50 protein-coding genes and 1 pseudogene (1 of these 51 running past the window's edge) are annotated in these 57,671 nt (G+C 42.3%); 17 read left to right on the forward strand and 34 right to left on the reverse strand.

Annotated elements, in window-relative coordinates; translation table 11 throughout:
* Positions 1 to 157: 157 nt before the first annotated feature.
* The 5 genes and pseudogenes from A6749_RS28895 to A6749_RS28385 all read right to left on the reverse strand — a co-directional run.
* A pseudogene (locus A6749_RS28895) lies at positions 158 to 374 on the reverse strand (DedA family protein); the annotation flags it as partial.
* Between the two features lie 26 nt (positions 375 to 400).
* The gene (locus A6749_RS10760; RefSeq protein WP_066389250.1) at positions 401 to 1,081 is read right to left on the reverse strand and encodes a serine/threonine protein kinase; all 681 of its coding nucleotides are present in this window, start codon (positions 1,079 to 1,081) and stop codon (positions 401 to 403) included.
* Positions 1,082 to 1,247: 166 nt separating this feature from the next.
* Positions 1,248 to 1,379, reverse strand: a complete 132-nt coding sequence (locus A6749_RS27630) for an FbpB family small basic protein (RefSeq protein WP_084797805.1) — start codon at positions 1,377 to 1,379, stop codon at positions 1,248 to 1,250.
* A gap of 326 nt (positions 1,380 to 1,705) precedes the next feature.
* A complete protein-coding gene (locus A6749_RS10765; protein ID WP_066389258.1) occupies positions 1,706 to 2,941 on the reverse strand; it encodes an NAD(P)/FAD-dependent oxidoreductase in 1,236 nt (411 codons plus the stop codon).
* Between the two features lie 334 nt (positions 2,942 to 3,275).
* A complete protein-coding gene (locus A6749_RS28385; protein ID WP_161487138.1) occupies positions 3,276 to 3,446 on the reverse strand; it encodes a hypothetical protein in 171 nt (56 codons plus the stop codon).
* 289 nt (positions 3,447 to 3,735) lie between these two features.
* Between A6749_RS28385 and A6749_RS10770 the strand changes: the two genes are divergently transcribed.
* Positions 3,736 to 4,050 (forward strand): hypothetical protein, encoded by a 315-nt coding sequence (locus A6749_RS10770; RefSeq protein ID WP_066389265.1) that lies wholly within the window; start codon positions 3,736 to 3,738, stop codon positions 4,048 to 4,050.
* Between the two features lie 315 nt (positions 4,051 to 4,365).
* Here A6749_RS10770 and A6749_RS10775 read toward each other — a convergent pair whose 3' ends face one another.
* From A6749_RS10775 to A6749_RS10795, 6 genes are all read right to left on the reverse strand, one after another.
* Entirely contained in the window at positions 4,366 to 6,615 is a 2,250-nt protein-coding gene (locus A6749_RS10775; protein ID WP_066389271.1) for a transglycosylase domain-containing protein, read from the reverse strand.
* Positions 6,616 to 6,988: 373 nt separating this feature from the next.
* Positions 6,989 to 7,510, reverse strand: coding sequence for a hypothetical protein (locus A6749_RS10780; protein ID WP_066389279.1), 522 nt, complete (start codon positions 7,508 to 7,510; stop codon positions 6,989 to 6,991).
* Positions 7,507 to 10,224: a DUF3289 family protein gene (locus tag A6749_RS10785; protein ID WP_066389280.1), complete on the reverse strand. Its 2,718-nt coding sequence runs from the start codon at positions 10,222 to 10,224 to the stop codon at positions 7,507 to 7,509. The genes A6749_RS10780 and A6749_RS10785 overlap by 4 nt, the downstream gene beginning before the upstream one ends.
* 202 nt (positions 10,225 to 10,426) lie before the next feature.
* Positions 10,427 to 10,660 carry a hypothetical protein gene (locus tag A6749_RS28090; RefSeq protein ID WP_153043023.1) on the reverse strand — a complete coding sequence of 78 codons (234 nt, stop codon included), beginning with the start codon at positions 10,658 to 10,660 and terminating at the stop codon, positions 10,427 to 10,429.
* Between the two features lie 328 nt (positions 10,661 to 10,988).
* Positions 10,989 to 11,774 (reverse strand): SDR family oxidoreductase, encoded by a 786-nt coding sequence (locus A6749_RS10790; RefSeq protein WP_066389281.1) that lies wholly within the window; start codon positions 11,772 to 11,774, stop codon positions 10,989 to 10,991.
* Positions 11,775 to 11,985: 211 nt separating this feature from the next.
* On the reverse strand, positions 11,986 to 12,723 hold the full coding sequence (locus tag A6749_RS10795; RefSeq protein ID WP_066389287.1) for an SDR family NAD(P)-dependent oxidoreductase: 738 nt from the start codon (positions 12,721 to 12,723) through the stop codon (positions 11,986 to 11,988).
* 181 nt (positions 12,724 to 12,904) lie between these two features.
* On the opposite strand from A6749_RS10795, the gene A6749_RS10800 reads away from it, so the two are divergent.
* The gene (locus A6749_RS10800; RefSeq protein ID WP_066389290.1) at positions 12,905 to 13,519 is read left to right on the forward strand and encodes a TetR/AcrR family transcriptional regulator; all 615 of its coding nucleotides are present in this window, start codon (positions 12,905 to 12,907) and stop codon (positions 13,517 to 13,519) included.
* A gap of 85 nt (positions 13,520 to 13,604) precedes the next feature.
* Here the strand turns inward: A6749_RS10800 and A6749_RS10805 are convergent, their stop codons facing one another.
* Complete coding sequence (locus A6749_RS10805) at positions 13,605 to 14,033, reverse strand: DUF4395 domain-containing protein (RefSeq protein WP_066389292.1); 429 nt, start codon at positions 14,031 to 14,033, stop codon at positions 13,605 to 13,607.
* Between the two features lie 322 nt (positions 14,034 to 14,355).
* Entirely contained in the window at positions 14,356 to 14,490 is a 135-nt protein-coding gene (locus A6749_RS29140; RefSeq protein ID WP_269085694.1) for a hypothetical protein, read from the reverse strand.
* Between the two features lie 423 nt (positions 14,491 to 14,913).
* On the opposite strand from A6749_RS29140, the gene A6749_RS10810 reads away from it, so the two are divergent.
* Positions 14,914 to 15,084, forward strand: a complete 171-nt coding sequence (locus A6749_RS10810) for an acyltransferase (RefSeq protein WP_066389294.1) — start codon at positions 14,914 to 14,916, stop codon at positions 15,082 to 15,084.
* Positions 15,085 to 15,264: 180 nt separating this feature from the next.
* Here the strand turns inward: A6749_RS10810 and A6749_RS10815 are convergent, their stop codons facing one another.
* The 5 genes from A6749_RS10815 to A6749_RS10835 form a co-directional block, all read right to left on the reverse strand.
* The gene (locus tag A6749_RS10815; protein ID WP_066389295.1) at positions 15,265 to 16,635 is read right to left on the reverse strand and encodes a VWA domain-containing protein; all 1,371 of its coding nucleotides are present in this window, start codon (positions 16,633 to 16,635) and stop codon (positions 15,265 to 15,267) included.
* A 492-nt stretch (positions 16,636 to 17,127) separates the two neighbouring features.
* The gene (locus A6749_RS10820; protein WP_066389296.1) at positions 17,128 to 17,703 is read right to left on the reverse strand and encodes a dihydrofolate reductase family protein; all 576 of its coding nucleotides are present in this window, start codon (positions 17,701 to 17,703) and stop codon (positions 17,128 to 17,130) included.
* 127 nt (positions 17,704 to 17,830) lie between these two features.
* Positions 17,831 to 19,018: an amidohydrolase gene (locus A6749_RS10825; RefSeq protein ID WP_066389297.1), complete on the reverse strand. Its 1,188-nt coding sequence runs from the start codon at positions 19,016 to 19,018 to the stop codon at positions 17,831 to 17,833.
* A 42-nt stretch (positions 19,019 to 19,060) separates the two neighbouring features.
* Positions 19,061 to 20,464, reverse strand: coding sequence for an MFS transporter (locus A6749_RS10830; RefSeq protein ID WP_066389298.1), 1,404 nt, complete (start codon positions 20,462 to 20,464; stop codon positions 19,061 to 19,063).
* A gap of 165 nt (positions 20,465 to 20,629) precedes the next feature.
* A complete protein-coding gene (locus A6749_RS10835) occupies positions 20,630 to 22,954 on the reverse strand; it encodes a helix-turn-helix domain-containing protein (protein ID WP_236719785.1) in 2,325 nt (774 codons plus the stop codon).
* 780 nt (positions 22,955 to 23,734) lie between these two features.
* Here A6749_RS10835 and A6749_RS10840 point away from each other — a divergent pair.
* Positions 23,735 to 24,739 carry a DUF3231 family protein gene (locus tag A6749_RS10840; RefSeq protein ID WP_066389301.1) on the forward strand — a complete coding sequence of 335 codons (1,005 nt, stop codon included), beginning with the start codon at positions 23,735 to 23,737 and terminating at the stop codon, positions 24,737 to 24,739.
* Between the two features lie 172 nt (positions 24,740 to 24,911).
* Here the strand turns inward: A6749_RS10840 and A6749_RS10845 are convergent, their stop codons facing one another.
* Positions 24,912 to 25,988, reverse strand: coding sequence for a nitric oxide synthase oxygenase (locus tag A6749_RS10845; RefSeq protein WP_066389303.1), 1,077 nt, complete (start codon positions 25,986 to 25,988; stop codon positions 24,912 to 24,914).
* A 278-nt stretch (positions 25,989 to 26,266) separates the two neighbouring features.
* Here A6749_RS10845 and A6749_RS10850 point away from each other — a divergent pair, with 278 nt between their 5' ends.
* Positions 26,267 to 26,494 (forward strand): hypothetical protein, encoded by a 228-nt coding sequence (locus tag A6749_RS10850; RefSeq protein WP_066389307.1) that lies wholly within the window; start codon positions 26,267 to 26,269, stop codon positions 26,492 to 26,494.
* Positions 26,495 to 26,824: 330 nt separating this feature from the next.
* Positions 26,825 to 27,397, forward strand: coding sequence for an acetylglutamate kinase (locus A6749_RS10855; RefSeq protein WP_236719652.1), 573 nt, complete (start codon positions 26,825 to 26,827; stop codon positions 27,395 to 27,397).
* A 172-nt stretch (positions 27,398 to 27,569) separates the two neighbouring features.
* Here A6749_RS10855 and A6749_RS28390 read toward each other — a convergent pair whose 3' ends face one another.
* Entirely contained in the window at positions 27,570 to 27,725 is a 156-nt protein-coding gene (locus A6749_RS28390; protein WP_161487139.1) for a hypothetical protein, read from the reverse strand.
* A 615-nt stretch (positions 27,726 to 28,340) separates the two neighbouring features.
* On the opposite strand from A6749_RS28390, the gene A6749_RS10860 reads away from it, so the two are divergent.
* Positions 28,341 to 29,291 carry a C40 family peptidase gene (locus tag A6749_RS10860; RefSeq protein ID WP_236719653.1) on the forward strand — a complete coding sequence of 317 codons (951 nt, stop codon included), beginning with the start codon at positions 28,341 to 28,343 and terminating at the stop codon, positions 29,289 to 29,291.
* Positions 29,292 to 29,381: 90 nt separating this feature from the next.
* Positions 29,382 to 30,272: a carbohydrate kinase family protein gene (locus A6749_RS10865; RefSeq protein WP_066389316.1), complete on the forward strand. Its 891-nt coding sequence runs from the start codon at positions 29,382 to 29,384 to the stop codon at positions 30,270 to 30,272.
* A 471-nt stretch (positions 30,273 to 30,743) separates the two neighbouring features.
* Here A6749_RS10865 and A6749_RS27635 read toward each other — a convergent pair.
* The 4 genes from A6749_RS27635 to A6749_RS10890 all read right to left on the reverse strand — a co-directional run bounded on the left by A6749_RS27635 (position 30,744) and on the right by A6749_RS10890 (position 36,469).
* Positions 30,744 to 32,092, reverse strand: a protein-coding gene (locus A6749_RS27635; RefSeq protein ID WP_153043024.1) for an IS3 family transposase whose coding sequence is annotated in 2 segments (ribosomal slippage) — positions 30,744 to 31,648 and positions 31,648 to 32,092 — 1,350 coding nt in all. Because the reading frame shifts where the segments join, the coding sequence is not laid out codon by codon here.
* A 76-nt stretch (positions 32,093 to 32,168) separates the two neighbouring features.
* Positions 32,169 to 33,284: a M20 metallopeptidase family protein gene (locus A6749_RS10880; protein ID WP_066389327.1), complete on the reverse strand. Its 1,116-nt coding sequence runs from the start codon at positions 33,282 to 33,284 to the stop codon at positions 32,169 to 32,171.
* Between the two features lie 305 nt (positions 33,285 to 33,589).
* Complete coding sequence (locus A6749_RS10885) at positions 33,590 to 34,930, reverse strand: GntP family permease (RefSeq protein ID WP_066389330.1); 1,341 nt, start codon at positions 34,928 to 34,930, stop codon at positions 33,590 to 33,592.
* Positions 34,931 to 35,329: 399 nt separating this feature from the next.
* Positions 35,330 to 36,469 carry a glycerate kinase gene (locus tag A6749_RS10890; RefSeq protein ID WP_066389332.1) on the reverse strand — a complete coding sequence of 380 codons (1,140 nt, stop codon included), beginning with the start codon at positions 36,467 to 36,469 and terminating at the stop codon, positions 35,330 to 35,332.
* 152 nt (positions 36,470 to 36,621) lie between these two features.
* On the opposite strand from A6749_RS10890, the gene A6749_RS10895 reads away from it, so the two are divergent.
* Positions 36,622 to 37,710 (forward strand): CdaR family transcriptional regulator, encoded by a 1,089-nt coding sequence (locus A6749_RS10895; protein ID WP_066389336.1) that lies wholly within the window; start codon positions 36,622 to 36,624, stop codon positions 37,708 to 37,710.
* Positions 37,711 to 38,054: 344 nt separating this feature from the next.
* Here the strand turns inward: A6749_RS10895 and A6749_RS10900 are convergent, their stop codons facing one another.
* A complete protein-coding gene (locus A6749_RS10900) occupies positions 38,055 to 38,249 on the reverse strand; it encodes a cysteine-rich CWC family protein (RefSeq protein WP_066389340.1) in 195 nt (64 codons plus the stop codon).
* Between the two features lie 120 nt (positions 38,250 to 38,369).
* Between A6749_RS10900 and A6749_RS10905 the strand changes: the two genes are divergently transcribed.
* The 3 genes from A6749_RS10905 to A6749_RS10920 all read left to right on the forward strand — a co-directional run bounded on the left by A6749_RS10905 (position 38,370) and on the right by A6749_RS10920 (position 44,640).
* Positions 38,370 to 38,894 carry a Gmad2 immunoglobulin-like domain-containing protein gene (locus A6749_RS10905; RefSeq protein WP_066389345.1) on the forward strand — a complete coding sequence of 175 codons (525 nt, stop codon included), beginning with the start codon at positions 38,370 to 38,372 and terminating at the stop codon, positions 38,892 to 38,894.
* A gap of 567 nt (positions 38,895 to 39,461) precedes the next feature.
* Positions 39,462 to 41,093 (forward strand): SWIM zinc finger family protein, encoded by a 1,632-nt coding sequence (locus tag A6749_RS10915; RefSeq protein WP_066389349.1) that lies wholly within the window; start codon positions 39,462 to 39,464, stop codon positions 41,091 to 41,093.
* Between the two features lie 541 nt (positions 41,094 to 41,634).
* Positions 41,635 to 44,640: a DEAD/DEAH box helicase gene (locus A6749_RS10920; protein WP_066389351.1), complete on the forward strand. Its 3,006-nt coding sequence runs from the start codon at positions 41,635 to 41,637 to the stop codon at positions 44,638 to 44,640.
* 233 nt (positions 44,641 to 44,873) lie between these two features.
* Here the strand turns inward: A6749_RS10920 and A6749_RS10925 are convergent, their stop codons facing one another.
* Together A6749_RS10925 and A6749_RS10930 are read right to left on the reverse strand one after the other, a co-directional pair.
* Entirely contained in the window at positions 44,874 to 46,028 is a 1,155-nt protein-coding gene (locus tag A6749_RS10925) for a 3D domain-containing protein (protein WP_066389354.1), read from the reverse strand.
* 340 nt (positions 46,029 to 46,368) lie between these two features.
* A complete protein-coding gene (locus tag A6749_RS10930) occupies positions 46,369 to 46,782 on the reverse strand; it encodes a hypothetical protein (RefSeq protein WP_066389355.1) in 414 nt (137 codons plus the stop codon).
* A 203-nt stretch (positions 46,783 to 46,985) separates the two neighbouring features.
* Here A6749_RS10930 and A6749_RS10935 point away from each other — a divergent pair, with 203 nt between their 5' ends.
* Positions 46,986 to 47,399 (forward strand): helix-turn-helix domain-containing protein, encoded by a 414-nt coding sequence (locus A6749_RS10935; protein WP_066389356.1) that lies wholly within the window; start codon positions 46,986 to 46,988, stop codon positions 47,397 to 47,399.
* Between the two features lie 289 nt (positions 47,400 to 47,688).
* Here A6749_RS10935 and A6749_RS10940 read toward each other — a convergent pair whose 3' ends face one another.
* Complete coding sequence (locus tag A6749_RS10940) at positions 47,689 to 47,913, reverse strand: hypothetical protein (protein ID WP_066389357.1); 225 nt, start codon at positions 47,911 to 47,913, stop codon at positions 47,689 to 47,691.
* Complete coding sequence (locus tag A6749_RS28900) at positions 47,903 to 48,613, reverse strand: single-stranded DNA-binding protein (RefSeq protein WP_236719787.1); 711 nt, start codon at positions 48,611 to 48,613, stop codon at positions 47,903 to 47,905. The genes A6749_RS10940 and A6749_RS28900 overlap by 11 nt, the downstream gene beginning before the upstream one ends.
* A gap of 246 nt (positions 48,614 to 48,859) precedes the next feature.
* On the opposite strand from A6749_RS28900, the gene A6749_RS10950 reads away from it, so the two are divergent.
* Both A6749_RS10950 and A6749_RS10955 read left to right on the forward strand, forming a co-directional pair.
* Positions 48,860 to 49,288, forward strand: coding sequence for a YwpF family protein (locus A6749_RS10950; RefSeq protein WP_066389361.1), 429 nt, complete (start codon positions 48,860 to 48,862; stop codon positions 49,286 to 49,288).
* A gap of 159 nt (positions 49,289 to 49,447) precedes the next feature.
* Positions 49,448 to 49,702, forward strand: coding sequence for a hypothetical protein (locus tag A6749_RS10955; RefSeq protein WP_127489332.1), 255 nt, complete (start codon positions 49,448 to 49,450; stop codon positions 49,700 to 49,702).
* Positions 49,703 to 49,777: 75 nt separating this feature from the next.
* Here A6749_RS10955 and A6749_RS10960 read toward each other — a convergent pair whose 3' ends face one another.
* Positions 49,778 to 50,128 carry a hypothetical protein gene (locus tag A6749_RS10960; RefSeq protein WP_066389366.1) on the reverse strand — a complete coding sequence of 117 codons (351 nt, stop codon included), beginning with the start codon at positions 50,126 to 50,128 and terminating at the stop codon, positions 49,778 to 49,780.
* Positions 50,129 to 50,361: 233 nt separating this feature from the next.
* Here A6749_RS10960 and A6749_RS10965 point away from each other — a divergent pair, with 233 nt between their 5' ends.
* Complete coding sequence (locus A6749_RS10965) at positions 50,362 to 50,676, forward strand: MGMT family protein (protein ID WP_066389371.1); 315 nt, start codon at positions 50,362 to 50,364, stop codon at positions 50,674 to 50,676.
* Between the two features lie 713 nt (positions 50,677 to 51,389).
* Here the strand turns inward: A6749_RS10965 and A6749_RS10975 are convergent.
* Together A6749_RS10975 and A6749_RS10980 are read right to left on the reverse strand one after the other, a co-directional pair.
* The gene (locus tag A6749_RS10975; RefSeq protein ID WP_066389377.1) at positions 51,390 to 53,381 is read right to left on the reverse strand and encodes a penicillin-binding transpeptidase domain-containing protein; all 1,992 of its coding nucleotides are present in this window, start codon (positions 53,379 to 53,381) and stop codon (positions 51,390 to 51,392) included.
* Positions 53,382 to 53,747: 366 nt separating this feature from the next.
* Entirely contained in the window at positions 53,748 to 54,671 is a 924-nt protein-coding gene (locus tag A6749_RS10980) for a M23 family metallopeptidase (RefSeq protein ID WP_066389378.1), read from the reverse strand.
* A 139-nt stretch (positions 54,672 to 54,810) separates the two neighbouring features.
* On the opposite strand from A6749_RS10980, the gene A6749_RS10985 reads away from it, so the two are divergent.
* Entirely contained in the window at positions 54,811 to 55,245 is a 435-nt protein-coding gene (locus tag A6749_RS10985) for a VanZ family protein (protein WP_066389383.1), read from the forward strand.
* 358 nt (positions 55,246 to 55,603) lie between these two features.
* Here A6749_RS10985 and spoIID read toward each other — a convergent pair whose 3' ends face one another.
* The gene (spoIID, locus tag A6749_RS10990) at positions 55,604 to 56,641 is read right to left on the reverse strand and encodes a stage II sporulation protein D (RefSeq protein ID WP_066389385.1); all 1,038 of its coding nucleotides are present in this window, start codon (positions 56,639 to 56,641) and stop codon (positions 55,604 to 55,606) included.
* Between the two features lie 759 nt (positions 56,642 to 57,400).
* Positions 57,401 to 57,671, reverse strand: partial view of a UDP-N-acetylglucosamine 1-carboxyvinyltransferase gene (gene murA, locus A6749_RS10995; protein WP_066389387.1) — the 3' end only. 1,040 nt of this gene lie beyond the right edge of the window; only the last 271 of its 1,311 coding nucleotides appear in the window; its start codon lies beyond the right edge, outside the window — the gene reads right to left on this strand; its stop codon occupies positions 57,401 to 57,403.

Raw genomic sequence — 57,671 nt, forward strand, 5'->3', positions numbered from 1 at the left:
TCTTGCGTGGGGGTGCTTGTTAATTGCGGATACGCTGCTGTTACTTCCGGATGAACGCTCGTTACTTACGGATACGCTGCTGTTACTTGCACGGTATCCTGGTAAAAGCAGTCGTTCTTGTACAAGCACCTAATCTAGGCCGCTCTAATTACCTGAATCCCAGCGGATATAAACAAATTGCTCCTGTGATCGAACCGATCGTTGATGAGATAATCACACCTGTAACACTAAGATTTTGTTTCGTATGTCATATATCCGCCAAACGTAAGAATCACTTCTGACGGTATCGGGGGGAAAACATTTTCTAATGCAATTAAAAAAAAGATCCCAAAATAACCAGACTGCTCTATTATATCTTTAATCAAGGACCCCATAATTTCCTCCAGTATCTCGATCCGGGCTATTTACGCTGTCTGAAGAAATGCCGGCTTACCCGCCCGGGAAATTCCCCCAACACAAAACTTGCTAAGTTAATTCGGCAGTACCAATGTTTTATTACTTCAAGAAGCCATAAAGGTACTTGTTTGCCCGAAATATAGTGATAAAAGTTTTTATATGCCCACAGAAGGTGTTCCCAACGTTGGTCGTTTCCCTTTTTGATATATTCCGATACGTCTAGAACTTTTCCTCTTCCATTTTGCAAAAGGATGTTTTTTAGATGAATATCTCTAGGATTCAAACCTTGACTACGGACATACTCCCGAGCCTCCTCTACGTCCAGAATCGCTTGTTCAGTGATCGGAATGCCTTGCAATAAACAATCATATAAAGTTACCCCTTGTTCGAAACTTAAAACGATATAGTTCGTTCCGTTCCCATAAAGTTTTGGGAAATAACGGGACCCTTTTAAATGTTCGTAGACATATTCCTCCACTTCTTTTTTCTTTAATGCTTGATCGGAATATACCTTAAATACATAGTTAGGGGTCTTATGATAATGAAAAACAGCAGCATCCGTTCCGATTCCGATGCATTTCAGACCTTTAACAGACCCAATAATATCAACAGGTTGATTATTTTCATTACCTATCACTTTAATGTTCCTGAGTGCTTCATCTGCCAGTTTCCAATCTAGTATCATGAAAATCCCCTTTTTGTATCGCATTTTATTTTGCCAACAAATCCACTTCCCAATTTCAGGCTCAAAACTAGTGTATGTTTTTCTAAAGTTATACGATTAATTAAAAGGCAGGTTTCGGAAATTAGCCTAAATGATTCGAATGGCCCCCTTGTCCTGCCGATTAAATTTATTGGTTTTTTAATTTTGTATGTTTTGCATCAAGCCGCGCCTCAATTTTTTCCAGCTGCTGCTTATCCTTTAACAGCTCTTCTTTATTTTTTTTTACCAATTCTAAAAACGTTACTTTTCTTTTTCTCATTTTCCCTCTCTCCAGTCTTTTAAAAGTTGATATATTAGTCCTTTTCCTAATTAAAAAACAAAAAAACCTTTACCAGATATATGGCAAAGGTTTTTAAAACATAAAAGACCTTTACCAAGTAGGCAAAGGTCTTGCTAACAACGAAGTCGTTGCCAACAAAGCCGGGAGTTCTAAAATCTCCGAAATGACGACTCTGCTGTAAAAGCTACTCCCCTTTAGGAGAACTATTCAAATAATTATATTTAATATAATCGATTAGCTGTAAATTTGTCAAATAATATTGGAGGGTCTACTGTCTCCTCCGACTACACACTCAACTCTAAAACTTATTCCGAAATGGACTGGATAATGTTCGCAACCTCTTTCTCTAACTCTGCGGGTTCGTTTGCATAATTATAAATTCCTAAAAATTTCTCTATTGCTGTCGGATGGGAACTAATCAATTTGTTGATCGTATCTTGTTGCTCAGTGATTGGTTCATTCTTTGAAATTTCATAACCCATATGAAACCTGACCATAAACTCATTTTCTATTGCTGTTTGATATTGTTCACTAAATTGATTCCAGGTCATCATTTGACCCTTATTTTTGGATAACACGCCGGCTAATATACGGGCGCCACATATTGCATCATGGATCCCCTGTGCCATGCTGGGGTCTTTAAAACAAACTGCATCCCCAACCAACGCCCATCCTTTTCCCATACCTTTATACCAGTAGTTATCATATCCGAGTATACCTTTGATTGGTCCTGCTAGTTCTGCTTTTGCCAAACGATCTCCAATGGTTGTATTCGGAAAGTAGTTTGTCAAAAAATGACGCAGGGTTTCTTCCGGCTTTAACTTAAACCTCTCTTTCAATTCTTTATTTTCTAAAGGAAAAATGCCAACGATTACACATAAATCATCATTCGTTGGGAAGAGAATAGCTGTGGCATCTTTTCTCCTATATACTTCAAACTTAGGTCTATGATTGTGAGCGATCCTGCGAAAATAACCGTAATAGATACCGACTTTACTAGAAACACTTATTTTGAGCTCACTCTTTACCAATCTGCGAATGGTGGACGCTCTGCCATCTGCCCCGACTACAATATTAGCATAAAAAATTTTTTCGACCTTGTTGTCATTCAAGCCTTTAATACCTATAACCGCCTCATCATCTTGGATCACATCCGTCACACGAAACCCTTCTAAGACAGATATATTCCCATGAGATTTGGCCTGTTCAAGCATGATATGATCAAGATACGTTCTTTTGATACAATAACAACTGTCTTCTTTATGAACTTCAGGAATGATCCCTTCTATCACAGTATCCTCAAATTGAAATTTAATATCCCGTACAGGGGTGACGTTCAATTCAAGTAACTTTTCCATGACACCAAGTTCTCGCAGCAGAGCAACGGTGTTATTGAAAAAGGTATGAGTAGACAAGGTGTCGCTAGGAAACGTTGAGCGGTCAATTAACAACACATGAAAACCTGCCTTAGCAAGGTAGATTGCAAGAGCAGAGCCGGCACATCTTGCCCCGGTAATGATTACATCATACCTCTTATCCAAATACCATTCACCTCACATATTTTATCAACATTTATTTGTTGCTAAAAGGAACATGTGGCAGTTTCTTTTATTGAAAAAAGTGTACCAAATTAATCATTTAATGCATTTTTCAAGAGAATATCACGATGTCTTGGCAAGGATAATTCCCTTTCTATATATTTACTTACAAATCCCGTACACAATAACCATCCCCTTAACATTCTTGGGGTGAATTTACAAATTATATATTCTATATAAGGAAAAGATATGAAAAAAACGCTTCATACGCTTTTGTTGGTTGCGGTTGTATAAGAAAAAAGCGATCCTCCCGTTATGGAAGCATCGCACTCTGTCATTATTCCTGGGCTGGTTTTTCATTTTTATAGGATTCTTTTGGCTTTGCCAATTGTTCCTGATCGTCATTAATCAAACGGTTTCCAAAACTCGGGAGTGACTTTTCTTCTTTCCGTTCTTTCCTCTTTCTTAGCCAATCTCGAACCCGTCTACACAACCTTCGCTTCTTCATTGTTCTTCACCCCAATCACCTTCATCATTTTCCTTCGGCATACTTTGGGTTTCTATTTTAATACTAACATGATACTTACGGATTAACTGTTTATTCTTCTTATTCTTTTTATATTCTTGAACAAACCTTCCCCTTTAAAGGATATTAATTCTCCTCTTAACCAAATCTGAAGATTAAGTGCAGAAGCTATACCTAGCCTGTAATAAAAATGTTAGCATTCTGTTACCGTCCTACAGTTGATGTTGGGCATCTGAAGGTATAGACTTTACTTACTTGAGGAGTGATTGAGATGGGATCAGTAACAGTGGATCAGCTGAGTTTCAAAAAAAGATTATCGATGATTGAGCAATTTGCAATCAAAGATTTCTTGTTTAAATTGGTCGGTGAACCAACAGAAGGAATAGATGATTTTCTACCGCTTGAGTATACAGAGGATGTCTTTGCGAAGATGGAGGCAAAACTGGTACCAGGTTTAGTTATGAATAATGATGAACATTTCAGATATGCCACAATAACAGAATCTAATCAAATTGTTATAGCCGTTTTAGATTCGAATAAAGAGTTAAAACATAGAATCATTTCTCTGGATAAGCTAAATAACTAAAATATGGGTTAATCCTAAAATCGCTTAATTAAAGTAGATGTCATGAACCATAGATACACATTTCAAGAAATTGTCTCAACTATTAAAGAAAATACAGATAAGCAATAAAGCCATTCCTGCACACTTAAGGAATGGCTTTTTTCTATTATAAAAAAGTTACAGAAAAACCTTCTTTTGTAATCCGATCTTTCTTTACTACCCACCCATTAGCTTAAAGAATCCAGCCGCTAAAAAGGGGGCTGGATTCTTTAACTTTTGTACAACTAGCAAGTTCTCTTCAATGAAAGTGGGACAAGATAAGACAAAATATCTATCTTAACCATGATTATGCTTCTCATCCTTTTTTTTATGTTTCTCTTCTTTTTTTCTACGTTTCTCCTCCTCTTTTCTTCGTTTCTCTTCCTCTTTTTTGAATTCCTTCTCCTCTTTTTTCAGTTCCTTTTCCTTTTTTGGACGTTTCTCTTCTTCTTTTTTATTATTAGGATGTTTTATGACTTTCTCGATTTTTTTCTTTGGTGGTGGAACTTCTGCAGAACCAATACCTTTTATATAAAGTTCATTATTCACTCTGTAAACACTGTCTGGCTGTTTAAAACTGGATGTGTCCGTTCCAATTGTTTGCATCATCGCTTTAAACATTAACTGCGAGATTTTCGTCGTATCTCCGCTCAAATAGTTACCCTGGCCGTTTTGAGCATAACCAGTCCAGACAGCCATGGTGTATTGTGGTGTATACCCTGCGAACCAGCTATCATTTGTCGCGGTGTCTGGGTATCCATATCTAGCACTCGTCTTTGAATCAAAGTTGGTTGTACCTGTTTTCCCAGCAACATCCAAGCCAGGGACATTGGCCGTTTTTCCTGTCCCGACATTGACGACTGTGCGCAGCATATCCGTTACCATATAAGAAGTGTAATCATGCATCACACGTTTTGCTTTCCCCGCAAAATGAACGACTTTGCCATCCGGAAAAACAACCTTTTGGACAAAATGCGGTTTATTGTACATGCCATTATTGGCAAAAGCGCTGTAGGCGCCTGCCATGTCTAAAGGACTGACGGTATTACTGCCAATCGAGTAGGATTCATATACTTGGTCATTTTTAAACGTAATGCCGAGTTGTTCTGCAAATTGCTTTGCCTTATCCATCCCAACTGCACGCATGGTGAGAAGGGCCGGGATGTTATAAGAGTTTTGAAGTGCCGTCCTTATTGTCATCATGCCATGATATAGATGGTCCCAGTTGGAAATCGACTGGCCGGTTGAATAGGTTGTCGCCGTGTCATTAATCAAATGACCTGTGGACCATTTTAAATGTTCAATCGCAGGACCGTAATCAAAAATCGGCTTAAAGGATGATCCTGGTTGTCGTTTGATATCGACGGCAAAATTGTGGCCTAAGAATTGGGTCTTAAATTCATTTCGCCCGCTCCCTATTGCCCTGACTTCACCTGTTTTTGTATCTAAGAAAACGAATGCCCCCTGAAAATCCGCATCTGGATAGGCAATTATTTCATTTGTATGCATCATTTTGTCTGCAAAATTCTGTGCTTTTGGATCAAGGGTCGTATAAATCGATAATCCATCCTCACCGATGTCGACATCCTTCATCTTTCCCTTTACCTCTTTCACAGCGGCATCCAAAAATGCTTCATAAGGCATACTTTGTTGTGTGTTTTTTTTCACAAGTCCCTCTGTTACAGGAACCTTTTCCGCTTCTTTCATTTGCTTTTCCGTGATATAGCCATCTCGAAGCATCGAACGTAAGACAATGTGACGGCGATTCGTCGCTGATTCTACGTTTTCCGGTTTGGTCGGATCGTAATTATTAGGACTTTGCGGCAGTCCGGCTAACATGGCTGCCTGAGCGAGCGTCATTTTTTTCAAATCATTGGCTTCAATCCCATAGTAATTCTTTGCTGCAGCCGCAACCCCATAAGAGCGGTGGCCAAGGTAGATTTTGTTCAAATACATCATTAAAATATCGTGTTTGGAATACTTTTGCTCCAGCTGATACGCTAATTTCCATTCTTGTACTTTTCTCTTTAACGTCTTCTCTCGCGTCAAAAATGAGTTTTTAATGACTTGCTGCGTAATCGTACTTCCACCTTGAGATCCGAAATTTCCGGTTACGTTCACGAAAATGGCCTTGGCCGTCCTTTTCAGGTCAATCCCATGATGATCATAAAAATGGGAATCCTCGGTGGCGATAAACGCTTGTTCCAGCACTTTCGGCACTTGATCATAGGTGATTTTTGTCCGCTTTTCCTTTCCGTATTCATAAAGGAAGTTTCCGTCTTTATCGTAAAATTTTGTGGAAAGTGGATCCACCAGCTTAGAAGGATCCAATGCGGGTGTACCCTTCATCATGGATGCGAACGTAATGGCTCCTGCTCCTGCTGAAACAAGACCAAGCACCAAACAGACGATCAATACCTTTTTTACGATCGATCCTTTTTTCAACAGTGGCCCTTTATTCGATATCCGGTTACTTCTTTCTTTATTTTGTGCTGCCTTTTCCGCCCTTTTTCGTTCCTCACGAGATTGATAGGTTTCTTCTGACATTCTTTTTCACTCCTTATGGCGCCTTTCACCACCCGAATTATGTTAACACAATTCGGACATGTTGAGATCAATTTTCCGTCTATCGTTTTCATGAGCTTGGATATAAATAACTCCCCTATCCAAAACTCATAAACTGGATCTCAACCTTTACAAGAGTAACAGATGGACGTTAATAATGCATGAGCCTAATGTACATATTCGTACGAAATCTTAATTTATAAAATATTATCACTGAATGTAAAAATACCCTATCACATAAAAATAAAAACCATTTCCTATACAAAAAAAAGCGCCTTCTACCGAAGTAGAAAGCACTTGATATCATCGCATATTCTCGTGTTATGATACATCCTGTAAAACGCAAACTAGTGTATCAGTCAACAAGCTGATCCTCAATAAAATGCATCTGCTTGATGATCCTTCCTTCCTTACTTTTATCATAAACAGTGTATTCCTTTTGTGGTTCAGCATCTGACCAAATCATATAGGCAATTAGATCATTCTTATGATGTTCCAGACGATCTGTATTCATGTAACTTTCATCAGGCTGCCAGTCTCTTGGCAAATCCTCACTTTCCCTATAAAAGGACAGATCGAAAATCCGGTTTTTGCCTTCTATCCCTTTCATTTCACCTTCAACAGGATGATTCTTACTGTATGTTTCAACTAATTCCTTCAACTCGGTTAGATCTTTTGGTGGATTCAGAATCATATAATGCTTTCTAAGAGTCACCACAGCTTCATCCTTTTTACCAACAATCTCTTCTGTATTGGCTATTTCGAAAATCTTTGTTTCTCCGTTTGATTCCTTATTTTTTGTACATCCCATTAAGCTTAGTGAAATGAAGAGTATACAAATCATTAAAACGATCATTTTTACGTTAATTTTTATCACAAATCTCCCTCAAATGGTACATCTATTTCCATTACCGTCACAAATGGCTTATATTTCCCATTATATTCATCAAAATGCTGTAAGACAAACCAGGAACGGAAGCCTGCTAAGTTTTTATACACCTTCTCCACATCTGGCTGATCCAGCCCAAAATGATCATATAAACGAACACGCATGACGCCTTTAAAGCGATTATTCTCTACTGAGAAATCTTTTACGGACACCGTATTCCCCCAAGTATCATTTACTGTAATGGTCAGTCCGCCTATACGATCATTCCAAGTGCTAAACGTCGGGTAGCTAGCATTTCTCTGGATATAATTATAAAATTCATTTGTACTCTTTGTACTCTGATCAAACTTAAGTGCTGCCAAATTACCTCCATTTTTCTTTAGCTCATCCACTAAGGCCTTTTTGACAAATTCAACATAGGCTTTCGTTGTTTCATGCTCTTTTGCTTCTTTCGTTAAAGTCTGGTTTCTGTACTCTGTACCAGTTCCATCTCTAAAATGATTGATCATATCTAAAATGACATCTTCCATATCTCCCATGGCAAACAAGCTTGTTGACATATCCTCGAACTCATAAAAGAGAATACTTGGGAAAGAAGATTCAAGTAATTGGAGTCTGAACATCCAGCTAAGATCTTTTATTTCATCTTCTGTATAATCATTTGTTTTCATATCATTCGCGACATTTCCATTTTCATCATAGCCTTCTGGCCGATCTGATTGAAAAATGACGGTATCGGAAAAATTAGCGTCCAACGGTCTTGAATCCACATTATCAAGCTTTCCATCTCCGTCACTATCTTTTTTGTCAGGAAAACTCGTTGGAAAGAAACCTTCAAAATGAATCGTAACGCCAAAAATATTTACCGTAAATGATTGAAGAGGACCCATTTCTTCCCCATCGGTTAATCCATCTCCGTCAGTATCTTTCTTGTTAGGATCTGAGTAGATGATACCGTATGGTGTTTTCATTCCTTTGGTTTCATAGATGTCGTATAAGCCATCTCCATCTGAATCTGTTGTATCGATTGCCACTTGGCTGTTCTCTTCACCTGTTCTCTTTGCCAGCGTTTCATTTTCACCATCCGCCCCAGAGTAGTCCATTTCCCTGCTCCAAAACTCCAGCCATTTTTTCTTATCAACCACCAAAAATTCGCCAAAGTGAGTCGTTTCCACACTTATAGTATTCTTACTTGCATCTAATACAGCATCAAGGCCTTCATACATTTCCTTCTCTTCATTGTACCAAATAACACCTAGATCATTTTCCGCTGTGTCTCCTAGCTTCGCTTCATCATACGTAAACGTAATGCTTGCTTTATCAAATTCTGATTTTGTTGTGATGCTTACAGGAGAACCAATAATACCGTGTAAATTAGTTGTTTTCACGTTGTTTGTGCTGGTAATTCTCGTGGTATTATTAATATTACCCTTTGCACTAAACTCAACTTCCACACTCTTAATTTCTGCTTGATCAGGCTGGGTCAATGATTTACGGATCGATTGTTTACGGAGTTTTTGTGAATCCTCGATTCCGTCACCATCGCTGTCTGCAGCATTCGGATTTGTCTTTAAAGCATATTCATCTCCATCACTTAACCCATCGCCATCTGTATCAGCCTTATTAGGTAATGTTTTAAACTGATGTACTTCAAATCCGTCGGTTAATCCATCTTGGTCTGAATCTTTCTTCATTAAATTTGTTTTATACGTTTGCTCGTCTTTATTACTTAGGCCGTCTTCATCGCTATCTTCATCTGCATCACTTATGCCATTACCATCTGTATCATATTTTGTCGGGGAAATAACCGATTTAACCTCATATTCAATATTGTCCTTTAATCCATCACCATCTGTATCCTTTTTAAAGGGATTCATCCCCTCAAAGAATTCCTTTCCATCCGGTATCGTGTCACCATCCGAGTCAGCGGTAGATTCAAAGAATTCCTTGTTAAATGTGTAGCCTGCTTTTTCAAGTCCGAATGACACTTGTTTATAGGCATTTTGATAGGATTTTGAGGCAGGGATAGCTAGATCCTTTTCTAGGAACTCATTCCCTTTTTCAGTCATTTTCACAGCATTATTCAAATGAGCTTTTATTCTATTTCCTTTGTCATCTGATTGATCGGCGATATCCTTTAAGATGCCGATCGCATTTTTATTGACAATTTTATCCGATAAGTAAACATTAAAGAGGATATCTGCAAGTAATACTTCAGTTGGTGCATCAAAATCGTTTTTGTTTATATACCCCCATAGATATATGGTCAACTTATGTTTGATATCCAAGAGCCGATCACTTTTTAGAATTACCCCTTTTAGATACTCCTCTTGAACCGCTTGTTCGTATTGGTTAATCAATTGTTCAAAACTATCAAGGTCATTTAACCCTTTTTGCTTAACGGTTTTATCGAATTCCCCTTCTAGTGCTTTTGAATCAAATTTAGCATTCGTCTCTTTTATGACTTTTGCAAAACGCTTTAATTCATTTATCGCAACCTTATCATACATTTTTCCATATCTAGTATCTTCATAGAATTCATATTCACTTAACCACTGTTTTACATTTTCCTCACTAGAATTCTTATTTTTTCCTTGATTACCATTGTTATTTCCCTTGGCAGCTGCAGCTTGCCCAGATGCGCCGAAAACCATTGTAAAGATCAATAAAAAGCTCAACATACTTTTTACTTTATTTTTCATTATGGAATTCTCCTCTAAAAATATTCTTTTAACCTATAAAAATATAACTAATAGAGAAAAGTGGCATGCCTACACTCTGGCAGATTTTCATAACGCATTTTATGTGGTTTCATGGTAGAAGCATTTGCTATCGTGGTTCCCCCAGAGAAATATTGTCAAACCCCTTGAGATCACGTCATGAAATCAACTCCCTCTATACATATTAATATTTCAACGGTTTTACCCATTGATGATGGTAACGACGGACGAGTGCGGCGAATTCATACGGAATCTTACGTCCCTCTGCTACGTCGCTGGAGTTAGCAACGACTTCAATGGGACGCACTGTTTGCGGTCTTTGAGGAGATTTGAGCCTTGGTGATAAAAGAGATAAAACTTCATCGGGTTGTTTCTGGAGAAGATTATTCGGAAATGAGATACATTCAAGTTCAGCCATAGTCATTTTTCTGGGTGTTGGAAACAATTTCCATCACTAATCATGAACCAATTTTTAGTTTAAATTATTTATTCAGTAATTTTAAGGGGATAATTCCCTATATTTGGATACTTTTATATAGTCCTTCCGTTCCGTGGTCTCTGATGATGAAGGCTGCTTAAGGCAAGAATATCGGAAGCTTGTGTGCAAAAAAAGAAGACACCTCTTTGGAGAAAAAATAAGGTGTCTTCTTTTCTAATATTTTTTTAACGACTAGTGTTACCAGCATCAACGTGTATAGTTGTATAGGTGTATCAATTGCTTTTGGTGCTAGCTTTCACAACACTTCTTAATATTTATAGGATTGTCCGCCATCGATTGGAATAACGGTCGCGTTGATGAAGTCAGCTTGATCGGATAACAGGAATGCTACTAAATATCCTACTTCTTCTGGTTTACCGAAACGTTTCATTGGGTTTGGCTCAACAAATTGTTTTCCTACTTCTTCCCAGTTGTCTGGATCCATTTGCTTTAATGAACCTTCAACCATTGGTGTCATGATTGCACCTGGTGCAATGGCTTTAATACTGATTCCGTATTGACCGTATTCAATTCCAGAGTTTCTTGTTAATCCGACCACGCCGTGTTTACTAGCTGCATAACCAGATTGGTTTCCTACCCCACGAATACCACCAACAGAAGCAGTATTAACAATAGAGCCAAAACCTTGTTCTCTCATGACTTTCAATACGTGTTTCAAACCATAAAACACACCATTTAAGTTAACACTCACTACTTTTTGGAATTCATCAATACCGAAATCCTCTGTTAGATTTTGTTTTCCTTCAATCCCTGCGTTGTTGAAGAAACCATCGATTTTCCCAAATTTCTCAACTGTTCCATTTACATAGTTTTCAACAGCCTTTTCATCTGCTACATTCGCAGTGATCAGCAACACTTCTGCGTTTGGTGCAGCCTCTAACACTTTTCTTTTTGTTTCTTCTAATGAAGCAGCATTTAAATCAACAAGTGAAAGCTTTGCTCCTTCTTTTGCTACTTGTAAGGCAGACGCTTGACCTAAACCAGATCCTGCACCTGTAATTAATACCACTTTCCCATTAAAACGATTGCTCATTGTATATTTCCTCCTTTATTATTGAAACAATAAATAACTTGCTATCTTAGATATCCCTATTTTACCTCAGTTTAAAGTATCTCGAATTAAGGATTTATGATAGTATAAATCATCTCTTCCAAGTCAGTCTTAGATAATACAGGTTTTTCTCACAAAGCTAGGAATTACAAAGAACCATTCACTTTTTCAAACTTGAAGCAAAAGATTCGTCTTATTGCGCCGTATACCCACCATCAACCGTTAAACTATTACCAGTCATGAATGAAGAATCGTCAGAAGCCATGAATAAGACTGCTTTTGCCATTTCTTCTGCTTTACCAAGACGTTTTAACGGTGTGACTGCTGCTAAAGCTTGCTTGCTTTCTTCCGGAATAATTGGTGTATCAATAAAACCTGGGCATAATGCGTTAATACGAATATTTTGTTCTGCATATTCGAGAGCAAGTGAACGAGTTAAGTTAATCACGCCGCCTTTTGCTGCGTTATAGGCTGCTGAACCTGGTGACCCAACCCAACCGTACATAGATGCCGTATTAACAATCGTACCGCCTCCTGTTTTTAACATTTCACGGATGGCTTCACGTGCTACTAAGAAAACACCGTCTAAGTCAACATTTACGGTTTTACGCCATTCAGAGTACTCTAAATCGTGTGAAGGTTGAACACGACCGATACCAGCATTGTTGAAAACAACATCCACTTTGCCGAACGCTTCAACGGTTTGTTTAAAGATATTTGCGACTTCTTCTTCACTCGTAATATTTGCTTTTATAAAAAGAGCTTCTGCATTAAGCGTTTTCAACTCTGCCTCAAAAGCTTTCCCTTTTTCCTCATTTAAATCAACGAGAACCACTTTGGCTCCTTCAGAAACGAATAAACGTGCTGTTGCTGCCCCAATGCCAGATGCTCCACCGGTAATCACAGCTACTTTGTCTTGTAATTTACCCATTCTAGATATTCCTCCTTACCACATTTTAGATAAAGATAATAGTCAGATTTAAAATCTGTGCTATTTTGTTCACAATTCAATTGTACTATTTTGTTCACATTTAACAATCATTAAGATATCATTAAGTGTCTACTACTTAGACACTTATGATAAATCTGTCTATTTTAAGGGAGGTTTTTTCATGAATAAAGAACAAAATACGAGATCTACACGACAAAATCGTACAAAAGAACATTTAAAGCAAGCATTGATTGAGCTAATAAAAGAGAAGGGTTACCATTCCGTTACAGTAAAAGACATTGTCGATTATGCCGCTTATAATCGCAGTACCTTTTATATCCATTACCTTGATAAAGTTGAATTAGCTGAAGATCTACTTGTTTCCATGCTTCAAGGGTTAGAGGCTTCAGTAGGCAAACCATATGTACCAGGTCATATAGTTTATACAGCCACGCTAAATGCACCATCTTTTAATATCGTTTCTTATATCTATAAAAACCGGAATTTTTTTGAACTGATTAACTACGACGACACGTTACCAGGATTACACACACGGTTTCCTGAAACCATCTTAAAAATCTATAAGGAACAATTTATTTTCGAAACAATCAACAATATCCCAGTCAATATGGATTATTTTAAACGTTATACAGCCTATGGCTTTTACGGACTCCTGCAGAATTGGATCCAAAATGGCTTCAAAGAAACCCAAGAGAAGTTTATACAAGAGGTCATTGATCTAGCGAAAACACATATTTACTCACTTAAGTATATTGGAACTGACTTCTCCCAATAGATTTGCCGCTTCAGCACGAAGAATTTTAAACAAAAAAATACAGCTTATAACCCCATTTCTGAAAAATGAGGTGATACGCTGTTTATTATTTATCTAGAGATCTTCTATATTGATATTGTTGCCATTGATACCTTATAAAGCAGCCGACGCAAAATCCTAAGATGGCAATAAATGCTGCTGCCGCAACCATAATAGTGAAAACATACCCTACTATGGTCCAATTCATTAGAAAGCTTATGAATCCTCCTGCGAGACAAATGACGGCAATCGTTTGATTGAATTGCTGCTGTTCCCAATCCTCAGCAATATATTGTGATGGGTGCTTCCTTAAAAATAGCTTCGCTAAACGCATGATAGGATTAAATCCGAAAAATAAGCCCATTAAACCCGCCAATAGGGGGATTAAAAGGATCCATTCCTGCTTAGTAATCCAGGTTAACAATACAGACAAAACAATAAACCACTGATTTGTTCGAACAAGGGGACGAGGAACAGAACGTAATTGATTTTCCACCAAATCCAACCTTTCTTATTTGTTTTATGAGATTTATTCTTATTTTACTCGGTTTTTTTTATAATGTGAAGAAAACAAGTTTGGGTATTATTATCCAATTGCTGTTACTTTTTACTATGAAGGACATTTCTCTTCGGCTTTTCATCCAAAATGGTCTTCATCAACCTTATGAAGACCAGTTCTCTTCGGCTTTTCATCCAAAATGGTCTTCATCAACCTTATGAAGACCAGTTCTCTTCGGCTTTTCTTTCAAAATGGTCTTCATCAACCTTATGAAGACCAGTTCCCTTCGGCTTTTCATCCAAAATGGTCTTCATCACACTTATGAAGACCATTTCTCTTCGGCTTTTCGTTCAAAATGGTCTTCATCACACTTATGAAGACCATTTCTCTTCGGCTTTTCATCCAAAATGGTCTTCATCACACTTATGAAGACCATTTCTCTTCGGCTTTTCATCCAAAATGGTCTTCATCACCTTTATGAAGACCATTTCCCTTCGGCTTTTCGTTCAAAATGGTCTTCATCACACTTATGAAGACCATTTCTCTTTGGCTTTTCATCCAAAATGGTCTTCAACAACCTTATGAAGACCATTTCTCTTTGGCTTTTCATCCAAAATGGTCTTCATCACCCTTATGAAGGACATTTCTCTTTGGCTTTCCATCCAAAATAGTCTTCATCACCTTTAACACCATTCCTCACGACATAAAAATAGTATTCTTATTTTCTTTACCGAACCGTTTTTTAAATGTTTCAATCCTGGAATCATCTATACTTCTGCATTTGTCGAAAACAAATTGTTGTTCGCCAACACGATTCAACCAATTTCCCGCCAAGTTTTTGCTAGATTAAAGCTAGCTCTATTCAGGAGGGATTACTATGTATTTTGAATACTTACTAGACGCGCTGCTTGGCCCGAGGGAAATCCTGCACTCGATGGAATGCTCGGTTTGCGGCCTCGAAGAAACCTATTACCGCGATCCCGTATCTAGAAGACAGCTCGGACGCGCCTGCTATGGCTGCAATTTTGTTCAGAAGTTTGATTTTTAAAACGTAATTTAGTTGAATATTTGATCCAAGATGAAAGCGAATCCAAGTCATTGGGTTCGCCTTTCTTGTGTTGGGGACGGAGCTGCTGTTTTATTGGCGGATCATTTTTTGGTATTAAAAAAACTTCAAGCTAGCAGCTATAATTTTCTGCTAGCCTGAAGCCTGTGGAAGGTTCGGATCTTAATTCTTATATTTTTCCTTCATTTCTTCTTCTTTTTCCTTAATGGATTTTTTCAAATTTTCCCCTTCCGTTTTTAGTGTATCTCTCAATTCTTCATAATGGTCTTCCGCATAATCCTTTAAAATGTTGTATCGCTGGTCTATCAGGCTATCGACTTCTTGACGAACCTCACTGTCGTATTGCTCTTTTTGCTGCAGGTAATAGGCTGCTTCTTGGAGTCTGGTTTTTTCATCATAAATGAGATTAGTAAAATCAGCTTTTACATCATATAACTCATTTGATTTCTTGTTTTGTTCATCCCATACTTTATTCCAATTCTTATTGCCCCAATCCCACCATTCATTCCAAAGGCGTCTTCTTTCATCTTCCCATAATTGCTTAAAGTCCTGCGCTGTTTTCACGGTTTTAAATTTTCCGCCGCCTGCCTCTGCAACCTGGATTAATTGCTTTTGGCCATTGCTGTCTACATCGAAGCCGATAATATTCACAACCGCTTCAATATTTGAATCATGAAGCTCCTTTGCTGCTTTGACCGGATCGCCGTTACAGGTTTCGACCCCATCACTCACCACATAAATAATATTTTGCCCCGGCTTATTTGCTTTTTCAAAATCAGCCTTTGTTTCCGTAATGGCCTTTGCAATTGGTGTCCAGCCAGTAGGCTTAAACTTTCCTAATGCAGATTTAAAATCTGATTCATTGTAAGGCTTTAAATCATACACCACTTCTGTACTGCCGCAAGAAAGCTTTTTATCGCTGTCGCTATTACTTCCTTTATGTCCATAAACCCTTAACGACACATTGGACCCTTCCGGCATAGAAGCCATAAACTGATCAATGGCCTCTTTCGCTAGTTCCATCTTTGTTTTGCCGCCAATTTTTTGCGCCATACTTCCACTGGCATCTAACAAAATGGCAATATTGGCACTTAGTCCTAAATCCCCGTTATCATCCAGATTCATACCCCCGGGCATTTGACTGATGACCGTTTCGATACTTGGGTTAAACGCTTCATAATAGTCGTAGAAAGAACGATAATTCTCTCCTTCTCGTATTAACTTTAGCAAGGCATCGTAGATTTGAAAGCTGTCTTTGTCCTGAAACGAACTTTTATCTAATGACCTGTGAACAATCGCTTTATTATAGGCATTGCCTGAATATGTACCGGCCTTCTCCTTCAAAATCTCTTCTACGCTTGTGGCAATTTGTATTTCATCTTCTTGTTCCTCAACCGCCGCTGCTGTTTCCTCTTTTGGCTTCTCACTTTTACCCTTGTCGCCTGCTGTCTTTTCTTTGCTGCCGCAAGCAGTTAAGGCCAATAGCAGCATGAAAGCTAAAAACGTGAATAGAAATAATTTTTTCTTCTCCATTGTTTTCCCCTACACCCCTATAGTTAAATTGTTCTGCCCATTTGGGACTACAGTTTTACACATAAGTAATATTATGCAAATTTTTCCACATAATTGGAATAGGACTAAAGAGCCAATACTGTGACATTGTTTTTGGGTTGTGTCGAAACTCTAATTTTTAGGTAAAAAAATAATTTATGGTGATGGTTTTGGATAATTGAACTTGTTCATTTTCCGAGGGTGGAGTTTTGGCTGCTTTCCAGGGGATTTTGGCTACTTTTTTATATGTTTTGGCTATTTTTCTTGGGGTTTTGTCTATTTTTTCACCGGCTTTGGCTGTTTAGACATTTTCTGTAAAATTAACACTTTTATTATTGGTCAATAGCTCTAATTTTTAGATAAGGCTATGTTAAATTCTAATGTTGATTTGTGGCCATAAGAAAACCGCCTTTGTGAAAAGGCGGTTAATTGAGCTATCGTCTCCCGTTAGCGTAATCACTTTAAGTGACAAGGTCATCTTACCTTCTGGTAAACGAGACCTATGGCTCCAGAATCAAAGGTCTTGTTTTCGATTAGCTTAAGATTGATCTTTTCCTTGAGACCTTTGAATAACGGCAATCCCTTACCAATCAGGACGGGAGAAACCGTAATTTTATACTCATCAATTAAATCAAGCTGCATAAGGTGGTGTGCTAACCTAGGACTGCCGAGGATGACCATATCCTTGCCTGGCTGCTGTTTGAGGTTATTGATCTCTTCCTCGACATCTTCTTTCACGAGTCTGGAATTATTCCATTCGACTTTCTCCAGAGTCGTGGAAAAAACGACTTTGGCTGTCTTCTCGATCCACTCGGCATGATTCCGTTCATGCTGCGAAGCTGATGGGTTCGAAGGCACAGATGGCCAGTAACTGTGCATCATCTGATAAGTCCCACGTCCCCAAATGACAGTGTCGGCAGTACTCAGAATTTCTTTCGCGTGTTTCTCCAAATCAGCATCGTAGGAAACCCAGCCAATGTCCATTTCACCATTCGGCCCTTCTACAAAACCGTCAAGCGATGCGTGCAGAAATAGAACGAGTTTTCTCATTTTCAGTTCTCCTTTGTTCATGAAGGATATCTACATTATACATTAACTACATTTTAGCATAATTCAACTTGGGTTGTTTCTTATGGATTGCTAATCCCAAACCTGCCCGTGAGCTGATGCAGAATAATTAATCCATATTGTAATATCCACACACCACTTGGCCGACTGCTTTTGCGGCTACTAAAAGGGCATCCTCATCGATATCGAATTTTGGATGGTGGTTGAAGTATGGTTTTTCGACCCCTTTTGGTGTGCAGCAAATGTAGAAATAGCACGCTGGGAATTTTTTTGCATAGTGGGCAAAGTCTTCGGATGGAGACATTTTTGGAAATTCCTTTACCTCTGTAATGTCTTGATCCTTCGCCTTTTGTAAAAATCCAGCTACCTTCTCTGTCAATTCCGGATTGTTAAATAAAGCTGGATAATCCGGTGTATACGTCAGCTCACATGTTACATTAAATTCCTGTTCAATGCCCTTGGCGATACGGCGAATTTCTTGTTCAATTAATTCACGCGATTCGTCGGTCATGGCACGAACATCGCCTTCTAGTTCCACGCTGTCTTTAATCACATTGAACGTACCCTTTCCATCGAACGAACCAATCGTAATAACCCCCATATCAAATGGGTTTAAGCGGCGGCTGACGACCGTTTGAACAGCTGTGACAAAATGGGCACCCGCTACGATGGCATCATTCGCTAAGTGCGGCGAAGAACCATGTCCGCCTACACCTTGAACCTTTAACTTAAAGTAGGCACGTCCTGGAAATACGTAGCCGCTGTTATAGCCGACAACTCCCGCTGGTCCTAACGGCAGTAAATGAATTCCGAAAATATTATCTAAATCATCCAGTAATCCCGATTGGAGCATCCCGATGGCACCACCAGGAGGTACCTCTTCCGCTGGCTGATGAATAATTTTAATTTTTCCAGGAATTTCATCTTTGAGTTGAATCAAACAGTCGGCAAGAACCATAAGGTATGCGGTATGTCCGTCATGACCGCAAGCATGCATGACACCTGGGTTTTTCGATTTGAATGGGACGTCTGTTTCTTCAACAATCGGAAGTGCATCGAAATCCGCCCGTAACCCAATGGTTTTCCCAGGCTTACCGCCTGTGATGGTCACGATCAGGCCATGCCCGCCACCTACATTGGTATGCACTTCGACATCTTTGCCATTATAAAACTCTTCAATATATTTGCTTGTGTTTTCCTCTTGAAAGGATAATTCAGGGTTTTCATGAAGATATCGACGAATTTGAATCATTTCTTCTTTACGTTCTTCTAGCATTTGCATTAATTTCTCTTTCATATCGATTCCCTCCATTTACTGATTTCACTTTTTTGATGGTGATTAACTAGCTTTTTGGCTGAGTACTTCCTGATGCTCTTTTCCAGCATTTTTTGGAACCATGACGATGATGGAAAGGAGTGCCACTATTCCGAAGACCACGTTGACGATAATCCCGGCTGTTGCGGCCACTTCGACACTGCTAACAGCTGTGATCGCACCATAAACGGCTGCTGAAATCGCCACACCAAATGCTCCGCCAAGTGAACTTGCCATCTTATACACCCCTGCAGCTGCCCCGACCTTATCTGAAGGAGCATTCGATACAGACGTATCTGTCGATGGAGTGGCATAGATGCCAAGTCCTAAACCGAATAAAGCAAATCCAATGAACACAACAACGGTATAAGCAATGCCCGGTAAGAAGGTGAGACCCATAAGCGCTACACCAATCGTCGTGATGATCGTTCCCCAGATCATCGGCGATTTAGCTCCTGCTTTTTGAAGAATTTTTTCGCCAACACGAATCATCGCTAAAACCGCAACCAGGTAACCAAGTGAAAGCATCCCTGATTGGAAAGCCGTAAATCCACGGCCTACCTGAACATACGTATTGGCCACAACTAATGTTCCTGCAACGGCATTTAATAAAAAGTTAGAATACGTTGCACCGGCATATGGTTTATTTTTAAATAAAGAGAAGTCGATTAAAGCAATCGCATTGTTTTTTTCCACTTTAACGAATACAATAACACCGATTATGGATGCCGCCAAACAAACGAGCGTAAGAGTGCTTGTCCAGCCCCAATCCGCCCCGCGCGTAATGAACAGGTTCAAAGCAAGCATAGTGATAATCAAAATAACTAAGCCAGTGACGTCAAATTTAAACGCACCTTTTGATTCTGCTTTACTTTCGGGAGTATCTTTAATAAGCAGCATCCCAAGAAGGGCGAAGATAATAGAGAAAATGAAAATCCATCTCCAGCCCATATAGGTGGCAATCGCACCACCAGCGAATGAACACACGCCTGACCCGCCCCAAGATCCAATCGACCAGAAGCTTAGTGCGCGTTGACGTTCCGCTCCCTCAAAATACTCCTTCATTAAGGCAATGGTTGCCGGCATAATACATGCCGCTGAAATCCCTTGAATAATCCGGCCGATAATGAGAAGCAGTGCCCCCTGGGTAATGACAAGGAGAAAGGAGCCAATAATGCTCAATATTAAACCAATATAGGTGATTTTCTTTCGTCCAATTTTATCAGCTAAACCCCCGGCACCTACGATAAACATGCCTGAGAATAATGAAGATAAACTAATTGCAATATTTAATGTTCCAAGTGAAATACCTAAATCAGATTGTACTGCCGGCACCACGTTCACCATGGCTTGAGCAAACAACCAAAAGGTAATAACGCCGAACACGATCCCGGTAATCAATTTATTTGTCCCTTTATATGTTTCCATATCGTTACCTCCTAGAATCTTTCTTTCATAACACCGGCGCTTAAGCATCTTTATTATAAAAAATAACCCCTTAAAAAAGGAGTCATTTTTTATCCGATATAGGTCATTTGGCAGGTGTATTTCTATACCTGCGAATTATCTAAGCAAAAATGAACGGTCAATTTTTTACACAACGACTTTTCTTAGTTCAAAAAAGTGAACAGCATTAATGGATAAGTACGAATAAAACGACCATTCCCCATCAATCCTTTCATCAAATACCTCTAATGACGGCTGACTCGAATGGGTAATATAGTCAATAATCTCAGCATCCATTCCAAATTTACTGTTATTCTCCCGCCAGCCCTTATACAAGGCACCATGGTCCTTATCAAATACATATTTACGGATTTGATATTCTCCACTTGGAATCCCTTTGATTGTCACACGGACTTCCTTCATTAATTTTTGCGAAAACGTTTCTTCGATAGAAAAATAGGGATTCACAATCTTGTTGTTCATTAACACAATCTGATAGCCTGTTTCATTTTCCGTCATCACATGGTCCTCACCCTTTGAGATGACGTTTCCTTGCAGCCTGCTGAAAAAGGACATCGCATAATAGGCCGGCCGCTTCCCTTTAAAATAATGAAACAGCTCCATTCCTTCCAGCGGAATATTCCTTCCCCCAACCATTCTTTCATGTACCTCGGTATTAATCCAGAAACCAAGTGATTCCACATCTTCTGCAATGGTCAACGCATCATTCAAAATGAGCGCGCCTCTGAAAAAAATCCCATTTGTATAACGCGTATTCCCCGAAAAGGAACTCCACGTAATCAAATGGAGCGGTTTTTCGATTGCATGACTTTTTAAATAGTGCTTTAATTTCTCCGTTTTTTTCCTAATAAAATCTTTTGCTGCTAGATACTGATCATCGATGATGTCTTTAAAATCGACCATTTCATTTGAGCTCGCCTGAAATGCGATAAAATCTATTTGCTCTTTCTGGAGCAGGATCCATTTATGTTGGTCATCTGTTGTTCCTGTTTGAAAGGAAAATGGGAATAGCACGCCAACTTGAATAGAAGGAACCATTGTTTTCAATAGCTTGTACAATGTTCCATAGAAACGTTGTACGTGTTCGCTATCCTCATCATTTGCGGAATACATAAAACACCAGGAGCTCACATACTTCTCCCCAAACACCTGCAGACAATGCCTTAAAAAATGCTGCAGTTTTTGAAGAAACACCTGTTCATCTGAGGCTATTTCTTTGTAAGCTATGTGCGTAAATAGTGATAAATCATTTGTTTTCATAAACTCGATGACTTCATCCGAATTATAGTAGGGTGATGTTGTCGGGATCAATTCATCTGTTTCCACTGCCGTTGGGATCGTTCTCCCGCTTAATAACTGATGAATCCCGATATACTTGATGTTCAGCGCTTTTTTGGCTAATAAAATCTGCGTACGAACGTTTATTTTTTGCAGTTCTCGGAGTTCACCGATCGTTAATATTTTGAATGGATGGTTCAACTTTTTCCTGCTTGAAGAAGTTACGTCCAACTTTAATTCCTCGAAGTGAGTTTCTGTATTACTAAAGGTTGCTGAATCATCCCCATCTGATAGATAAACACCTAATTTCATGATGATTTCAGGGGATTCCAGCAATGTTTCTGAGCCGTCCAATTGATAATTTTTCACGACATCCACTTGTTCCTGCGCGTTCTTTTCTCTAAAAGAATGTGGTGTCTCGCCGTATACCTCTTTAAATAAATTGGTAAACGATTTGGTATTAGGAAAGCCATTTTTCATGGAAATAAAGGTGATGGAATCCTTGGTATACAGTAAATCTTTCACGCTGTGTTCTAGTCGAAGAGTCATTAAAAAACGGCTGAACCCAATCCCTGCCTGCTGTTTAAAATACCGCGAGAAATAACTAGGAGACAAATAAAAATGGGCAGCAACATCCTCTAAGGTAATCGGTTCGTCAAAATGCTGCTTGATATAGGAAATCATTTCTTTTAAGCGCTGATCGTTGACATCCAATTCATCCACATGACTTCGTTCTCCCTTAAATCGTAGAATAAGTGTCAGCAAAATTTTGCAGATTAAAATATGCACCTCAAGCTGACCGCCCTTTTCATGCCTGGAATAGGTGATCAGCAGCTCAGCAAGAGATTTACGCAGCTGTGCCATAATATTTTCTTTACCTCGATCAATTTGCTGCGAAAATAAATGAAAATGATATTGGCGATACTCCTCATCATATTTGGAGATAAATGTATCTGGGATCCTCAATGTTAAAACGGTGTTATTCTTTACCGCACGTACTTGATATAATTGATTTCGGTTGATCACCAGCAGGTCATTTTCCCTCAGATGATAAATGCCGCTATCCATTTCCACTACTATTTCCCCATCAAGAACAAGAAGAATTTCAATCCCCGGGTAGATTCTTGATGATAAAAATTCAATGTTTTGTAAGGTCAATTGATAGTCTTCCACGTTATCCAATGCAGCAGCCTCTCTTCTGGTTTGATTGATTGAATGATCGTTTGGTCCCGGCTTCCCGATTCGTTACTTCATATAATAAAGGAAGTGCTTTGCAAAGTGCAAAAGCAGGCTGGGAGCTGGGGGATGTTGAAGTGTTTTTTGTTAGGCGATTATTAAACTGGGAACCGGTTCATTCACATTGAAAACCTTTTATGTGCACTTGCCTGGTTTTTTCTTCTGGTTTCGTGTTCATTGAAGCCCTCTATGTGCACCTTCATCGTTTTTTTCATTGGTTTCGTGTTCATTGAAATCCTCTATGTGCACTTTCCTCGCCTTTTTCATCGGTTTCGTGTTCATTGAAGACCTCTATGTGCACTTTCCTCGCTTTTTTCATTGGTTTCGTGTTCATTGAAGACCTCTATGTGCACTTGCCTCCCTTTTTTCATTGGTTTCGTGTTCATTGAAGACCTCTATGTGCACTTTCCTCGTTTTTTTTCATTGGTTTCGTGTTCATTGAAGACCTCTATGTGCACTTTCCTCGCTTTTTTCATCGGTTTCGTGTTCATTGAAGCTCTCTATGTGCACTTGCCTCGCTTTTTTTATCGGTTTCGTGTTCATTAAAGACCTCTATGTGCACTTTCAAACGTTTTCTCATTGGTTTCGTGTTCATTGAAGCACAGCCCGGCCATTACCTCGATAAGCCAGGAGAACCGTCCCGATGCCTTACTCATATCCCAAGCGAAATTGGGAATATTATTAGGAGTAGATTCAGCGTTATTGGAGGATTGTGATATGGATGATAAGACGAGGATTCGTTTGACTGCAGCGGAGATGTCTGGGTTGTGGTCGCAGTATATTAATGATACCTTGGCTACTTGTGTGAGTAGTTATTATTTGGAGAAGGTGGAGGATGAGGAAGTTCGGCCAATTGTGGAGTGGTCGTTAAGGACAGCCAAAGAGAATCTTGCCATTATGCAGGAGCTTTTTCAAAAAGAAGGTTTTCCTATTCCTCATGGATTTACGGAACAGGATGTCGATCCCCAGGCTCCGAAACTGTTCTCGGATACCTTTGTTTTAAGGTATTTTCGGCACATGTCGATTCTTGCCCTTGCATCGAATAGTGCAGCACTAGGGTTGGCAGCACGGCAGGATGTAGTGGCTTTTCACAAACGGGTCGTTGATAAAGCGATTGACTTGCAGGACCTGACACGGAATTTAATGTTGAAACAAGGTACCTATATTAGACCCCCTTATATCTCAGTCCCGGACAAAGTCGATTTTGTTGAAAAGCAAAGTTTTTTAACCGGATTCTTTGGAAAAAAGAGGTCGTTTACCTCCATTGAAATCACTCATTTATTTTTAAACGTTCATGCTAACGCGATCGGAAAGGACTTGATTACAGGATTTGCCCAAACAGCACAAGACAAGGAAGTCAAACAATTTTTGTTGCGGGGGATGCAGCTTTCGCAAAAGTTTGTCGATATCTTTAGCCGAATTTTAATCAATGAAGACCTGCCTGCGCCAATGAACTGGGACTCGGCGGTTACCGATTCTACCACGCCCGTATTTTCGGATAAATTAATTATGTTTCACGTTTCCGCCATGATTGCGGCTGGCATTGGCAACTTCGGTGTATCAATGGCCGCCAGCATACGAAGGGACCTCGCCACAAGATATGCCACTCTAATCCCAGAAATCGCCCGATACGCCGAAGACGCCGCCAACCTCATGATCAAACACGGCTGGCTGGAGGAACCCCCGCAGGCCGACGATCGGGATAAGCTGATAAAGGGATAACCTGATGCATGGGAACCGTTCTCTTGCCTCATTGGATTCTCTTCTAATTGGAGCTCCGATTTTTGGTTAGTAGATTTCTTCAAATTGACCCAATCACCGGAGCTCCTCCTCCTTCAAGAAGCTAGCTAACTAAAATGCCACATACTATAAGATGAAAAAGCACTTCTGCTGTTCAGTATGGTTTTGATTGATAAAAATAGTTCGGTTTTTCGACTTTATTATGATAAGTTTGATGAAAAATATGAGTTGTTGCAGGGGACAATGGAGGAATGAGCCATGTCCAATCACCTGTGACTGCTCTTCCCGCCGCCAATTCTTTTTCTTCAAACTTTTTAAACTGTTGGGCAGCAGTATGATGATCCACAATGCTAACCCCAGCTTCTTTGAATGAATATAAAACGGCTGTATTTAATTCTAGGAGAGTCCTGTCCTTCCATAACGATTGATTACTTTTTATATCTAACCCCATTAAAGAAGCTATCCGAGGAAGTACATTATACCTTGTTTCATCCGCAAAATTTCTAGCTCCTATCTCTGTCCCCATATACCAGCCATTAAAAGGAGCAGCCGTATAAGTAATACCTCCTATTTCAAGACTCATTTCTGAAATGATAGGTACGGCATACCATTTTAGCTGTAAATCTTCAAACCAATCGAAATGAGGGTGACGAATAGAAACTTCCAGAGGAAGATGATCTGGAATATCAAATAATTTAGGAGGATTATCATTCAGTTGGATGATAATTGGTAAAATGTCAAAATAACCATACCTCGGTTCCCATCCTAATTTGATACACTCCTCTGTAAAAGCTATTGATGTAGAATCCCCTATCACTCCTTCTGCAGTCTTATAACCTGCATAGCGAATTAATTGGTGATTCCAGATACGTACGTTTTGGTTCGGAGATTTCTGAGACAAAACCGTGATAGTAGGCCGTATCCGACCATTATTCGTTGCGTACGCAATATGTTCAAATAGCGCCTCAGCCATTTCCTCTTCTGTTTTTAAGTGTCTCTGATCGATAACGTTTAATTGATCCCAAAATAATCTCCCTATACAACGGTTACTGTTTCGCCAAGCAGCTTTCGCCCCGTATTCCAGCTCCTCTGTAGTGTGTTTATAATAACCCCTAGCACCAATCTGTTCGTGAATCTCATTCAGCCTAATTTCTGTTTCCTGCTTCGTTTTATGTAATTCGTTATAACATGAGCAAATAAATTCCGTTGCTTCTCTAAGTAAATCGTTAATTGAACCTCTACCTCCTGTTATAGGATTTATCCAATTCTATTATATGGCAATAACTAACAAACTACTAGGTCTCTAGTACTCTTATATGTATTTGAAAAATGGCCATCTGTTTTTCAAATATTAAGTGGTCTGAATCGACCTTTAATGATCATTTGGAACCGGATATTTTTTCATCTATCATTAAACAAAATATTTTCCATGTGTTGTAAAATGGATATACGAATCTAAACCTAATTTGGTTCGAGAGGTTTGGATGTATGAATAGGTGGGGATATATCATGAAGGATTTCCATTGCTGTGCGACGTGCCGGCATTTTAATGTGGAGAAAACAGCTGAAGGTGCGAAGTATTTCTGCAGCCGGTTAGGCTATGAAACAAAAACGCATTATAAATTTAATTGCTGGAGCCCTAAGGAGAATGTAGCGAAGTTAATGAACAAAGGGATTTCGAAAAATAATAATGGATTAGGCATGTTCAACAATAGTGATGACGAAAAAAATGCTTAGAATAGTCCCATTTCTAAGCATTTTTCTGCGGCCGTAATCGGCTTATTTTTTTTGAGGAATAAACATACCAATAAAAATCAAAAAACTTCCCAAAATGAGTAAAAGACTAAAAATACTTTTCGCCTCTAGATAGCCTAACGGGTAGGTTATAGCCAAAATGACCAGAAGGAGTCCAATTAGCTGAATTAACTTATTTACTCTCGTATGTACCATCCTTTATAGTCAAATATTCAATGCACCCCCATGCATCATTAATATCGCAAAAGTACAAGCACCTTTTTGGAGGTGGAATATACTGATTTTGATATTAGTGTGAAGTGGGGTGATAGCATGAAGCCTTGGTTTAATATTGATTGTATAACGGAACAGGTAGATCGTTTAAAAAGTGACATGCGTGAGGTTTGGGAACAGCATGTGTACTGGACAAGATTGACGGTCAATAGTATTGCATTTAATTTACCTGATTTAGACGCGAATACCGCACGTCTTCTCCGGAATGCCACAGATATGGGGAATTTATTAAAGCCTTTTTATGGAAATCAAATAGCCGCGAAGTTCGCCAGCTTAATCAGGGCGCACCTAGTGATTGCAGCGGAACTGGTTCAAGCCGCAAAAGCGGGCAATCAACGAGCTGCTGCCGATGCAGAGAGAAGATGGTACGCCAATGGCGAGGAAATAGCCGAATTCCTAAGCAGAATAAATCCGTTTATATCGAGAAGAGAATTCCAAGAAATGTTTTTTGAACATCTCGCTCTGACGAAGAAAGAGGCAGTATTGATTCTCCAACAAAACTTTAAAGCCAGCATTGAGGTGTTTGATAAAATTGAAGCAGAAGCTTTGGAAATGTCGGATACGATTACTTTTGCCATTGTAAAGCAATTCCCGAGAAAGTTCCGAAGATAAGGATTGTCGAAATGACTTGTGCGCAATATTAGGCATCTCTTGGTTTGGCTTGAGGGCCTTCAAAACTAGGAATATTCCGATCGCCGATGATGCAGGAGAACCGACCCCATGCATCATGATAAAAAAGCTGCCGAGTTGTGTTCTTCGGCAGCTTTGTTTAAATTTATTGTTATTAGCCAATGACTAGGTTTTTTAAGTCGGCTTTTAGATCTTCCATTAGTTGTTCGAGGGTGAGTTCTTTTTCGCTTCGGCCTTTTTCATATGCCTTTTTCACGATTTCGTTAAAGGCTACGATGTCCGCGCTTTTTTTTATTTCCTCCTTCTCCAAATCAAAATCCTCCTAAAGTCATAATGTCATATTTTACTATAAGGAAAGATGGTTGTAAATCGATTTCCAGATGTAAATTGTAGAAATTTTGTGAACGCCGTCGAATGCCGGTCACAAGATTGATTTTTTCAGGCAATTTTTCAAAATTCCCCATCCGTATTCCACAAAATTTCCCGGAAAATTACACGTTTTTGCATAACCTCCCCCAAAACACTAGCAATCTATGGTAAAATTTATTAGAAATAAAAATAATATGAGGTGATTTGTCAAGTGAAGAAAACCATTGTTCGGACGTTGTCGACGGCCGCACTGCTTTCGATTGCTTACGCCGGCTCTGCACATGCCGCTACATACAAAGTTCAAAAGGGCGATACTCTATCAGAGATTGCCAGTAAATATAATACGAGCGTTGCTCAAATAAAGAAACTTAACAGCTTAAAATCAGATCTTATCCACATCAACCAAACTCTTCAGGTCTCCACAGCTGTTAAAACTACGCATGCATCCAAGTCAGCTACCTATACTGTCGTCAAAGGTGATGCCCTGATTAAGATTGCCAACCGTTTTGATGTGACTGTTGGCGAACTCAAGCAGTGGAACAAGCTGGCCAGCGACATGATTTATGTCGGACAGGTGCTGAAGGTATCGGATGGGGCAAGTACATCTTTTACAACGCAAACTGTGAAACCGGCAGCTAAGCCAAGTGCGAAACCGGCTGTGCCTGCAAAACCAGCAGCGTCCACAGCAACTACTTTTTACACCGTGAAAAGCGGCGATTACCTAGGAAAGATCGCCAAGACGTATAACACAACTGTCGCAAACTTAAAGTCCTTGAATGGTCTGAAATCCGACTTCATCCGCGTAGGCGACAAACTGAAGGTGCCTGCCAAAACGGCTGTGAAGCCAGCGGTTAAACCGGCGACGAAACCAGTATCTAAGCCAGTGCTGCAAGCCCCGGCAAAACCAGCTGCTCCGGCTATCAAACCGCAGGCAACAGGCTACTACCTCGTTGTAGGCGGCGACACCCTTGGCAAAATTGCCGTGAAGTTCGGGACAACCATCCAAGACTTGAAGTCACAGAATAATCTGACTTCCGATTTAATTTATGTCGGACAACAGCTAAAGGTGCCTAGTCAAGCCGGTGCAACAGTGACGAAACCAACCCAAACAGTGAACAAGCCAGCAGCGGAGCCATCTGATGCGGATCTCTCCCAAAAGGCAATTTCTATTGCTAAAGATTTAATCGGCGTTCCATATGTGTGGGGCGGAAATACTCCGGATGGGTTTGACTGCAGCGGGTTCATTTATTATGTATACAAGAATTCCGGCAAATCTTTGCTTCGTACGTCGGCCGCAGGCTACTATGCCCGTGCCTATTACGTTGATAAGCCAAAGCCAGGCGACCTCGTCTTTTTCGAAAATACATATAAAAAAGGCATATCGCATCTAGGCATTTACCTTGGCAACAATCAATTTATCCACGCCAGCGACTATGGCGTAGCGATTTCCAACCTGGATAACCCATACTACAAATCGCATTTTGAAAGTTTTAAAAGATTTTACTAAACTCGGATAAAATAGAACATCATTTAACACCCTAGACCTACTCACCATTTTGAGTAGGTCATTTTTAAATAAAAGGAAAGTGGTGGTGTAATGAAGAACATTTTTGTGCTTGGCGGAGTCTCCTATAATCTGATCATTGATGTGGATGAATTTCCCCAACCAGTTGCCCATACCATTAGCTCTGTTAACTCCTATCGCGAAACGATAGGCAATACAGGAGCAGGCAAGGCATTAAACTTAAACAAATTGGGATTTAATGTGACATTTTACGGCGTCATTGGTCAGGATGATTATGGGGAAAAGATTGCGTCTACTTTCCATCAAGAGGGAATTACATTTGGTTATGATGTCAGTCCAAATGGCACTGAAAGACATCTCAACTTCATGAAAAATGCTACTGGTGAAAGATTATCCATATTTTTAAATTCAATACCTGAGATTAATACAAATATAGAGGTCGTAGAGCAATATATTAGAGAAAATGACATCGTGTTTTTGAATATCATGTCATACTGCAAAGACTTCATCCCGTTATTGAAAAAATATAATAAAGAGATTTGGGTCGACCTCCATGATTATGATGGAAAAAATGAATACCATCAGGACTTTATTGATGCCGCTGATGTAATTCAATTCAGCTCCGAAAATAACCCTGAATACCAGGAAACGATCAGAAAGTTCCTATCTGACGGGAAAAAGTTAGTAGTCTGCACTCATGGCAGTAAAGGCTCCACCATCGCCAATGAAAAGGAATGGCTGGACGTGCCCGCATTAAAATATGATGCGATTGACACAAACGGTGCGGGCGATGCTTACTCCGCAGGGATTTTATACGGAGTTGCGCAAGGTTATGATTTAGAGAAAACCGCCAAAATGGCCTCCATCGCAGGCGGAATGGCCACTACCTCCAAGCAGCTCGCATCAGAGGAACTTTCTTGTGAAAAAGTTGAGGACGAATATAGAAAAGTAAAGTCAAAATAACTTGAGCCGGGCTGAACGCCCGGCTTTTTTGATTGGGTTTTGGTAAAGTTGCAGATATATCGTTTCAACTTGCAGATATATGGCGGAAAGTCGCAGATATATTGTCTAAGCTCGCAGATATCCGGGGAAAAGTTGCAGATATGGTGTAAGGGTACACTCCCCATCGTTTTGCTATCCCAAAAATCGGTAATCAAATGACCTGAGTCAGGCTTAACGCCTGACTTTCCAATCAGAATTTACCAATTTGGTCTAAGTTTCCTATGAAAAGTAGGTCGATCCAAGCAAAAATGACTCTGCGATTATTTTTTGGCTATTTTTTCAGGTGTTTTGGCAACTTTATTAAGGGATTTGGCTATTTTTTCGGGTGTTTTGGCTATTTATACATTTTATTCCATAAAAACGAATGATACACCATTAAAAAAAGGACCTCCCAATAGATTGATCTGAACCCAAAAAGTTAGACACTGAAATTTAGGCAGCTACCTGGGCATGAGTTCGGTATAGAACCGGACTCATGCCTTTTAATTTTGCCTTAATCCGTTTGTGATTATAGTAATAAATATATTTCTCTAATTCTACTTTAAAATGCTGCATACTCTCAAATTCTTTTAAATAGAGTAATTCAGACTTTAATAAGCCAAAGAAATTCTCCATGACTGCGTGATCTAAACAATTCCCCTTACATGACATACTCTGAGTAATCCCACGTTCTTTTAAAGCATGTTGGTACTGCTTCATTTGATAATGCCAACCTTGATCAGAATGGAGGATGGGGGTGTCTCCGTCATTTAGACGTTTAAAAGCTTTATCCAGCATTTTTGAAACAAGTGGATAAACAGGACGCTTTTCTGTGTTAAAAGCGATGATTTCCCCGTTGTATAAATCTAGAATGGTGGATAAATATAGCTTCTCTCCATGTAGGTGGAATTCTGTTACATCCGTTACCCACTTCTCATTAGGCTTTGATGCTTTAAATTCACGCTCCAAAATATTAGGGGCAATTTTACCTACTTGCCCACGGTATGAACGATATTTTTTCATGCGTACAAGACATTTTAATCCCATTTCATTCATCAGGCGGCGAACAGTTTTATGATTAATTTGTAATCCTTGATTACGTAATTCCAACGTGATACGACGATATCCATATCGTCCTTGATGTTCCTCAAAAATATGATTAATTAGTTCTTTGACTTCCTTATATTTATCTGGACGATTCATTTGTTTAATCCAGTAATAATAGGTACTACGCGCAATACCAGCGACCTTTACTAGATCGATAACTTTAAATTCATGCCTTAATTCATATATTACTTGCGCTTTGTCTTGTTCCGTAATTTTTCTTTTTCTTGAATTAAGGCACTCAACTTTTTTAAATAGGCATTCTCCATACGTAAACGCTCAATTTCAGCGCGTAACGCTTTTTCAGATCCTTCCGCCGGTTGAGCTTTGTTTGTTTCTTTTTTCATGGATGAACGCCCCTTTGTCTTTGGTTGAAGAGCGTCAATCCCTTGAGTTTCAAATAAACACTTCCAATTCCCGACTGTTGTAGAGGCTGGAATGTTAAATGCTAAAGCTGCTTCATCGATGGACGCTCCCATCTCGTTTATATAATTTAGTACGTCCATTTTAAACTCTACTGGATAGTTTGTATATGTTTTGTGGAAAGCTGCTAATCCATGTTCACGATACTTAGCTACCCATTTTTTTAACATCGTAATATTTACACTATATTTTCCAGCTATATCTTTAAAGGATTCTACCCCCTCAAGGTAGTCATAAATAGCTTCTAGTTTGGTTTCTAAAGAATATTTAGTCATAAAAAACTGCACCTCCAATTGTTAGTTGTGTCTAACAATTGGGGTGCAGTTCAGATCTTAGGAAGCCCCTTTTATATTATTTGTCCGCTAGTCCTTTGAATACTTCTACGGCTGTTTCGATGAGATCGTCACGGAAGTCGTATTCGAAGCTGTGGAGGATTGGGTAATCCTCTCCGTTTCCGACATAGCAGTAGGATCCTTTTGTTAGCTTTGTGAAATGACCGAAGTCTTCGGAGCCGCGGAATGCTTCTTGCAGCTCAGCCATTGCCAGGCCCTTTTCCTGGCAGACCGCGCGAATTTTGTCTGTGCTTTCCTTATGGTTGGCGGTTTCCGGGAATTCATCCTGGTATTCGAAGCGTACTTTCAAGCCATACTTCTCTGCTTCCGCTTGCGCCAAGTCCTCTAATTTCTTTTGCAGCTTGTCCATTTCCGCTTCGTACAGGGCACGAATCGTCATCCGCAGCACGCCTTTACCGGCATTGACACCAAACGCTTTTGCACCGATATCAACTTGGACAATTGTGCAAAGAACGATGCCTTCATTCGCCGCAGGATCGACAAATCCAGGGATCGCGTCAATGACTTTGGCGATCGCAAATGATGGATTTTTCCCCTTCTCCGGCTCGCTTGCGTGAGACTGAGCGCCCTCAAAATAAATCGACATTCCCTTGGACGCACAGTGGGCAGTGCCGTCGATCACATGCACAACACCGTGCGGGAATCCGCTCATATTGTGCCATGCAAAGATTTCATCGATGTTTTCTTCCTTGATAAACACCGCGCACTCGGCCGCTCCGTCACCCGTTTCCTCGGCATGCTGGAACAAGAAGAAAATGTTATTATCTGACCCCTTCTGGTCGATTTCCAACGCGAAACCTACAAGTGTCGCTGTGTGGCCGTCGTGACCGCATTTGTGAGACACGCCTGGAATCTGCGAGCCGTACGGCAGCTCGATCGTTTCCTCAATCGGCAGCGCGTCAAAATCGGCTCGGAACGCCACATTTCTTTTTCCCACAGGGGAGTGATAAATCGCATAGAACCAACGGCCCTTGTCGACAATTTCAAGACTTGTGTTCGCTTTCAAAAATTCGATTACATGCTGTTTTGTCCACACTTCATAGTTTGATAGTTCCGGATGGGCATGCAGCTCGTGGCGCAGCTGGATCGCCATTTCTAAATTTTTCTTTTCCACTGTGATAGTCTCCTTTTTCTTGGAAGTTTTAGGAATGGAAATAGGAGTTTTTTTAATATACACAATTATTATTTTATCACAAAAGTTTTGGAATATTAAAGTACTCTATTATTCTATTACTGGGGTATTGCATGCCATGAAAGTGAGTGACAATGCCATTTTGCTGTGTTGTAATCACCAGTTACAAACAATTACCAATTTATATCGAGCTACTTCCGTTTTTAAAAACCGCATTTTGAATGTTTTAAAAGGAAGGCCAGTCTTCAATCGAGACTGGCCTTCGCGAAAAAATTTTTCGGAATATATCAAACTAGAACGACCCACAAAATAACAGCCGTGACAATGGTCACAAGCCCTTGAAACAAGGTAGCCATTGTCTGTGCCTTGTATGCATCGGTTACCTTCATTCCCGTGAATTGAGTGACAACCCAGAAGAAGCTGTCATTCACATGGCTGACGGTCATCGCTCCAGCACCGATCGCCATCACGACTAATGCCAGCGGTACGGCTCCTTCGATCCCTAAAGCCGGCAGCATTGGTGCAATGAGCGAAGAGGTGATGACCAGTGCCGCAGTGGACGAACCTTGCGCCGTTTTTAAAGCAGCCGCAATCACGAATGGAATCAGCAGGAATAATGCACCGCTGAACATATCTCCAATCGACCAGCTTTGAATGGCTTCTGCAATACCAGTATTTTTAATGACGCCGCCAAACGCACCGCCTGCCCCTGTAATAAGGAGAATTGGCGCTGATTCTACTAAACCTTCTCCAACCCATTTTGTTAATGTCTCCTCATTATATTTTGGCAGTAAGGCAAAAGCAGCGATCACACCTACAAGTAACGCTACAAGTGGTGACCCTAAGAAGATGAAAAAGTTTGCGATATCCCCTGTTGCTTTTTGAAAGGTCACAACGGAACCAATCCCAATCAGGACAATTGGTAATACAATCGGTAAAAATGATAGAAACGTAGATGGCATTTTTCCAAAAGAGGCGACGATTTCATCGTAATTTAAATCCTCACCATCGTCTTCCACCTCGATTTTGTTCGCTACTTTTGTCGCCCAGAAATAGCCGACAATGGTAGCTGGAATCGCTGTAATCAATCCAATTAAAATAATCGTACCTAAGAAATTACTGGCACCAATATTTCCAGCTGCGGCGATTGGGCCGGGTGTTGGCGGTACAAGTGTATGTGTTGCGTATAAGCCGGTGGCAAGTGCGACCGACATCGAAGCAACCGCCACTTTTGCGCGTTTTGCTAGTGCTTTTCGTAAGCTTGACAGAATTACAAATCCCGAATCGCAGAATACGGGGATGGAGACAATATAACCTATTAAACTCATAGCAAGCTGCGGCCGTTTTGGACCGACAATTCGGAGTACGACCTCTGCCATCCTTAGAGCGGCTCCTGATTTTTCAAGGATCACTCCGATAATGGTTCCGAATACAATCACGAGCCCGATTCCGCCCATTAAGCCTCCAAAACCGGTATTGACATTTTCCACAATCTTAGCGAGCGGCATGCCAGAAGCAAATCCTACAAAAAATGTCCCTAGTAATAATGATAAAAACGGATGCAGTTTGAATTTAGTTGTGGCGATGACCACTAATAAAACACCAACGAGCAAAACTAGAAATAACATGTACGTTTCCCCCTCTATTTTTTATAGGCTGTTGTTGGATCGATTGTTGCTCTTACGATTCGCCGATAAACTAGCTTTTTTCGCTGATAAAATCAAAATATCGCTGATAAAATCAAAATATCGCCGATAAAATTTTTGATTTCATTTTTTGAAGTACCTTTGTTTCGTTCTAATATAGAAAAACAACAAAGTAATCGAAAACAGCCTTTCTAAAAAGTTGTTGCTTGTTTGATTCGCTAATAGAATAGTAAAAATCGCTAATAGAATACCGAAATTCGCTAATAAAACAGTAAAAATCGCTAATATAACGCCGAAATTCGCCAATAGGGTGTAATTTTACACCAAAATCGGGACATTTAGAGTTAAAACTCAACAACAATAATTGCAAAAAGAGCCTTTTTATAAAATCGATGCTAAGTAAGTTCGCATCACCTGCTCTGCCGCTTGCTCTAACAGCTCCGCGCCGCGGTTCATCGCCTCTTGAAGCGTCATGGGTGCATTAATAATGCTATGTACACTGTGAATACCGTGCTCATAGAGCTGATCAATTCCTGATCCCACAGATCCCGCGAGGATAAATACCGGTATTTGCCCGTGCTTTTTCGCTTCTTGTGCCACTCCCATGGGGGTCTTGCCTGAAGCCGTTTGAAAATCTGTCTGTCCTTCACCAGTGAAAATACACTTCGCTCCCTCAAGCTTTTGGCCAAGCTTGGTGTATTCCATCACAAGATCGATTCCCCTCTTTGTCACTGCTGGGAAAAAGGCTTGAAAAGCGCCGCCAATCCCCCCTGCAGCACCGGCACCTGGTTTTTCGTGCAACCGTATCCCTGTTTTTACTTCAATTAAATCGGCCCAGTGAGCTAAATTCCGGTCAAGCACCTTGACCATCTCTAGCGTTGCCCCTTTTTGCGGACCAAAGACATGCGAGGCTCCGTTCACCCCAATCAATGGATTTTGGACATCTGTCGCAATTAAAAATTTTGCCTCCGCAATTCTTGAATCAAACTGGCTCTCATCAATTGCAGCAATCCGGGAAAGTTCACCGCCTCCAAACCCTACAGGCTTTCCTTCCGAATCCAGCAGCTTCATTCCTAAGGCCTGAAGCATGCCAGCCCCGCCATCATTGGTAGCGCTTCCACCAATAGCTAAAATAAAATTTCGGCAGCCATCGTCCAATGCTTTTTTGATTAATTCACCTGTGCCAAAGGTTGTGGTAAACAAAGGATTTCGTTTTTCAGGAGCGATCAGATTTAGGCCTGATGCTGTTGCCATTTCGATGACACACGTTTCCTGGTCACCAAGGATTCCATAAGCAGCCCGAACAGGCTCTAATAATGGTCCTTTTACCACAACATCCACAAAACGGCCATTTGTTGCGGCAACTAAACTGTCCGCTGTACCTTCTCCCCCGTCCGCAACCGGCACTAGAACGGTCTCTGCTTCAGGCAGCACCTTTTTAATCCCTTTTTCGATTGCTAGTGCCGCTTCAAGTGCGGTTAGTGAGCCTTTAAATGAATCGGGTGCAATAACAATCTTCATGCTGTCCCCACCTTCTTTTTTTAATACACTAACTAATTATAATCTTCAGACATCATTGATTCATCGTTTTTCATAAACAAAAAAACTTAAAATTTGAGTGTCATTTTTGTGTATAATGAACGAAAACACTTACATGACTAGGATGATCCAATATGTTAACCCAGGAGATGGCGGCTGAAATCGTAGAACAAACGATGATTCGTTTGCATCGGAATATCAATATTATGAACGACAAAGGTGTGATTATTGCGTCCGGAAATCAGAATCGCCTCTATCAAATTCATTCCGGCGCTTTAGAGGTTTTAAAGTCCGGTAAACCACTCATCATTCATGATGAGAACCTGCAGCAATGGGAAGGCTCTCTTCCTGGGATTAATCTCCCAATTACCTTTCAAGATAGCATTATTGGGGTGATTGGAATTACTGGTGATCCAGGGGAAATTATGGAGTTCGGTGAGCTCGTGAAGATGATTACCGAAATGATGATTCAGCAGTCCTTCATAACCGAACAGCTGGAATGGAAGCAGCGGCTGAAGGAGCAGGTTTTTGGAGAATTATTAAAAGAGCATTTTCATGAGGATTCTATTAAACAAAGGCTTAGTTTAATAGAGGTAACATTAGCACCGCCCTTTCAGGCAGCTGTATTGGATTTGGGACTTACCCCTTTAAAGAAAAAGGACATTATGCAAATTTTCGCCGATACCTTTCATGAGGCACAATCTCTTATCGGCTATTTAACTGGTAACAGGATTTTTGTTTTAACCTCAAATTTGGCAGAAGCACGGTTAAAACAAAAATTGACTAATGTTTTGGGGAAATTGAACTCTAGTCATCTGCGAATTGGAATCGGATTACCCGTATTGGATTACACACACATCCGTCATTCCTATCACGAAGCACTTCAAGCGCTTCAGCTTGGAAGCAGCGAACAACATCTAATTACATTTTCGGAAATTGAAACAAAAGCGCTCCTTGCCAGCTTAGATGAAAGGTCTAAGCTGCAATATATTGAACGGATCCTGGGCCCTTTATCCGATAAATTCATCGAAACATTAGACCATTTTTTCAAAAACAATCAAAATATCGGGGAGTGTGCGAAATCGATGTATATCCATCGAAATTCACTCGTTTACCGGCTTAAAAAAATCCGCGAGCTAACAGGGCTGGACCCACAACGATTAAACGATGCCGTCCCACTTCAGCTTGCGGTTTGGCTTTGGGAGATGGATAGAAATAAGTAGTAAATATTTTAGAGTCGGCAAAATTTTGATTAAGAGTGACCAGTGTAGAAGAAGTTTTGGCTATTTTTTAAGGAGCTTTGGCTAAAAAGACAATTTCCCCCAAACAGGAAAGTGACATTGATTCTCAAATCCCCTCTTTACAAATTTAAAGGGGCACCTTAAATGACAGGGACCCCTTAAATGAAGACAATGATATTCCGACCAGCAGTACTGTGATATATAGATGGGCTTTGTTCACCGGCCGGAACCCCCAGACAGTCTGCCGGCTTGTCTTTAGCACCCTTCGCAAACTCCACTCGGTTATGTAGGATAGCAGCAGAACGGTACCAGGATTAAGATTAGTTTCATTTTCGCTGTTCTTCATTAAATTTTTTTAAACAGTTTGGGCAGATACAGTGTTTTCTCCTGCTCTCCTCTGGGACTAATTCAAAGATTTCAGTTGGAAAAACCTCCGAGTCGCACCAGCAGTTCCCGTGCTCGCTGCTGCCGGACATGCACTGGTTCGCCTCACCGCATATTGGGCAGTATTTATTGGTCATGCCATCCCCTCCTTTGTCAGTGATGTTATCTACGATTCTACTAGAATGCGGATTTTTGTGGAAGAGGCAGTCTCGGTTGTAAAAATTTAAAGATTAAACAGGAATCACGAAGAAAATAATATGAATACCATAAAAGTAAAAGGGCGTGAATGGATGCGAAGGGTGGTTTATTTTTTACTAGCGTTAATCGCCGCGATTGGGCTGACGGCCTGCAGCTCGCAAAAGAATGTAAAAGAGCCGGACAAGGATCAAGCCGTTGAGACACCTAAGGATGGGCAGCCAGCTGTGGAGGAACCTGCAAAAGAGGAACCAGATGTGGAGGAGCCGGATCAGCCGGCGCCTGAGCCAAAAGTGTATCATAATGAGGCGTTTAAAGATGTGGTGGTAACGGAATCCAGGGGCCAATTTGTGGTCACAGGCAAAGCCCAGGTGTTTGAAGGCGTGTTTCAATACAAACTTTCCGACGGTGGCAAAGTGTTATTGGAAGACCACTACCAAACCGCCGGCGCACCAGCCTGGGGCGACTTCAACATTACCTTTGGAAAAAATTTAATCAGCGGAAAGGATGCCGTTTTTGAATTATTTGTCTACTCGGCCAAAGACGGCTCGAAAATTAATGTTTTAGAGGTACCGATTGAAAAATAAAAATTACCTGAGCCAGGCTTTGCGCCTGGCTTTTTTAGGTGGGTTTTTGTTCGTTGGATTCTGGTTGGGTGTGTCGGAGTTTGGTTGGACGCTCAGAATATCGGATAGGTGCGCAACCGGATTTTGGTTGGGCGTGCCGCCATTTTAGATGGTTGCTCCAGTATTTTGGCTGGATACGCCGCCCGAATTTTGGAATCGCTAATAAACCCCTTCAAATCGCTAATAGCCGCCCGAAAATCGCTAATAAAACTGTATTTTTCGCTAATAAGGAGCTAAAATTCGCTAATATGGTGTAATTTTATACTTCGTTCTAAACAGGAACCCTCGATGCAGTATCATCCCCGCTTTGTTTTGGCTATTTTTGAAAAGGTTTTGGCTATTTTCCAACTACTTTTGGCTGTTTTCCCATGAGTTTTGGCTATTTAGGCACTTTATTCAAAAAACAATTAAAAGAAAACAACCACGGATCCTCCCTAATTTCATAAATGAGGCACAAGAACCGCCCCCGTGCATCATTTTTGGGTATAATATAGGAATATGGATTTTTCGTGAAGGGTGGTGTTTCGGATGGAGTTTGTGCGGGAGTTGTCGGATGAGCTGCGGGATTTGTTGAGTTCGAATTCATCGGAGGATGCGCGGCTGGTGCAGAAAGGGTTGATGTTGTACCGGCAAGGGATGGTCCAGCAGCTGCAGGTGGAGAAGAACGGAATTACGGCGGTGGTGCAGGATGTGATGCCGGCGAAGGTGCTGCTCGACCCGGATTTTCTGGGCTTGAGTGAATGTTCGTGCCCGTCGGATGAGCTTTGCCGGCACCAGATGGCGGTGTTTTTTGCGGCTTATGCGCAAGTTGGTAGTGTATCCGATTGGGTGACCGAATGGCGCGAACCTGCACGCGAGACGAAGTCAGTGGTGGCCTGGGGGATCCAGAAGGCGAAGGATTTGGTGAAGGCGAACGGTCTGCTGAAGCCGGATTATAAGCGCTGGGTCGATTCGTTTGAGAAAAGTTTTGAGGCGCTGTTGGGTGAGAAAAAGCATAAGAACCCCTTTGTGGTGACGGAATTGTTCGGGATTTACCGGCGGCGGCTGCAGGCCAGTGCTCCCGTAGAGCAGGAGTGGCGGCTGTTGTATGAGCTGGTGTCGGTGGTGGTGTCGTTTCGAATGCTCGCCCAGTTGAGCGAACGGATGGGCCACGCTGAGGATGCAGTGCGGCGCTCTTACGGGCATTTATTCGAAGCGATGGTCGATGAGGCTGACGAATTGGTTGAAAAAATCGGTATGCAGACGCTGCCGTTTGATTTTGATGAGTTTGTTGTGGGACTGCGGGACGATACGTTTGAGCTTTTGACAGTGGTGAACGGTTTGGAACAGGCGCGGATCGCGTTGTACCGCCTGCTATGGAACGGATTGTTTCGAAAAACTTCATGGCGCGAAGCAGAGCTTGAAAAGGTCCGTGATCGGACGAAGTCGGTTCAGGACGACGAGAATCCCCTGCCATTAGTGGCTGCTGAGATTCATTTGTGTGTACTGCTCGGTGAGGACGAGAAAGCATTTGCTAAGGTCGATCTGGTGCGAGATGAGGTCATCGTGCCGTTTATGCTTTATTGGATTGAGTATTTGTCGGCGCTCAAGGCGTGGAAGCGGGCCGGACGGTGGATTGATGAATTTTTGCAAAAACTGAAAGAGTATTTGGAAAGCAACGAGTCTTATGGTGGTTTTCACGGTCGCTCCGGGTTTGTGCGGACGATGCTCCGCGCGATTACGCCGTATGTGGCCGAGAATGGCCGAGCCGATGTGTATGAACGGGCATTGTTAAGCAGTTTGCCATATAGCTATGCTGAGTATGAGTATATGCTGTTTGAGCGCAGCATGTACGACCGCTGGGGCGAGCTGCAGTCGTTTCTCGGCATGGAGTTCCAGGACCTGCCAAAGGACCGCGTGAAGGTTGTAGAAAAAGAGCGGCCTGAGGTGCTGCTCGGCATGCTGCACCAAGCCGTCCAGCGCGAAATTGATCAAAAAAACCGCGGCAGCTACCGAATGGCAGTGCGGCATTTGAAAAAATTGCGGACGCTGTATAAAAAATTAAAACGCGTCGATGACTGGGAGTATTTTTTGGAAGGCTTACTGGAGCGGACGAAGCGGCTGCGGGCATTTCATGAGGAATGTACGCGCGGGAAGTTGATTGCGGAGAAGGTTGAATAGGATTTTTCGGGTAACGGTCGGTGTTACTTGCATATGATGTAACTTTAGTTGCGAATATGCAATGTTTAGTTGCCAACAGGTGAGGTACTTGCGGGACCACGCCATATTCTGAGGACTATCTAAATATGCGAAGAATTTTACCATATTTAAAAGATCTACGTTACCATTTACTTGGTTTTCAACTTTTCAGGGGCACGTAGAACCTTTTTACGTTACCCATCTGCTTGATTTTTCGACCTTTCGGGCACGTAGAACCCATCTACGTTACCCATCTGCTTGATTTTTCGATCTTTTGGGCACGTAGAACCCTTCTACGTTACCTATCTGCTTGGTTTTTCGTCCTTTCGGGCACGTAGAACCTTTCTACGTTACCCATTGACTTGGTTTTTCAGCCTTTCGGACACGTAGAACCCTTCTACGTTACCCAACTGCTTGGTTTTTCGACCTTTCGGGCACGTAGAGCACGCTGCGCAGCCCTTCATATATTATTTTATGGGACACAAGAACCGTCCCTGTGGTTCAAGAAGGAGTACGGCCTATTATGCTGAGAACGAAATTTTTACGATTGAATACGACTCGATTAGAGGATGGGCGGTTTTTGATTAGTGCCCAGGATGGCGGCGGGGTCAACCGTCCTCCTTTCGTTTGGAAGAACCTTGTGTTCAGCAATCATGAGGAGAGTTTTTTCGGAACAGTGCTTGAGGAGAGCGGCGATGGTGTGGTGCTGAACGGCTGGCAGCTGGTGTCGCTGTTCGCCAAGGAGTCGTTTAACCGCTTTATTGAGTGGGACTGGAATGAAGAGTCCGAGATTTGCCTGGCGGCCGCGTTCTCGATGTATGAGGGGATTTTAGAAAAAGATTGGCTGCCGGATTTTTCGGTCTGGGGCTCATCAGGCGGCGATTTCCGCTGGAAGCTGCCGGAGCGGGTGAAAGAGGAGTTCGACCCGTCGTTTTGGGAGCAGGACATCGAGGATGTGGACGCGGGCGCTCTTGAGTACATTACCGATTTGTATAACCAGGCGCTCGATGGCTATTTGACGCGGAATGCCAAAATGAAGGAGCTGTTCGGGCCGAAGCTGGAGCTTTTGAAAAAGCAAGATATCTCGGGCAGTGAGCTTGCCCGTTATTTTGACGAGGAAAGCTGGCTCGAGTGGGTCGGAATTAAGGAAAGCGACACCCCGTTCACGATTGGGCTGCGACTTGACGAACCGCTCGAAGGCGAAGGCGACTGGACCCTGGATGTATTTTTACGAGGAAAAAAGAATATCGACGAAGTGTATGATGCTGAGGATATAAAGCGGATTCCAACGAGATGGCGTCCATTTTTAGACAGGGTCGATCGTGAACTGGCGCGCTGGGTTCGGTTAATTCCTTGGCTTGCCGAGGAAGGTGCTGGCGTTTTGAAGACGGAGCTCTCCGAAGACGAAGCGTGGTTATTTTTAACAGAGGCTAGCGAAACCTTGGTGGCACTTGATGTCGAAATTCTCCTTCCTTCATGGTGGCAGGCGATGAAAAATGCCAATTTGCGGGTAAAAGCGTCTCTGAAAGGTGGTTCGAGCCACCGGCCTTCATTTGTCGGGCTGCAGGCGATGCTTGACTTTAATTGGCGGTTCTCGATGAACGGCGTCGATTTGTCGGAGGAGGAGTTTGGCAAGCTTGTCGAGGAGAAGCGGCGGCTTGTCTATATTCGCGGGCGCTGGGTAAAGCTCGATCCGCAGTTTATCCGTCAGATCCAGGATTTGATGAAACGTGCCGAAAAAGAGGGCCTGCATGTCCGCGATTTGTTGGAGCAGGAGCTGATCGAGGCAGATGCGGCTGAGGATGAGCTGGAGAATCCGAAGGCGTTTGCGAAGATCCAGATTGAGCTGAACCGGCAGTGGAAGCAGATGGTGAAGCAGCTGTCGGAAGTGAAGGAAATTCCGCTCGCAGAGGTGCCGGGCGGGCTGCAAGGTGAACTCCGGCCATACCAGCAGCTAGGAATGAGCTGGCTGTGGTTTCTAAGACAATACGGATTTGGCGCCTGCCTCGCCGACGACATGGGACTTGGCAAAACCGTACAGCTGATTTCCTATTTGTTGAAGGTGAAAGAGGAAGATGTTGTTGATGTTGTGGTGCCTGACACCACAAAAACACACGATTCCACCCCACGTGGACAGTTGGGTGATGGTGATGGTGTCGAGGGTCCGAGTGCGAGTGCGAATGTGGTGCCTGACACCAAGGCTTCTCAAGGGCGGAGGAAAAAGGATGCCGCGGCTGGTGCTGACTCCCTGGAGAAGGTGCCGGTAAAGGCAGCGTTGATAATTTGCCCTACCTCGGTGTTAGGGAACTGGCAGAAGGAGCTGGAGCGTTTTGCACCGGAGATGGACGTTTACCTGCATTACGGGGCGAACCGCCTGAAGGGTGCGGACTTTATCCAACAGATGCAGAATGCGGATGTCGTCCTGACCTCCTACGGCATAAGCCATTTGGATTCAGAGGACTTTGAATCGGTGCTGTGGAGTACGATTGCCATTGATGAGGCGCAGAACATTAAGAACGCCCAGACGAAGCAGTCGCGGGCCGTCCGCAGGCTGCGCGGGCGCCATCACATCGCCTTGACAGGTACACCGATGGAAAACCGCTTGTCAGAACTGTGGTCGATTTTTGATTTTACCAATCACGGCTATCTCGGCAGTCTTGGACAATTCCAGAAAAAGTTCATTATTCCAATTGAAAAAGAAGAAAAGAAGGAAAAAATTCAGCAGCTGCAATCGCTGATCCGCCCCTTCCTGCTGCGTCGGACGAAAAAGGATGAAGAAGTCGCTTTGAACCTGCCGGATAAGCTGGAGCAAAAGGAATACTGCCCGCTGACGGCGGAACAGGCGTCGCTGTATGAGCAGCTGATCCATGATACATTTGCCCAGATTGAACAGCTGTCCGGTTTTGAGCGCAAGGGGCTAATTTTACAAATGCTGAGCAGGTTGAAACAGCTGTGCAATCACCCTGCCCTTTATTTGAAGGAAAAATCAGCAGCCCGTGAGCTGCTAGAGCGCTCGAATAAGTTAGATAAGCTTGTTGAGCTGGTGGATGCTGTGTTGGATCAGGGCGAGAGCTGTCTTATTTTCACGCAGTACCTCGAAATGGGCGAAATGATTCGAAGTGTGTTGAAGAAAAAGTTTTCTGTCGAAGTGCCGTTTTTGAATGGAAGTGTCGCGAAGTCGCAGCGGGATAGGATGATCGAGCGGTTCCAGAACGGGGAGTTTCCGGTGTTCCTGCTGTCGCTGAAGGCGGGCGGAACCGGGTTGAACCTAACCGCCGCGAACCACGTGATTCACTACGACCGATGGTGGAATCCTGCGGTCGAGAACCAGGCGACGGACCGGGCTTACCGGATTGGACAGTCACGCTTCGTGCACGTGCATAAGCTAATTTGTACTGGGACTTTGGAAGAGAAAATTGACGCCATGCTCGAGAAAAAGCAGTTTCTAAATGACCAAATTATCCAGAGTGAGAACTGGATTACGGAGCTTTCCACTGAAGAGCTTAAAGATTTGGTGTACTTGGGATAATGGTTTACCTTGGTGTCAGGCACCATGTGAAAATTTCTAGCGGGTTCACTTTTGTGGTGCAAAATACTCATTCTCTAATGATTCACAAATAAAAATACAATAAATCCCCATATAAAAACGCAAGCGAAATCACAAGCTTGCGTTTTTGCATATATAATTTTCTATCTTTTCGTATTGTTAACTAAACAGTCCTAACCAAAAAAGTCCCGGGCAAAGTTCCCGGAACCATTTTATTAATCCAATACAATAACTTTTACCGTTCTTCGACCCCAGCTGTAAGCTGCTTTCTTGGTTGGGACGAGAATATCGATTTTGTGACCTTTGATGGCGCCGCCTGTGTCACCGGCAATCGCCACGCCGTAGCCTTCTACCCAAACCTTACTACCAAGCGGGATGACCCTTGGATCAACCGCAATTAGCTTCATATTTGGGTTCTTTTTAATATTATAACCGAGCGCTGTAATACTGCCGGAATCATATGGGGTGTAGGCTGTTGCTGACACATACATCTCCTTGCCGCTATTAGCCTTGCCACCGTCTGATTTAGAATCATTATTTTTTGGAGCAGGGGCAGTCACTGAAGCGACAGCAGGCTTTGGTTGCACCTGGCGTGCTTTTGCCGCTTCTTGCTCCTGCTTTATTTTTGCCTGAATGTCTTTCATTTGCGATTCGATTCCTGCTTTTTCCTGCTGAACAAGCTTCATTTGCTTCATGATTTGCTCATATTTTTGTTGCATGGTTGCTAAGACAGCTTGTCTTTTTTGCATGTTTTTGTTGAGCTCCTGCTGCTGGGCAGCAAGGGTGTTTTGTTCTTGTTCTAACACCTGCTCCTGCTGATCGATTTCTTTTTTGTCATTTTCGATTTGCTGCAGGTCTTCCTTTTGCGCGGTTAGAATGTCTTTGTCCGCGTCCATCAGTGTTGATGCGGCACTAGCGCGCTGGATGAATTCGGCGATGCTGTCAGACTCAAAAAAGAGGTTGATTAGCATGTTGACCGAATCGTTTTGCTGCAAGGCCACTGCCCGCTTTTTCATGATATCCTTACGTGAGAGGATTTTGTCCTCTAAAACCACAATTTCTTCCTTTTTCTTTTCAATCAATGCTTGTACAGCAGCAATTTTTTTCTCAGTTGCTGCCATTTGCTCTTGATTTTTCGTGATATAACTATGTATGGATTGCAATTCCTGCTGAATTTTTTCTATTTCTTTATTCACAGCTTGCTTTTCTTGCTCTTTTTGTTCTACTACTCTTTGTTTTTGCTGCAGCTGTTGCTTCGCATTTTGCAGCGCTTCATTGTCTGTTTGCGCATAAGCGGCGGTCATCGTCCCCGACGCACACAACAAAACCGTAAGTAATACGAGAATTATACGCTTAATTGTAAGATGCATACACTTCTCCCTCCTTATTAGTCTAGTTATAACAGAACAATATGCCAGCAATGTTACAAAAATATTAAAAACCCATCACATTTTGTCATAATAGGGCTGTCATTATGGTGTCTTTTAGGGGTGTCAGGCACCACAAAAAGACACCATTCCACCCCACGTGTACATTATGGGGAATTGTGGAATTTGGTGCCTGACACCATAGAAACACAGGATTCCATCTCAGGTGGACACTTTGGCGTTTTCCATCATAACCTGATCCCCCTTCTTCTTATTGTCTTTCATCTAATACAAAAAGGTTCCGCCCTTTGGTTTTGGGTGGAACCTTGTAACGGCTTTTCTATTACTTGTTTTCGTCTTGTGTTAGTTTTTTGGCTTCTGCTAGTAGTCTCGTTTTTTCCTTTTTGATTGGGCAGGTTTTTCCCTTTGGCATATGGACAATGTAACTAACCATTGTCCCCTGCTTGAATAATAGGCTCTTGAAGGCGTCGGTAACCTCTTCCTCTGTTAGCTCGCTGCCTTCCATCACAATCTGATGTTTCTGGTTATCCCAGTTAAAATGAATGTTATGATCTCGTAGGTTGAATGTAAAATTTGCTGAAGGAAGCGGAATACTTTGATAGCGGAGCTCCCCCGCTTTCATTGTTTGCGGTGACTGATGCGTCAGTAGAATGGCGTCATAGAAGTCTGGTTTTCTTGTAATTTCCCATTCGCGTTCTCCAATTCTTTTACCGATGAAAAATAATGTACCCTCCATAAAACTCCCCCACAAGTGACAAAATGTTACAACACCGTCAATAATTCGATATTATTCTTCAATATCCTTTATATTTCCCCGGCAATTTTCCCAAGTGTGCACAACTTCCACATTCATCGCTGTGCATATCATGCACAAACACCCTCTAAGGTATCGTTTCCCGTTAAGTTAAGGACAGGAAAGTTGAAATGGCGGTGTAAATGATGTCAATAGCGAAAAAATTGCGCATGCTTCGCGACAAACAAAACTGGTCCCAGGAGACTCTTTCAAAAATTATTAACATGGATCGCTCAACGATTAGCCGATATGAAACAGGTAGAATTATTCCGAATGATGAAACGCTGCAAAAATTTGCAGAAGTGTATAAAGTAGATAAAGATTTTTTTAAAACTAACAGAGGCTTTGAAGAGCCTGCCCCTAATCCCAGCGGTTTTATGATGAAGGAAGGTCCCGTGGATCCCGACCTTGTGATGATTCACCAGCTGCTTGAAGATCAAGCAGACCTGAAAAAGGCTCTGATCGAACTGCATCTAATGGCACCGAAACGCAAAGCCTTTTTCTCCCATGCCATTGTGAATTTTATTAAGTTGAATAATATACATAAGGAAAAAATGTAACCCTTCAAAAAGCCATTTAAACACGAAGAAGCCGCTGACATGAGTTCAGCGGCTTCTTTTTAAAAAAACAGGGGGGTTTTAGTACAAGTATATCCAGCCAGCGGATTTTTAAACATGGATTGAATTATTTCTCCACAAAGATTTATAAAAGCAGTCGGCTGGCCCTTGCTGCTCAAAAAAAAATCCCGGCAAAACGCTGCCGGAACGGTAAGTTTGGGGAATCTTGCGGGGACGGAGTTGATTTTCTTTTTCAATAGAAGACAGGTTAGATAGGAATCAGAGCTCGCGTTCACGAATGATGCAGGACCTTTTCATGCCGTTTGTGCGGACGTGCTCCGTAAATTTTGACCGGGCCTCGTTCCCTGAGCTCAATTTGATGCTCCCTGACAATCCATTCCAGCTGGCTGACGCGCTTTTGCAGGCTGTCGACATTTTTATTGGCTTTTCCAACCATTTTAATTAAGCTCTCCAGCAGCTGCTCCAGGTTGTCGGATTCCTTTTCGTTAAAATGCAAGCTCCCTCTCCTCCTTCTGCTGATCGGCAGCAGCGGCATGCCATTCGGTCACTGTTACACTTGACTGCGGTTCCGCTGGTATATGCTGGTCACCTGGAAAAACAGTCGTGTCATTCATGTGCCGATTAGCGTCGCTGGGAGACCTTGCCACAGCTGATTGGTCAAGACCGCCGCCATTTGAGATAGCCACACCTGTATCACGAGGATCAGCAGGCGATGAAACTGCACTTGCACTGCGGGAATCCTCATGCCGTACAGCTGAACCGGCATTCCCACCCGCATAACCAGTATTCCCTTCCGCTGAACCGGCAATAGATTCCGCCGCACGGTTGTATTGATGAGCGGAACTGCCCTTGGATTCCGACGCAGCTGCACGCGGTTTGGGTGTACTCAGGAAACGCACCGTTTCGGCAATGACCTCTGTGACATAAGTCCTTTTTCCTTCCCGGTTGTCGTAATGGCGGGTATGCAGCCTGCCCGTGATCCCAATGAGCGCTCCTTTTCGACAATAGTGGCAAGTGTTCTCCGCCGCCTTCCGCCACAAGGTGCACTGGACAAAATCCGTGTCGATCTCGCCATTATGGTTGCGAAAATTGCGATTTACAGCTAATGTGATTTGTGTCACCGATGTTCCGTCCGGTGTCGATTTCAGTTCCGGATCCTTCGTTAATCTGCCAACAAGCGTCACTTGATTTATCAAAATTTCAACTCCTTTTCCGTTTGATACTCTCATCATAGTCCTGCTGCTGGAGGCTTGTAAAACTGAGATAATGGCCGTATCAACAGTCGAATTGTCACGAAAAAGGGCCTATCAAAGGGGCTTTTGTAAAATTTTGCGGAAATTGATCCGCGAATGAGGGTTTTTCCCATATGACCAAAAGATTTTTCGACATTCGCTTTTAAGTGACATATGTTATAATTAGGAAAAACAGATTGGAGGGCGTCGATGAAAACATTTAAATTGTTCTCGTTGGATGTTATAGAGGATGATCAGTCAATTGAAGTTCCATTGGTCGACGGGCTTGTGCTCAACAAGGAGGACGAACATTACACCTGGCTGCTTGAGGCCTACACCGATTTAAATATGTACGATTTTTTCAACAAAATTCATAGCGAAAAGCGCGAAATTATTGTCGAAGCCAAGATTACGAAACCAGAAAATGCCCCTGCTTATTTTCAAACAAAGATTTGCTCTCTGCTCAAATTCGAACATCACATCAGTATCCTATTAGAGGGTCATCTTCGCCGCAATAAAAGCGACTACTCCGAGCTGCTGCTCGACAACCTGCTCCAAAAAGGCCTAGAGGGTCAAGCCCTGCTCGACGAATTCAAAGAAAAAATGAAAAGCAAACCAAAGCTCAAAGTCAAAAATTAATTTATGAATGCACAAGTGGTGCACGGGGACGGTTCTTTTGCTTCATTCTATGAAGCGCAAGAACCGTCCCCGTGTTTTTTCGCCATTTTTTGTTGATTTTTTTTTGTCGTTTTGGAGATAATAAAATAGTCAATTTTTGCCAAGAAGGGAGGGATTTTGATGAAAGGTGGACTTGGTTTAGTTATTTCTGTCGTAATTGCGATTTATTTAGCAATTGATGCACCGAAGCATAATAAACGCTCATGGCTTTGGGCCATCTTAGGGCTTTTCTTTGGGCCAATTGCTCTAGGGATTTATTTAATCCAGACAGGCCGCAAAGTATTAGGCTGGATCATTCTAGTCGTTGTAGGACTTCTTTATATTTTTCTTATATTTCTTTTTATCGCGGCTATCTTCCTTCTTCAGGGGATGTAAGCAGGGCATGATACATGGGGACGGTTCTCTTGCTTCATTCCATGAAGCGCAAGAACCGTCCCCGGTGTTTTATTCTTATTCGTCTTTGTTGTCCCGATCGTTGCGGTCGATATCATCCTCGATGATGTCTTCCTGCTTAGTGTTTCTGTCTTTCATCGGGTCCTTGTCGGTGTCTGTATTTTTGTCCTCAGAAGTCGGATAGTGATCGTTACCGTTTATAACGTCGTTTTGATCATTTGGCGTAAGATCATTATTGTCATTACCCGGTGTTAGATCGTTTCTGTTATTGCCCGGTACCAAATCATTGTTGCGGTCATTAACAGCCGGAGGCGGCGGATTCTGTCTGTTATTATCATTATTACAGCCCACTAACAAAACTCCGGAAAGCACAGAACCAGCAAGCATCAATAACAACTTTCTCTTCATAGGAAAAGCTCCTTTCAAGTGGTTTTTTACAATTTTATCTTCCCCCTCAACACCAAAAATGTTGCTAGCACTTTTTAACAATCGAAATTGGTGTCAGATGGCCATGTGAAAACTTCACATACTGTCCACGGTGGGTGGAATCGTGTCCACAAAGGGTGTCAGGCACCATGTGAATTTTTCACAATTGTTATATAATGTTTGTACGTTGTTTAGAAAGGAAATGAAGTTGTATTGTGACGCCTTTTACTGAGAAAGTTATTGGTATTATTCGGAGTATTCCTGCTGGAAGGGTGATGACTTATGGGCAGATCGCTAAGCTGGCGGGAAGTCCGCGTGCGGCGCGCCAGGTTGTGCGTATTCTTCATTCGATGAGCCGTGCTTATAAGCTTCCATGGCACCGGGTTGTGAATGCCAAAGGAGCTATCGCCATCCAAGACGATGAGTCCTACAACGAGCAATGGATGTCGCTTGAAGCGGAAGGCGTACTGGTAGGGCTTCATGGGGTGATTGATTTGAAAAAGTATTTGTGGGAACCTGATGGGGAATGATAATTGGAGGTTAGCTTATTGGATTAGGAGGACGGCAATCCGGTTAAATGTCCAAGGGGCCGTTTCGTAGGAAGATCCTTTTTATGGGCCTCTACGTGACCGCACTTCCCTTTTTTACTGAGTCAAAGTCACGTAGTAACCTTCTACGTGACCGTACTTCCTTTTTTCCCTGCTCTAAAGTCACGTAGAAACCCTATACGCGACCGTACCTCCCTTTTTTTCTGCTCTAAAGTCACGTAGAAACCCTATACACGACCTTACCTCCCTTTTTTTCTGCTCTAAAGTCACGTAGAAACCCTCTACGTGACCTTACCTCCCTTTTTTTCTGCTCTAAAGTCACGTAGAAACCCTCTACGTGACCGTACTTTCCTTTTTTCCTGCTCTAAAGTCACGTAGAACTTCTCTACGTGACCGAATTTCCCTTTTTCCCTGCTCCAAAGTCACGTAGAACTCCTCTACGTGACCTTACCTCCCTTTTTTCCTTGCCCAAAAGGCACGTTGAAACCCTCTACAAGACCAAACCACTCTTTTTCCTTGCTCCAAAGTCACGTAGAAACCCTCTACAAGACCAAACCACTCTTTTTCTTCCCCAACAGGTACATAAAACCATCTCCGCTTACCACAATAGACCCGAAACGACCCAACCTCCAAGATCCCACCAACCACAAAAAAACAACACCCGCCAAATAAGCAGGTGTCATTTTTCAAAAATCCTATTTCCATTTTGTATAAATGTTCTTCACTTTTTTCACCGGAATCGAAGAGCCGCCGCGCTTTTGGACGTCCTCAATCATCATCCCGATCATTAAGTCCGGTTTTTTATAATTGTAGCCAACAAACCAGCCAAGCTCTGTGCCGGTTTCACCCTGCTTCTGCTTGATTTCCGCGGTTCCGGTTTTTCCAGCAAGAGAGTAATCCTTCATTTCCGCGGCATGGGCGGTCCCGTGCACATCACCGACAACCTTCCGCAAATCGGCTGAAATTAATGCAGCGTGATCCCTGGAAACAACGCCTTCCTGCATGACCTGGCCTTGCTTGTCATCCGCCAATAAAATCGGCTTTATCATATTGCCACTGTTAACAAATGGCGTATAGGAAGCCAGCAAATGCACGATACTCATCTGAATCTGCCCTTGGCCGTAGCCGGAATCAGCTAGCGCAATCTCGCTGCCAAGTCCGCCAATTTTAGACGTCTCCAGAGGGTAAGCATAATCCAGCTCGCTTTCAAAGCCGAATTTTTTCAAGCCAGCTGTAAAACCATCTTTACCTATTTTTAAAGCGGCTTGGGCATAATAAATATTATCCGAGTAGACGAGTGATTTTTCTAGGTTGATCGGGCTGCCGACGTGAACGCGGGTGACGTAGTAGCCGCCCCATGACTTGTCTTTTTGCCACTGTTTCCCTTCTATGTTCACACCTTCGTCTGGTTTAATCGCGCCGCTCTCAAGGCCGATTGCCGCGGTGATCGGCTTCATCACCGAGCCTGGCGCAAACACTTGGCTGAAGCGCGTCAACAACGGCTTTTTCTTATCATCCTGGAGCTTCTTCCATTCGTCGGTCGAAAACCCTAACATGGCCTGATTTGGATCAAATGACGGACTCGACACGAGTGCCAGCGTCTCGCCGGTCATCGGGTTCATCGCTGAGGCGGTCCCGGCTTCCTTGCCCATTTCGTCAAAAATAGCAACCTGCAAATCGGCATCGATGGTCAGCTTGATGTCCTTCCCGTCCTCAACCGGTTTTTCGGCCAGCACTTCCTCGCTGCCATCCGCTTTTTTAATGGAGATTTTGACACCGGTTGTGCCCTTCAGCTGTTCATCAAACACCTGCTCAAGGCCGCGGACACCTACCACATCGTTCGCCGTGTAGCCCTTGTCCTTTAGTTTTTCCAGCCTTTCCGCGGTAATCGGACCGACGTAGCCAACCAGCTGCGCCGCCGCTTGTCCGTACGGATAGACGCGGGCTTCAACTTTGCGGGTCTGCACCGGCTCGAGAGCTACCAGCTGGGCCACGCGCTCCTTGTCATCCATGGAGACCTTTTTCAGCGGGACAAACATCCCTTCCTGCACCCAGCTTGCGCCGACCGCTTTGTTGATCTGGTCAGGGGACATTTTTAACAGCTTCGACAGCGGCTCGAGAACTGAGTTGTCCAGTTTCCCGGCGACGACACCGACTTCGTATACCTGACCGTTTGCCGCTAAGCTGTTGCCAAAGCGGTCAAGGATTTCCCCGCGTTTCGGCGTGACCGTATTCAGGCTGATCTTGTCGCCTTCTTTTAGCTGTGGAAAAATAAATCCTGTATTCCAATCGACATACCAGTTTTTCTTATCGTTCTTTTCTTCCTTCTTGAGATTAGCTTTGTAGGTAAATGATATAGGTCCTCCGACGCTATTCATATCAACGGTAAAAGAATATTGGGCTTTGTCGTTATCGCCCTGTTTGTCATCTTTTGGCTTCTTGAAGTGAATCTTGAGATCGGAAATCTCTAAATCATCGTAAATTTTCTCATAACGGCTTGTAAAATCCTCTTTTGAGATTTTCTTTTTTGCACTATTGGAAAGATAATCATACATCTTATCAAACTTCTGCTTATTCCATAAATCTATGTACTCCGCAAACCGATCCTGCGGCTGCGGCTCCTTACTGCAGCCCGCAAACACTACAACCAGAATCACCGCCAGCAGCACCCCAACAAACTTCTTCATCGCATAACCCCCTCAAAAACCTTGGATATTCCCATTTTAACACAAAGGACATTGACAGTTAGTGTCAGGCACCATTTCCCATTATATTTCCCAAGCATGTGTCACAAGTCGGTGTCAGGCACCATGTGAAAACTTCACAAACTGTCCGTGGTGGGTGGAATCGTGTCCACAGTTGGTGTCAGGCACCATTTCCTATTTTATTTCCCAAATCTCAATCGCCAAGCCCTAAAAAGCGCAAAAAAAAAGAGGAAAGATTTTTTCCCCTTCCCCTTTGTTACGTTATTTACTTTATTTATAGTGCCTTGGTGGCCTTCGTGGGCCTAGTGGACCTACTGGTTTTTGGTTATACCCTGACCCCAAGTTCTATTATGAATTTGTGCTATCTGTTGTCTTTGAAGATTCGCTTTCGTCTGTGGATTCATTACCATCGGGTGACTTGTCATCATCAATGGACTTTTCGTCATCAACAGATTTCTCGTCATCAACGGACTTCTCATCGTCAACAGACTTGTCGTTTTCCAATGACTTGGCCGGATCTTCCGTTTTTTTCTTCTCTACATTTGTCTTTGGCGTTTCCATTGACTTTTTCTCATCAGACGTCTTTAGTTCCATTAACGCACTGATTGGCTTATCAATGAAATTCGTAGGGTTCACCGCTACACCATCTTTGCGGATTTCAAAGTGAACGTGCGTGCCCGCTTTTTCATTGAACAAGCTTTGTCCAGCCTTCGCAAGAACATCGCCTTGCTTCACTTCGTCGCCAGCCTTCACTTTAATCTCTTTCACAGATTGATATTGTGTTACAATACCATTGGCGTGCTCGATTTCAATCACATTTCCAAGAACAGCATCTTGATCATCCACACGAAGGACAGTACCGCTTAAAGAAGCAGTGACATCAAAGGTTTTGCCATCCGGCATTGTGATGTCAACACCAGTGTTCGGCTGGTACGTATTGTTGTAAAATACGAGTGCCGCTTCCTGATCCTCTGTTTTTCCCTTAAAATCATAGAATTTGGTTTTAATCACAGCGGACTCAGTGTTTGCCACTGGCATTTTGAAGTTTTCCAATGACTTGTTAACTTCTACCGCAGGCGGGTTCTTTTTGCCCGTCAAATCACTAGACTTGTAATCATACTTGTCTGTGTTATTCCCGGCTGATTGATACCAAAGAACTCCTGTTAAAATGATTGCTGCACTTGAGATATAAATGGCTGGAAACACCCAACGCTTTTTAAAGAAGCGTTTCATTTTTGAACCTTGAGAAGATCGATTGTTTTCCTCTCTCATTTTCATCACCTCAGCAATCATTCTGAACAGATCAGTAGAATTATATACACTAGTCTGAAAAAATTTTTATTTTTTGTCAGCGCAGAGGTTTTTATGCATGCTTTTTGAAAAAATAATTCCGGTCAGGAGGAACTTTTTAATGAAAAACATTTTAAAATGGGGACTTCGGGTTTTGCCTTTCCTATATATGGCCGCGGTCTGGATTCAGTCCAGCCTGCCGTCCGACCATTTCGTCGAGCTGCCGGACTCCGCGCTCGACCACACCATCAAGGAATCGCTGCATTTAATCGAATTCGCGATTTTGTACGTGCTCCTCGTGCTGGCGTTTTTAACGAGGCAGCGTTCCTTCACGACAGGATTGAACCTGGCGTGTGCCTTATTCGCCGGCCTTTACGGCATCAGCGACGAAATCCACCAATCGTTCTACCCGTACCGCTCGGCGTCATTATTTGATTTGGTAAAAGACTTCACGGGAATCACAGTCAGTTATTATTTCATTCGCGGCGCGCTGTTCAGCGGGAAATTTGCGCGGCTAGGGAAAGGGCTTGGCCGGGTGAAATCACTTGGGCAGTGATGCCGGGATTGAAGCGGGCCGATTGCAGGGGATTGGACCGCTCGCGGGCCTAGGCGAGTTTTGATGCCATCACGTAAAAATTATAGAAGCTGGTTTATCAGCGATTTTAAGCGCTCTATTAGCGGAGTCAGGCAGTTTATTAGCGATTTCGTAACGCCTATAGCGAATTTAATTAAGCACCTTTTAGCGATTTACTACTGCCTATTAGCGATTTCAAGCACCCTATTAGCGATTTTCTAACGCCTATTAGCGATTTTAGGATCTCTATTAGCGAATTCAGACCGTTTATTAGCGATTTTCAACCAATCGCCAAAATTTAAAAAGCCAGGCGCGCCGCCTGGCTTAGATAACTAATCTATTATTTCCGCGCTGTAACGGTCGCGAGCATGTTTTCGGCTGAAGTGATTTTGACCCCTTTGTAGTAGTGCAGCACGATGTCCTTGTAGCTCTTGCCCTCGGCAGCCATCCCGTTGGCGCCGTATTGGCTCATGCCGACACCGTGGCCGAAGCCCTTGGTCGTAATCACAATGCTGCTGCCCTTCCGTTCCCAAGAAAAGTCCGTCGAGCGCAAATCCAATTTTTCGCGGATGCTTTTACCAGTTAAAATTTTTCCGTTAAAATCAACCTTGGCCACGCGTTTGCCTTCCGTCCGGGCGATAATTTTTCCAATCGTGCCCCCAGAACCGACCCTCACACCAAGCCGGGCCTCAAACTGGCTGACCGGGATTTGCATCTTATGAATGTATTTCTCCGTCCCTTTGTCCCATGGGCTTGAGACGCTTCTCAGATATGGAATCTCCCCATCCCAGTAATCCTCGGAGTTTTCCGTGTAGCCGTTGCTCGTGGAAAAAAACAACGCATCAATCGGCTTATTCTTATAGGTTAAGATTTGGCCGCTCGTCTCACGGACCGCTGTTAACACCTTTTTCTTTTTCCAGGCATAGTCCTTGCCCCAATCCCGTCGCTGCTCGGCATCATTTTTGTACACTTGATGGATCTGAGTGTCGGTGACCATCGCACCTTTAGGCACACCTAGCTTATCCTTGCTGGTCAAGCGATTGACAATATAGGTTCGCGCCGCCAGTGCCTGGGCCTTGAGAGCCTCTTCGTTAAAATCAGCCGGCATTTCCGCCGCCACCACACCCACAAGGTAGTTTTCTAGATCGACTTTTTCAATTGTTGACTTCGCTGAGCGAAAAACGGCCACTTCAACAGCGGGGTCCTTTGTGGTGGAAGTGACTGTTTTACTGGCGGGTGCCTTGCCCCTGGCGAGCTCCTCCCCTAATTTCCCGCTCGCCTTCCCATCGGAAAACGGCAGCACCAGCACGGCCGGAATGATTAAAGTCAAGGCAAAAAGAATTGATGCGAGTACGATGAGTGGTTTGAATTTTTCCATGATTGTGCCTCCAGAATGCAAATTCACAACCGGACCTCCCCGGATGCGTCTCATTAATACATATGGAAGCGGACAAGCATTTATTACAACTTTTTGTGATTGGTTTCAGTAGTGTCATTTGTAATGTCAGTGGTGTCAGGCACCATAAAAAGACACAATTCCACCTGGTGTGGACAGTTATTTTGATTATGAGAACTGAAGCGACTCTTCCTGACCAGTTTCTTTTCTCATAATTCTTCCATAAGAACTTGACATGCCCTGCTTGACCCTTTTCTGTTCTCATGAACCCTTTATGAGAACAATTGCAGCACTTTCCTTCACCAGTCTGTTCTCATGAACCTTCTATGAGAACTGGCCAGACCCCGCTTGATCCCTTTCTGTCCTCACGAACCCTTTATGAGAACAATTGCAGCACTTTCCTTCACCAGTCTGTCCTCATGAACCTTCCATGAGAACTCGCTTGGCCCTGCTTGACCCTTTTCTGTTCTCATGAACCCTTTATGAGAACAATTTCAACACTTTTCTGCACCAGTCTGTCCTTATGAACCTTTTATGAAGACAGTAGTAACACTTTCAAAGGACTTTCCGTTCTCATGAGCACCTATTATTGCTCCCTGAACCAAAATTCCCTTTCCAAAGGGATAACCTTCAAACCAAACTCTCCCTTTCAAAGGGAGCTAGCCCCTCTCAAAACCATAAAAAACAGGACCCGCATTCCCGGGCCCTGTTGCTTTGGTTGTTCTATTTTTTCATAATATGTTATGCATTTAGATCGGTGACATATTTCTGGAATTCGACGACGTTTTCTTCTGCTTCTTTCACGCGTTCGATATCTGCACCTAAAGCGGCTAGTTTTTCGTGGAAGTTGACGTATCCACGGTCTAGGTGTTTGAGTTCCGTTACACGTGTTACACCATCAGCAACAAGTCCGGTAAGAATCAAGGCAGCTGCTGCCCGAAGGTCGGTTGCTGAAACCTCTGCACCTTGTAAATTAGAAGGACCATTTAGGATAACTGAGCGGCCTTCAATT

It is taken from the genome of Neobacillus mesonae, assembly GCF_001636315.1.
In the GTDB taxonomy this organism is placed as follows: domain Bacteria; phylum Bacillota; class Bacilli; order Bacillales; family Cytobacillaceae; genus Neobacillus; species Neobacillus mesonae.

What these genes read in the sequence shown, in the direction of transcription:
- A6749_RS10825 (WP_066389297.1), bottom strand. Translation starts at nt 19,018, where the DNA reads ATGAAAGAGAAATTAATGCAAATGCTAGAAGAACGTAAAGAAGAAATG.
- A6749_RS10775 (WP_066389271.1), bottom strand. Translation starts at nt 6,615, where the DNA reads ATGTCAGAAGAAACCTATCAATCTCGTGAGGAACGAAAAAGGGCGGAA.
- A6749_RS10930 (WP_066389355.1), bottom strand. Translation starts at nt 46,782, where the DNA reads ATGGAGGGTACATTATTTTTCATCGGTAAAAGAATTGGAGAACGCGAA.
- A6749_RS10820 (WP_066389296.1), bottom strand. Translation starts at nt 17,703, where the DNA reads ATGAGAAAACTCGTTCTATTTCTGCACGCATCGCTTGACGGTTTTGTA.
- A6749_RS10865 (WP_066389316.1), top strand. Translation starts at nt 29,382, where the DNA reads ATGAAGAACATTTTTGTGCTTGGCGGAGTCTCCTATAATCTGATCATT.
- A6749_RS10925 (WP_066389354.1), bottom strand. Translation starts at nt 46,028, where the DNA reads ATGCATCTTACAATTAAGCGTATAATTCTCGTATTACTTACGGTTTTG.
- A6749_RS10935 (WP_066389356.1), top strand. Translation starts at nt 46,986, where the DNA reads ATGTCAATAGCGAAAAAATTGCGCATGCTTCGCGACAAACAAAACTGG.
- A6749_RS10770 (WP_066389265.1), top strand. Translation starts at nt 3,736, where the DNA reads ATGGGATCAGTAACAGTGGATCAGCTGAGTTTCAAAAAAAGATTATCG.
- A6749_RS10985 (WP_066389383.1), top strand. Translation starts at nt 54,811, where the DNA reads ATGAAAAACATTTTAAAATGGGGACTTCGGGTTTTGCCTTTCCTATAT.
- A6749_RS27630 (WP_084797805.1), bottom strand. Translation starts at nt 1,379, where the DNA reads ATGAGAAAAAGAAAAGTAACGTTTTTAGAATTGGTAAAAAAAAATAAA.
- A6749_RS10920 (WP_066389351.1), top strand. Translation starts at nt 41,635, where the DNA reads ATGCTGAGAACGAAATTTTTACGATTGAATACGACTCGATTAGAGGAT.
- A6749_RS10980 (WP_066389378.1), bottom strand. Translation starts at nt 54,671, where the DNA reads ATGAGAGAGGAAAACAATCGATCTTCTCAAGGTTCAAAAATGAAACGC.
- A6749_RS10850 (WP_066389307.1), top strand. Translation starts at nt 26,267, where the DNA reads ATGAAGGATTTCCATTGCTGTGCGACGTGCCGGCATTTTAATGTGGAG.
- A6749_RS10860 (WP_236719653.1), top strand. Translation starts at nt 28,341, where the DNA reads ATGATTTATGTCGGACAGGTGCTGAAGGTATCGGATGGGGCAAGTACA.
- A6749_RS10810 (WP_066389294.1), top strand. Translation starts at nt 14,914, where the DNA reads ATGTATTTTGAATACTTACTAGACGCGCTGCTTGGCCCGAGGGAAATC.
- A6749_RS10840 (WP_066389301.1), top strand. Translation starts at nt 23,735, where the DNA reads ATGGATGATAAGACGAGGATTCGTTTGACTGCAGCGGAGATGTCTGGG.
- A6749_RS10915 (WP_066389349.1), top strand. Translation starts at nt 39,462, where the DNA reads ATGGAGTTTGTGCGGGAGTTGTCGGATGAGCTGCGGGATTTGTTGAGT.
- A6749_RS10950 (WP_066389361.1), top strand. Translation starts at nt 48,860, where the DNA reads ATGAAAACATTTAAATTGTTCTCGTTGGATGTTATAGAGGATGATCAG.
- A6749_RS10890 (WP_066389332.1), bottom strand. Translation starts at nt 36,469, where the DNA reads ATGAAGATTGTTATTGCACCCGATTCATTTAAAGGCTCACTAACCGCA.
- A6749_RS28385 (WP_161487138.1), bottom strand. Translation starts at nt 3,446, where the DNA reads ATGAAGAAGCGAAGGTTGTGTAGACGGGTTCGAGATTGGCTAAGAAAG.
- A6749_RS10830 (WP_066389298.1), bottom strand. Translation starts at nt 20,464, where the DNA reads ATGGAAACATATAAAGGGACAAATAAATTGATTACCGGGATCGTGTTC.
- A6749_RS28090 (WP_153043023.1), bottom strand. Translation starts at nt 10,660, where the DNA reads ATGGCTGAACTTGAATGTATCTCATTTCCGAATAATCTTCTCCAGAAA.
- A6749_RS10855 (WP_236719652.1), top strand. Translation starts at nt 26,825, where the DNA reads ATGAAGCCTTGGTTTAATATTGATTGTATAACGGAACAGGTAGATCGT.
- A6749_RS10815 (WP_066389295.1), bottom strand. Translation starts at nt 16,635, where the DNA reads ATGGAGAAGAAAAAATTATTTCTATTCACGTTTTTAGCTTTCATGCTG.
- A6749_RS10955 (WP_127489332.1), top strand. Translation starts at nt 49,448, where the DNA reads ATGAAAGGTGGACTTGGTTTAGTTATTTCTGTCGTAATTGCGATTTAT.
- A6749_RS10760 (WP_066389250.1), bottom strand. Translation starts at nt 1,081, where the DNA reads ATGATACTAGATTGGAAACTGGCAGATGAAGCACTCAGGAACATTAAA.
- A6749_RS10905 (WP_066389345.1), top strand. Translation starts at nt 38,370, where the DNA reads ATGAATACCATAAAAGTAAAAGGGCGTGAATGGATGCGAAGGGTGGTT.
- A6749_RS10975 (WP_066389377.1), bottom strand. Translation starts at nt 53,381, where the DNA reads ATGAAGAAGTTTGTTGGGGTGCTGCTGGCGGTGATTCTGGTTGTAGTG.
- A6749_RS10895 (WP_066389336.1), top strand. Translation starts at nt 36,622, where the DNA reads ATGTTAACCCAGGAGATGGCGGCTGAAATCGTAGAACAAACGATGATT.
- A6749_RS10790 (WP_066389281.1), bottom strand. Translation starts at nt 11,774, where the DNA reads ATGAGCAATCGTTTTAATGGGAAAGTGGTATTAATTACAGGTGCAGGA.
- A6749_RS10785 (WP_066389280.1), bottom strand. Translation starts at nt 10,224, where the DNA reads ATGAAAAATAAAGTAAAAAGTATGTTGAGCTTTTTATTGATCTTTACA.
- spoIID (WP_066389385.1), bottom strand. Translation starts at nt 56,641, where the DNA reads ATGGAAAAATTCAAACCACTCATCGTACTCGCATCAATTCTTTTTGCC.
- A6749_RS10960 (WP_066389366.1), bottom strand. Translation starts at nt 50,128, where the DNA reads ATGAAGAGAAAGTTGTTATTGATGCTTGCTGGTTCTGTGCTTTCCGGA.
- A6749_RS29140 (WP_269085694.1), bottom strand. Translation starts at nt 14,490, where the DNA reads ATGAAAAGCCGAAGAGAAATGGTCTTCATAAGTGTGATGAAGACCATT.
- A6749_RS10900 (WP_066389340.1), bottom strand. Translation starts at nt 38,249, where the DNA reads ATGACCAATAAATACTGCCCAATATGCGGTGAGGCGAACCAGTGCATG.
- A6749_RS10885 (WP_066389330.1), bottom strand. Translation starts at nt 34,930, where the DNA reads ATGTTATTTCTAGTTTTGCTCGTTGGTGTTTTATTAGTGGTCATCGCC.
- A6749_RS10800 (WP_066389290.1), top strand. Translation starts at nt 12,905, where the DNA reads ATGAATAAAGAACAAAATACGAGATCTACACGACAAAATCGTACAAAA.
- A6749_RS10795 (WP_066389287.1), bottom strand. Translation starts at nt 12,723, where the DNA reads ATGGGTAAATTACAAGACAAAGTAGCTGTGATTACCGGTGGAGCATCT.